The sequence below is a fragment of the Pseudomonas sp. B2021 genome, assembly GCF_018135665.1.
GTDB classification, from domain to species: Bacteria; Pseudomonadota; Gammaproteobacteria; order Pseudomonadales; family Pseudomonadaceae; genus Aquipseudomonas; species Aquipseudomonas lactis.
The window spans coordinates 2,956,379-3,002,781 of the sequence record NZ_SMOF01000001.1 but is presented as its reverse complement, the minus strand read 5'-3'; the positions used below and the strand labels follow the sequence as shown (position 1 = coordinate 3,002,781).

The 46,403-nt window shown below is 60.3% G+C and carries 37 protein-coding genes; 16 read left to right on the top strand and 21 right to left on the bottom strand.

The features are described from left to right. Positions 1-74: 74 nt before the first annotated feature. A complete protein-coding gene (locus tag E1K68_RS13230) occupies positions 75-464 on the top strand; it encodes a hypothetical protein (protein ID WP_003191004.1) in 390 nt (129 codons plus the stop codon). A gap of 1 nt (position 465) precedes the next feature. On the opposite strand, the gene E1K68_RS13225 is transcribed toward E1K68_RS13230, so the two are convergent. Continuing rightward, a complete protein-coding gene (locus E1K68_RS13225; RefSeq protein WP_003191003.1) occupies positions 466-1,065 on the bottom strand; it encodes an NAD(P)H-dependent oxidoreductase in 600 nt (199 codons plus the stop codon). Between the two features lie 72 nt (positions 1,066-1,137). On the opposite strand from E1K68_RS13225, the gene E1K68_RS13220 reads away from it, so the two are divergent. Beyond that, positions 1,138-1,740: a TetR/AcrR family transcriptional regulator gene (locus E1K68_RS13220; protein ID WP_034135514.1), complete on the top strand. Its 603-nt coding sequence runs from the start codon at positions 1,138-1,140 to the stop codon at positions 1,738-1,740. On the opposite strand, the gene E1K68_RS13215 is transcribed toward E1K68_RS13220, so the two are convergent. Together E1K68_RS13215 and E1K68_RS13210 are read right to left on the bottom strand one after the other, a co-directional pair. Continuing rightward, positions 1,730-2,407, bottom strand: coding sequence for a GNAT family N-acetyltransferase (locus E1K68_RS13215; protein ID WP_212614197.1), 678 nt, complete (start codon positions 2,405-2,407; stop codon positions 1,730-1,732). The two genes, E1K68_RS13220 and E1K68_RS13215, sit on opposite strands and share 11 nt — an antisense overlap. A gap of 56 nt (positions 2,408-2,463) precedes the next feature. After that, entirely contained in the window at positions 2,464-3,348 is an 885-nt protein-coding gene (locus tag E1K68_RS13210; protein ID WP_003190999.1) for a LysR family transcriptional regulator, read from the bottom strand. Between the two features lie 113 nt (positions 3,349-3,461). Here E1K68_RS13210 and E1K68_RS13205 point away from each other — a divergent pair, with 113 nt between their 5' ends. The 6 genes from E1K68_RS13205 (at position 3,462) to E1K68_RS13180 (ending at position 11,437) form a co-directional block, all read left to right on the top strand. After that, a complete protein-coding gene (locus tag E1K68_RS13205; RefSeq protein ID WP_212614196.1) occupies positions 3,462-4,694 on the top strand; it encodes an MFS transporter in 1,233 nt (410 codons plus the stop codon). Positions 4,695-4,732: 38 nt separating this feature from the next. Next, positions 4,733-5,443 carry a FadR/GntR family transcriptional regulator gene (locus E1K68_RS13200; RefSeq protein WP_003190996.1) on the top strand — a complete coding sequence of 237 codons (711 nt, stop codon included), beginning with the start codon at positions 4,733-4,735 and terminating at the stop codon, positions 5,441-5,443. Between the two features lie 106 nt (positions 5,444-5,549). Continuing rightward, complete coding sequence (gene lhgO, locus E1K68_RS13195; RefSeq protein ID WP_003190995.1) at positions 5,550-6,743, top strand: L-2-hydroxyglutarate oxidase; 1,194 nt, start codon at positions 5,550-5,552, stop codon at positions 6,741-6,743. A gap of 56 nt (positions 6,744-6,799) precedes the next feature. Further along, the gene (locus E1K68_RS13190) at positions 6,800-8,125 is read left to right on the top strand and encodes an MFS transporter (RefSeq protein ID WP_003190993.1); all 1,326 of its coding nucleotides are present in this window, start codon (positions 6,800-6,802) and stop codon (positions 8,123-8,125) included. An 82-nt stretch (positions 8,126-8,207) separates the two neighbouring features. Beyond that, entirely contained in the window at positions 8,208-9,059 is an 852-nt protein-coding gene (locus E1K68_RS13185) for a CAP domain-containing protein (RefSeq protein WP_003190992.1), read from the top strand. A gap of 173 nt (positions 9,060-9,232) precedes the next feature. Continuing rightward, positions 9,233-11,437, top strand: coding sequence for a GAF domain-containing protein (locus E1K68_RS13180; protein WP_212614195.1), 2,205 nt, complete (start codon positions 9,233-9,235; stop codon positions 11,435-11,437). On the opposite strand, the gene E1K68_RS13175 is transcribed toward E1K68_RS13180, so the two are convergent. The 4 genes from E1K68_RS13175 to E1K68_RS13160 form a co-directional block, all read right to left on the bottom strand. After that, the gene (locus tag E1K68_RS13175) at positions 11,416-12,576 is read right to left on the bottom strand and encodes a sensor domain-containing diguanylate cyclase (RefSeq protein WP_094775040.1); all 1,161 of its coding nucleotides are present in this window, start codon (positions 12,574-12,576) and stop codon (positions 11,416-11,418) included. The genes E1K68_RS13180 and E1K68_RS13175 overlap by 22 nt on opposite strands. A gap of 42 nt (positions 12,577-12,618) precedes the next feature. Continuing rightward, on the bottom strand, positions 12,619-14,865 hold the full coding sequence (gene glgB / locus E1K68_RS13170; protein ID WP_212614194.1) for a 1,4-alpha-glucan branching protein GlgB: 2,247 nt from the start codon (positions 14,863-14,865) through the stop codon (positions 12,619-12,621). Then, positions 14,862-18,209 carry a maltose alpha-D-glucosyltransferase gene (gene treS / locus E1K68_RS13165; RefSeq protein WP_003190985.1) on the bottom strand — a complete coding sequence of 1,116 codons (3,348 nt, stop codon included), beginning with the start codon at positions 18,207-18,209 and terminating at the stop codon, positions 14,862-14,864. The genes glgB and treS overlap by 4 nt, the downstream gene beginning before the upstream one ends. Before the next feature lie 193 nt (positions 18,210-18,402). Further along, entirely contained in the window at positions 18,403-20,391 is a 1,989-nt protein-coding gene (locus tag E1K68_RS13160) for an alpha-1,4-glucan--maltose-1-phosphate maltosyltransferase (protein ID WP_003190984.1), read from the bottom strand. 548 nt (positions 20,392-20,939) lie between these two features. On the opposite strand from E1K68_RS13160, the gene E1K68_RS13155 reads away from it, so the two are divergent. Next, a complete protein-coding gene (locus E1K68_RS13155; RefSeq protein WP_087945038.1) occupies positions 20,940-22,064 on the top strand; it encodes a M10 family metallopeptidase C-terminal domain-containing protein in 1,125 nt (374 codons plus the stop codon). Positions 22,065-22,069: 5 nt separating this feature from the next. Here E1K68_RS13155 and E1K68_RS13150 read toward each other — a convergent pair whose 3' ends face one another. Continuing rightward, the gene (locus tag E1K68_RS13150) at positions 22,070-22,567 is read right to left on the bottom strand and encodes an MgtC/SapB family protein (protein WP_003190981.1); all 498 of its coding nucleotides are present in this window, start codon (positions 22,565-22,567) and stop codon (positions 22,070-22,072) included. A gap of 123 nt (positions 22,568-22,690) precedes the next feature. Here E1K68_RS13150 and E1K68_RS13145 point away from each other — a divergent pair, with 123 nt between their 5' ends. From E1K68_RS13145 to E1K68_RS13130, 4 genes are all read left to right on the top strand, one after another. Beyond that, a complete protein-coding gene (locus tag E1K68_RS13145; protein ID WP_003190979.1) occupies positions 22,691-22,930 on the top strand; it encodes a DUF3203 family protein in 240 nt (79 codons plus the stop codon). A gap of 184 nt (positions 22,931-23,114) precedes the next feature. After that, a complete protein-coding gene (gene ccoG, locus E1K68_RS13140) occupies positions 23,115-24,524 on the top strand; it encodes a cytochrome c oxidase accessory protein CcoG (RefSeq protein ID WP_003190978.1) in 1,410 nt (469 codons plus the stop codon). A gap of 155 nt (positions 24,525-24,679) precedes the next feature. Then, on the top strand, positions 24,680-26,089 hold the full coding sequence (gene mapR / locus E1K68_RS13135; protein WP_034135502.1) for a GntR family transcriptional regulator MpaR: 1,410 nt from the start codon (positions 24,680-24,682) through the stop codon (positions 26,087-26,089). A gap of 63 nt (positions 26,090-26,152) precedes the next feature. Beyond that, on the top strand, positions 26,153-26,641 hold the full coding sequence (locus E1K68_RS13130; protein ID WP_003190976.1) for a hypothetical protein: 489 nt from the start codon (positions 26,153-26,155) through the stop codon (positions 26,639-26,641). Between the two features lie 12 nt (positions 26,642-26,653). On the opposite strand, the gene E1K68_RS13125 is transcribed toward E1K68_RS13130, so the two are convergent. The 8 genes from E1K68_RS13125 to E1K68_RS13090 form a co-directional block, all read right to left on the bottom strand. Continuing rightward, positions 26,654-27,400, bottom strand: a complete 747-nt coding sequence (locus E1K68_RS13125; RefSeq protein WP_003190975.1) for an SDR family oxidoreductase — start codon at positions 27,398-27,400, stop codon at positions 26,654-26,656. Between the two features lie 54 nt (positions 27,401-27,454). After that, positions 27,455-29,551 (bottom strand): EAL domain-containing protein, encoded by a 2,097-nt coding sequence (locus E1K68_RS13120; RefSeq protein ID WP_212614193.1) that lies wholly within the window; start codon positions 29,549-29,551, stop codon positions 27,455-27,457. A gap of 365 nt (positions 29,552-29,916) precedes the next feature. Next, entirely contained in the window at positions 29,917-31,458 is a 1,542-nt protein-coding gene (locus E1K68_RS13115; RefSeq protein WP_212614192.1) for an efflux transporter outer membrane subunit, read from the bottom strand. Then, complete coding sequence (locus tag E1K68_RS13110; RefSeq protein WP_003190971.1) at positions 31,455-34,562, bottom strand: efflux RND transporter permease subunit; 3,108 nt, start codon at positions 34,560-34,562, stop codon at positions 31,455-31,457. Before E1K68_RS13110 ends, E1K68_RS13115 begins: the two co-directional genes overlap by 4 nt. Next, positions 34,559-37,660 (bottom strand): MdtB/MuxB family multidrug efflux RND transporter permease subunit, encoded by a 3,102-nt coding sequence (locus E1K68_RS13105; protein ID WP_003190970.1) that lies wholly within the window; start codon positions 37,658-37,660, stop codon positions 34,559-34,561. The genes E1K68_RS13110 and E1K68_RS13105 overlap by 4 nt, the downstream gene beginning before the upstream one ends. After that, the gene (locus E1K68_RS13100; RefSeq protein ID WP_003190969.1) at positions 37,657-38,955 is read right to left on the bottom strand and encodes an MdtA/MuxA family multidrug efflux RND transporter periplasmic adaptor subunit; all 1,299 of its coding nucleotides are present in this window, start codon (positions 38,953-38,955) and stop codon (positions 37,657-37,659) included. Before E1K68_RS13100 ends, E1K68_RS13105 begins: the two co-directional genes overlap by 4 nt. Before the next feature lie 232 nt (positions 38,956-39,187). Further along, the gene (gene tpx / locus E1K68_RS13095) at positions 39,188-39,688 is read right to left on the bottom strand and encodes a thiol peroxidase (RefSeq protein ID WP_003190967.1); all 501 of its coding nucleotides are present in this window, start codon (positions 39,686-39,688) and stop codon (positions 39,188-39,190) included. A 245-nt stretch (positions 39,689-39,933) separates the two neighbouring features. Beyond that, positions 39,934-40,335 (bottom strand): hypothetical protein, encoded by a 402-nt coding sequence (locus E1K68_RS13090; RefSeq protein WP_032900599.1) that lies wholly within the window; start codon positions 40,333-40,335, stop codon positions 39,934-39,936. 240 nt (positions 40,336-40,575) lie between these two features. Here E1K68_RS13090 and E1K68_RS13085 point away from each other — a divergent pair, with 240 nt between their 5' ends. The 3 genes from E1K68_RS13085 (at position 40,576) to E1K68_RS13075 (ending at position 43,398) form a co-directional block, all read left to right on the top strand. Further along, entirely contained in the window at positions 40,576-41,865 is a 1,290-nt protein-coding gene (locus E1K68_RS13085; RefSeq protein ID WP_212614191.1) for a glycosyltransferase, read from the top strand. Between the two features lie 72 nt (positions 41,866-41,937). Then, positions 41,938-42,843: an AraC family transcriptional regulator gene (locus E1K68_RS13080; protein ID WP_094775050.1), complete on the top strand. Its 906-nt coding sequence runs from the start codon at positions 41,938-41,940 to the stop codon at positions 42,841-42,843. A 96-nt stretch (positions 42,844-42,939) separates the two neighbouring features. Continuing rightward, a complete protein-coding gene (locus tag E1K68_RS13075) occupies positions 42,940-43,398 on the top strand; it encodes a hypothetical protein (RefSeq protein ID WP_032900598.1) in 459 nt (152 codons plus the stop codon). 90 nt (positions 43,399-43,488) lie between these two features. Here the strand turns inward: E1K68_RS13075 and E1K68_RS13070 are convergent, their stop codons facing one another. The 5 genes from E1K68_RS13070 to E1K68_RS13050 form a co-directional block, all read right to left on the bottom strand. After that, positions 43,489-43,965, bottom strand: a complete 477-nt coding sequence (locus tag E1K68_RS13070; RefSeq protein ID WP_032900597.1) for a DUF6392 family protein — start codon at positions 43,963-43,965, stop codon at positions 43,489-43,491. 168 nt (positions 43,966-44,133) lie between these two features. After that, positions 44,134-44,613: a DUF6392 family protein gene (locus E1K68_RS13065; protein ID WP_003190963.1), complete on the bottom strand. Its 480-nt coding sequence runs from the start codon at positions 44,611-44,613 to the stop codon at positions 44,134-44,136. Between the two features lie 462 nt (positions 44,614-45,075). Continuing rightward, positions 45,076-45,255: a hypothetical protein gene (locus E1K68_RS13060; RefSeq protein ID WP_050547337.1), complete on the bottom strand. Its 180-nt coding sequence runs from the start codon at positions 45,253-45,255 to the stop codon at positions 45,076-45,078. Positions 45,256-45,464: 209 nt separating this feature from the next. After that, entirely contained in the window at positions 45,465-45,926 is a 462-nt protein-coding gene (locus E1K68_RS13055) for a DUF6392 family protein (RefSeq protein ID WP_244858802.1), read from the bottom strand. Next, positions 45,926-46,403: S-type pyocin domain-containing protein (locus E1K68_RS13050; RefSeq protein ID WP_212614189.1), on the bottom strand; the 478-nt coding region annotated here is incomplete at its 5' end. The genes E1K68_RS13055 and E1K68_RS13050, both read right to left, overlap by 1 nt.

Sequence of the window (46,403 nt, the reverse complement as noted above, 5' to 3'; positions counted from 1 at the left end):
TATTCAGGAAAAACGCGTTATCGTTGACGTTTTTCGCGAGCAAGCCCGCTCCTACAACTCTGCCGGGAGCGTCAATGACCCTTCGCCAACCCTGCCCACCTGGCGCCTGTGTCTGCAACCGTGAACAACTGCTGCAAGCGCCCGGCGCTGACCTGCGCATTCTCCAACTGACGCGCCAGCAGGAAAAAATCCTGCTGGCGCGCCTGGAAAACCTCAAGAGCCTGCAAGACCTCGAACACCTGCAACAGCGGATGTACGAGCAACTGGGCATCCGTGTGCATATCGCGCCCGGGCATACCGAGGTCAAGAGCATGCGCGGGATCCAGATCGTCATCGACGAACTGCCGGGCATGTGTCGCAAGACCCGCCAGTCGATCCCCGCCTCCATTCGCCGTGGCCTGGAGAAGAACCCAGAGATTGCCTACCGCTTGCTCGACGCCCACGACCTGTTTCGCGACGTCTGAATTATCCCGCCACTGCTTCTCGCTCGAACAACTCTTGCCCCACCGCCCGGGCCTTGTGCAAGTGCGCCTGGGCCGTGCCACTTTCCGAGTCCAGCAACAACGCGGAGGTGAGTACCCGCGCCCCGCAATAATCAAAGATGCCGTAGTCGATCTGGGTGTTCATGGCCTTGGCATAACCGTGTCGCTCAAAGGCACTTTCATCGGCCCCACCCAGGGCCAGCAGATGCACCTGCACATGCCTTAGTTTCTTCTGCACCGGTGTATCGGGGCCGTAATCAATCGCCCAGCCATTGACGAATACGCGGTCGACCCAGCCCTTGAGCAACGCCGGCATCGACCACCAGTAAATAGGGAACGCCAGCACCAGCGCGTCGGCGCGGTCTATGCGGGCCTGTTCGGCCAACACGTCGGCTGGCGGCGTGGCGCGTGTACGGTGCACCCGATGGTCGGCGGCGCTGTAGCGTGGGTCGAACCCTTCAGCGGCAAGGTCGGCTATTTCGAAGGTGTGGCCAGAGGCGCTCAAGCCCGCCCCCACCTCGGCGGCCACACTATGAGTGAGGGATTGCGGGTCGTGATGAGCAACAACGATCAATGCGTGCATGACTTTGACTCCGTTTCGGCTTAATCTACTTTTAGTAAGTTACGTCGAATAAGTTACTTTTGGTATATAAGCATGTCAAGCAGTGAATCCCCTGCCCCACGTCGTCGTTTGTCCCGTGAAGATCGCCTGCGTCAGTTACTCGACGTGGCCTGGCAATTGGTGCGTGACGAAGGCACCGACGCCCTGACCCTGGGCCGCCTGGCCGAGTTGGCGGGCGTCACCAAGCCGGTGGTGTACGACCACTTCGCGACGCGTGCGGGGTTGCTGGCCGCGCTGTATGCAGACTTCGACGCGCGCCAGGACCAGGTATTTGCCAATGCCATCGCCACCAGCAACGCGACCCTTGAGGACCGCGCGTGGGTCATCGCCTCGTCGTATGTCGACTGTGTGCTGTTGCAAGGTCGGGAAATTCCCGGCGTGGTTGCCGCCTTGAGCGGTTCGCCGGAGTTGGAAGCGTCCAAGCGTGAATACGAGGCGATCTTCCTCGATAAGTGCCGGGACGCGCTGTCGCCCTTCACCCACGGCGGCAGCATTTCCCAGGCCGGCCTGCGCGCCATGCTCGGCGCGGCGGAAGCGCTGTCCCACGCGGCGGCCAATGGCGAGATCAGCCGCGAGGAAGCTCAGCAGGAGCTGCTGGAGACTATCCTCGGGATGGTCAGGCGCGTCAGGCCGTAGGCAGACGGCCCTGGACGAACAGTTGCGCCTTGCGCGTCAACTGGTCCAGGTGCCGATCGCGCTGTTTCTCTGCGTCGACCATGGCGCGCTTGCCGTGTTTTTGCAGCAGGTAGGTGTGGATCTGCCGCACTTCCAGCGAACTGTAGATCGAGGCCACATCCAAAACCCCCATCAGCCCATCGGTGCCGTAGTTGCGGGTGTTCATCACAACCTGGGTGCCACGCGCACCGCGCACCTGGAACCCCAAGGCTTCGAACACCGCAACCTTCTCTACCGCACAAGCCAGTTCGGCGTGGGGATAACGCGCCAACACCTCGTCCAGCATGCTGCGCGCCACACCCTGGCGACGAAAGCCGGCCTGCACCGCCATAAACGCGACGCCACAGGCGTGCGGATCATCCTTCACCGGCAGATACAGGCAAAAGCCCACCACTGCGTCGTCTTCCATCGCCACGACCAACTCCACCGCAACGCCCTTTTCGCCATTCAACGCCTCAAGGTACAGGTGTACCTCAAACCCGATGGCGTACTGGTAGATGTTGTAGAGCAGGTTGCTCGGTGCCAGCGCCACGCTGCTGATGTCGGTGAGGTTGTCCACCACCATCTGCAGGATCTGGCTGTTGATCGGTTCGGGGCACGGTGTGGTGTAGCGGGTAAGGCTGAACATGCAAATTCCTGGGGTTTCGCGTCAAGGCAGCGGCGATTGTACCTGTTGCGGGCCGCTCATGGCCCGCACACCTCGCGCAAACAGGTGCGCAGCCAGCGATGGGCCAGGTCGGCGTCCTGTCGCGGGTGCCACAGCATCGCCACGGTAAACGGCGGCAACGTCACCGGCAGCTCAAAGCAGTGCAAGCCTCGAGGCGGCACGCTGATATAGCGCTCAGGCACGCTGGCGATCAGGTCGGTGCCCCGCGCCAGGGCGATGGCCGTGTTGAAACCGGCGACCACGATGCTGACCTGCCGAACCAGACCTTGCGCCTCAAGGGCATCGTCGATCTGGCCACGGTCCTGCCCGCGCCGCGACACATAGACGTGTTGTCCCTGGGCGAAACGCGCTGCGCTCAAAGGGCCGCGACTCAGAGGATGGCCCGCGCGCACCACGCCCACCAGGCGGTCACGAAACAGCGCCTGGGTCAGCACCTCGGGGCTGGCGCCGACATCGACCACACCGGTTTCCAGGTCGACACCACCGTCGCGCAGCAACGCACTGTGCTTGTCGCTCTTGTGCACGAAACGCAAGCGCACCCCTGGGGCGTCCTGAGCGATACGCGCGAGCAATGCAGGGCCGAAGCGTTCGACGAACTCCTCACTGGTGCGCAAGGTGAAGGTGCGTACCACTTCACCCAAATCCAGGGTGTGCGCGGGGCGCAATACGGCGTGGGCGTCCTGCACCAATTGGCTGACCTGCTCGCGCAGTTGCAACGCCCGGGGCGTCGGCACCAGGCCGCGCCCCGCACGCACCAGCAACGGATCGCCCGTGGCCGCGCGCAAACGCGCCAAGGCCCGGCTCATGGCCGAAGGGCTCAGGCGCAAGCGCTGGGCGGCGCGAGCGACGCTGCCTTCGGCAAGCAGCACGTCCAGGGTGATGAGTAAATTGAGGTCGGGCATGTGGGCTCCTTATCAGGCGTTGGACGCAGCTATAACCTGCAACCCATGCGTCTTCCGCCATGTTAGGCGACGCCGTAGATTTGTGACAGGTGCATTCACTCAAGGAAACGCGCATGCAAACTTCCACACGCGGCGGCCTGGTCGCCTTGTCGCTGTCCATGTTGCTGGCCGCCCTGGGCACCAGCATTGCCAATGTCGGCCTGCCCAGCCTGGCGCACGCCTTCGGGGCATCGTTTCATGCCGTGCAGTGGGTGGTGCTGGCCTACCTGCTGGCCATCACCGCCGTGATTGTCAGCGCGGGGCGCCTGGGCGACCGTCTGGGGCGCCGGCGCTTGCTGCTGGCCGGGTTGCTGGTGTTTGCCCTGGCCTGCGCCGGGTGTGCCGCCGCGCCAACCCTGTCCTGGCTGATCGGCGCACGGGCATTCCAGGGCCTGGGCGCGGCGATCATGATGGCGATGACCCTGGGCATGGTGGGTGACACCGTCACGAAAGCAAATACCGGCCGAGTCATGGGCTTGCTCGGCACCCTGTCGGCACTCGGCACGGCCATGGGGCCGAGTGTCGGCGGGGTATTGCTCAGCCTGTGGAGTTGGCGCGCGCTGTTTCTGATCGGCCTGCCCTTGGCGGGCGTGGCTGCCGCCCTCGCCTACCGTTATTTGCCGGTGGATGCTGACCGCCGCGACGCTTGGCCAGGCGATACATTCTGGGCGCCCCTGCGCGATGCGCCGTTGCGCGCCGGCTTGGCCATGAGTGCCATGGTGTCGGCAGTGATCATGGCCACGTTTGTGGTAGGCCCGTTCTACCTGTCCCGTGGCCTGGGCCTCGATCCCGCCTGGATGGGCTTGGCCATGGCCGTTGGGCCCGCGGTCGCGGCGGTTACCGGTGTACCGGCGGGTTACCTGACTGATCGCCTCGGCAGCCAGCGCCTGACGCTCATGGGATTGGGCGTGATGCTGTGCGGGGCCTTGTTGCTGTCGCAGGCGTCCGGGCTTGGCGTTTATCTCGCGGCGCTGATTGTGTTGACGGCCGGCTACAGCCTGTTCCAGGCGGCCAACAACACGGCGGTGATGAGCGATGTACAGGCGACACGCCGAGGCACGGTGTCCGGCCTGCTGAATCTGTCGCGCAACCTGGGCCTGATTTTCGGCGCATCGGCCCTCGGCGCGGTGTTCGCCCGCGCCACCCCGGATGTCAGCCACGCCGCGCCCCAGGCGGTGGCTGCCGGTTTGCACGCCACCTTCGCCATGGCAGCAGGTTTGCTGCTGATAGCCGCACTGATCGCCTGGAAACGTGCGCAAAGGCCGAGCAGCGCGAAGCAGACAAATATTGACAAGCTAAAATCGTAACGACTATTGTCTGACAACCTGATCACCAAGGTTTTCCCATGCTTGAGCTCCAGCGCCCCGATTCGCTTGTCGTGCGGGTTGTCAGCGCCATTCGCGCAGAAATCGAATCCGGCCAACTGGCCCCGGAGTCGCGCCTGCCGACCGAACAGCAATTGGCCGAACAGCTCAACGTCAGCCGCTCCGTGGTGCGTGAAGCCATTGCCCAGCTCAAGGCCGACGGTGTGCTCACCGCTCGCCGTGGTCTGGGTTCGTTTATTTCGCAGACCCCTGCGGGCACGGTGTTTCGGTTTCCGCAGCCCAACGGGCGACGACCTGACCTGGCGCAGATGTTCGAAGTGCGCCTGTGGATCGAAACCCAGGCCGCTTCGATTGCCGCCCAGCGCCGCGACAGCGCCGACCTGCAGCGCATGAAAAGCGCGTTGCAGGCCATGCAGGACAACCGCGACGACTTTGAAGCCGCAGCCCTGGCCGATGTGGAATTCCACCGCGCCATTGCCGACGCCAGCAAGAATGACTACTTCGTGGCCTTCCATGACTTCCTCAGGAGCCAGTTGGCCAGTGCGCGTAAAACCGCGTGGGAGAACTCGGCGTCGCGCTTTGCCACCGGCTCGGCCGATGCAACCGAAGAACATCAACAGCTCTACCAGGCCATCGCCGACGGCGACGCCCAGCGCGCTGCTGCCAGTGCCGAGGCGCACCTGCGTGCCGCAGCGCAGCGCCTGCAACTGGAATTGCCGACCACGAACTGATGCAACCTGTGTGAAGCGTGTCCTTGGACACGCCATTTTTTTAACAAAAACATTAGTCTGACAACCTGATAAGCAGACTGAAATGTACAGCCTAGGTACCCCTGCAATGATTCATGACTTTTGCATTATCGGCGGCGGCATCGTCGGCCTGGCCACCGCCATGGAGCTGCTCAAGCGCCAACCCGGCGCGTCGCTGGTGATTCTCGAAAAAGAGTCGGTGCTGGCCAAGCACCAGACCGGCCACAACAGCGGCGTGATCCATGCCGGCATCTACTACGCGCCCGGTAGCCTCAAGGCCGATTTGTGCAAGCGAGGCGCCGAAGCCACCAAGCAGTTCTGCCGTGAACACGGGATCAAATTCGAGGTGTGCGGCAAGCTGCTGGTGGCTTCAAGCCCCCTGGAAATGCAACGCATGGAAGCGCTGTACGCCCGCGCCCAGCTCAATGGCATGCAGGTCGAGCGCTTGAATGCCGAACAGCTGCGCCAGCGTGAACCGAACATCGTCGGCCTCGGCGGCTTGTTTCTCGATGCCACCGGGATTGTCGATTACCGCCAGGTGTGCGAGACCATGGCCCAGGTGATTCGTCGCCACGGTGGGCAGATCTGCCTGGAACGCACCGTCACCGCCATCCACGAAGACACCGATACGGTCACCGTCAACACCGAGGGCGAGACCTGGCAGGCCCGCCACCTGGTGGTGTGCGCCGGCTTGCAGTCAGACCGCCTGGCGCGCCTGGCCGGCATCCGCATCGACCATCAGATCATCCCGTTTCGTGGCGAATACTTCCGCCTGCCCTCCGCCAAGAGCAACATCGTCAACCACCTGATTTATCCGATCCCCGACCCGCAGCTGCCCTTCCTCGGCGTGCACCTGACCCGCATGATCGACGGCAGCGTCACCGTCGGCCCCAATGCTGTGCTGGGCCTGGGCCGCGAGAACTACCGCAAGTTTTCGGTGAACTGGCGCGACGTGGCGCAGTACGCCAGCTTCCCGGGATTCTGGAAAACCCTGTGGCAAAACCTCGGTTCCGGCACCACCGAAATGAAGAACTCGTTATTCAAGTCCGGCTACCTGGAGCAGTGCCGCAAGTACTGCCCGTCCCTGACCCTCGATGACCTGCTGCCCTACGAGGCCGGTATCCGTGCCCAGGCGGTGATGCGTGACGGCAGCCTGGTGCACGACTTTCTGTTCGCCCAAACCTCACGAATGCTGCATGTGTGCAATGCGCCCTCGCCGGCCGCCACCTCAGCCATGCCCATCGGCGCGATGATCGCCGACCGCCTGTTCCACCCCCAGTAAGACCGCACCGCCCGTTCACCCAACAATAACTACAAAGACCCAGAAGGAAGTCCAGCATGTCGGCATCCGCCTCCATCCCCGGTACCGAAACGCCCGAACAAACCCGCAAGCGCCTACGCAAAGTAGCCGCCGCCACCATCTTCGGCTCGATGCTGGAGTGGTACGACTTTTACCTGTACGCCACCATGGCGGCGATTGTGTTTTCGAAGATCTTCTTCGATAACAGCGACCCGAAGACTGCCACGCTAATGGCCTTTTCGACCTTTGCCATCGGCTTTATCGCCCGCCCCTTCGGCGGCATCCTGTTTGGCTACCTGGGCGACAAGTTCGGGCGCAAGCAAGTGCTGGTGCTGACCTTCTGCCTGATGGGCGTGTGCACCACCTTGATCGGCTTGATCCCCAGCTACGCCTCCATCGGCATCTGGGCCCCGATCCTGCTGGTGTTTATCCGCATCATCCAGGGCCTGGGCGCGGGTGCCGAGCTGTCGGGGGCGGCGGTCACCTCCTACGAACACGCCTCCCAAGGCAAGCGTGGCAGCCAGGGCGCCTGGCCGGCATTGGGACTGAACCTGGGCCTGTTGCTGTCCTCACTGACCATCTACCTGCTGACCATCAACGGCAACGAGTTCCTGCTGGCCGGCGGCTGGCGTATTCCGTTTATCTGCAGCATCGTGCTGGTGGGCGTCGGCCTGTGGGTGCGCAACAGCATTCCGGAAACCCCGCAGTTCGAGGAGCTGAGCAAGGAAAAAGCCAAGGCCAAGCCATCGCCCCTCAAAGCCTTGTTCAAGAACGACCTCAAGGGCCTCGCCGTGGTGTTTTTTGTCGCGATTGGCTACAACGCCCTGAGCTACATCTTCAAGACTTTTTCCCTGGCCTACCTGACCCAATTCAAAGGGGTGGATGTGCATGTCACCTCCCTGTCGGTGACCATCGCCAGCCTGGTGGCCATCGTCGCCGTGCCCTGCTTCGGCTGGCTGTGTGACAAGTGGAGCAGCAAGACCGTGTTGATGCTCGGCGGGCTATGCTCGCTGTTGTTCGCCTACCCGTTCCTGGCCCTGCTCAACAGTGGTGAAAGCCTGATGATTTACCTCGCCATCGGGGTGGGCACCGGAATCCTCGCGCCGATGATGTTCGCCCCCCAGGGTTCGTTCCTGAGCCGGCAGTTCCCGACGCAAACGCGCTCATCGGGCTTTGGCACCGGGCGGGAGATCGGCACCGCCATTGCCGGTGGCCTGGCACCGCTGGGCGCGCTGTCGATGGTAGCGGCCTCGGCCACCCACTCCACCGATGGCGTGGTGGTGATCCTCGCGATTTCTGCGTTGTTGGTGGTGGTGTTTGCCCTCTGCGATCAGGGCGCGAAACACTCGACATTCAAGAACTGAGCAAAAAAAGTTCGGACCAACGGGTGCATGGATGCACCTGGATCGCGCATCATGGGCACTTTCAAGCTCAAGGGTAACGTCCATGCGCGTTCTGTCATTGATGATGGGTCTTACGACGCTGGCCGCCACTACGGTGTTCTGCGCCAGCGCGATGGCGAATGAAGAAAGTCAGTTAGTCCAACAGATCAACCAATACCGCAGCCAGGTGCAACGCTGCGGTGACCAGGGTTCCCAGGAGCTGCCGCCGCTGACCAGCGACACACGGCTGGTATTGCCGGCGTCCAATGTCGGCGATTTGCAGCAGTCGCTGGCGCGCGCTGCGTACCCCATGGTGAATGTGCAGGCTATCAGCCTGTCCGGGCCCAAAGATGCCGAGGCCGCGATGAAAGCGGTACGCGAGAGCTTCTGCCGCGTAGTGCTCGATCCGCAATTTGTCGATATCGGCGTCAGCAACAGCGGCCAGGACTGGCGCATCGTGCTGGCTCGCCCGCTGGTTACCAGTGGCCTGGGCGATTGGCAAACCGAAGGCAGAAAACTGCTCGACTTGATCAACACCGCGCGTGCCGAGCCACGCCAGTGCGGCACCCAGGCGTTCACCGCGACCACACCGCTGTCGTGGAACGACACGCTGGCCAGCGCGGCCAACAGCCACACGCGCAACATGGCCAACGGCAACTTCTTCGACCACCTGGACCACGACGGGCGTACGCCCGGTGACCGCGCCGAACTGGCCGGGTATATCGCGAAGAACATCGGCGAAACCATCGCCGCCGGCCTCGACACGCCGCGCAAGGTCGTCGACGGTTGGCTCGCCAGCCCCGGCCACTGCGCCACCCTGATGAACCCGCAATTTCGCGACTTGGGTGCCGCCTACGCGATGGACCCCAAGAGTGACGCGGGCATCTATTGGACGGGGTTATTCGGTACGCAATGAAGGTTGGGCGCCGGCCCAACCCGGCCAACAATGACGGCGTGCAAATAGACAATGAAATCAAAGTGCTATCAGGGAGATAATCGCGCTGAACTGAATGCGGTCATTCCGGTCTGTTGCTAGTCGGTCGGGCTCTTCAAAGCTAAACAATACGTGGCAAGCAAGGTGTGAACCCAATGATGAATTGGCTGCAAGGCAGCAGCGAAATGGCAGAGCGGGTTCGTCAGCATGATTGGGCCAATACGCCCCTGGGGCCACTTGAACACTGGCCCGATGTGTTGAAGACAACCGTTGCGCTGTGCTTCGCGTCGAGTTTCCCCCAGGCCATCGTCTGGGGGCCTCAGTTGATTACCCTCTACAACGACGCGTTCACGCCGATCCTGGGTAGCAAACCCGACGCCTTGGGCCGCCCGTTCAACGAGATCTGGCACGAGGTGTGGGACGATATCAGCCCTATCGCCGACGCCGCGTTCGATGGGCACGCCACCTATATCGAAAACTTCCCGCTGTTGATCCAACGCAACGAAGCGCCGGAACAAGCCTATTTCACCTTCTGCTACAGCCCGATTCGCAATGCCCAAGGTGTAGTGGTCGGTTTGCTCGACACGGTGACCGAAACCACTGCCACGGTGTTCCTCGCCCGTCGTCTTGAAGTGCTGGACGCCATTAGCAATAGCGTGACCAACGCTACCGACGCCGAAACCATCCTGACGTCTACGACTCGCCTGCTGGCCGAACATCTGCAGGTGTCCATCTGTGCCTACGCCAACATGGACGAGGATGAAGATGGCTTTACCATTCGAGGCGACTGGTCGGCGCAAGGCTCGCCGAGCATCATCGGCCATTACAGCCTGGCGGCGTTTGGCGAATGCGCGGTCAACTGCCTGCGTGCCGGCGAGCCACTGGTGATACGCAATAATCTGATCGAGCTGCCGCCCCATGACGCCGCGAGCTTCCAGGCACTCGGTGTGACGGCCACCATTTGCATGCCCTTGATCAAAGACGGGCGGCTCACCGCACTGATGGCCGTACACGACAAAGTGCCGCGTTTTTGGTCGTCCTACGACATCGCGCTGTTGGGCGAAGTCACCGAACGTTCATGGGCGCATATCGAGCGCGTGCGTGCCGACGCCGCCGTGCGTAAGGGCCTGGCCGCCTATGCGGAACTCAATGCCAGCCTGGAGCAGCGCGTGAATGAGCGTACCCGTGCGCTGGCCGAAGCCGAAGCTGCACTGCGCCAGTCACAAAAACTTGAGGCCATCGGCCAACTGACCGGTGGCGTCGCCCATGACTTCAATAACCTGCTGACCATTATCCGCTCATCCGTGGATTTCCTGCGCCAACCGGGCCTGTCCGAAGAGCGTCGGCAACGTTATATGTGCGCGGTATCCGACACGGTGGAGCGGGCCAGCAAGCTCACCAGCCAACTGCTCGCTTTTGCCCGTCGCCAACCATTGAACCCGCAGGTGTTCGATGTCGGCCAGCGCGTGCAGAACATCGGCGAGATGCTCGAAAGCGTCACCGGCGCACGCATTCATGTGCAGGTGCAATTGCCCGATCGGCCCTGCTATGCACGCATCGACCCCAGCCAGTTCGAAACCGCGCTGATCAACATCGCCCTCAACGCCCGCGATGCGATGGACGGCCAGGGTACCCTGACCCTGAAAGTCGCCGGGCAGCAAACGCTGCCACGTATCCGCGGGGATGCCGAGTCGTGCATGCCCTACATCGCCATTTCTCTGGCCGATACCGGCACCGGGATTCCCAGCGATACCTTCGAACGCATCTTCGAGCCGTTCTTCACCACCAAGGCCGTGGGCAAAGGCACGGGCCTTGGCCTGTCGCAGGTATTCGGCTTTGCCAAGCAGTCAGGCGGCAATATCGATGTGGCCAGCACCCTTGGCCAGGGTACGGTGTTTACCTTGTACCTGCCGCAGGTCGAAGGCGAAGCGGCGCCGGATCAAGACCCGCATACAGACTTGCCAGCGCCGCAAGAGGCTGCTCATCAGCACGTGCTGATCGTCGAGGACAACCTTGAGGTAGGACGCTTCGCCAGCCAGATCCTCAAGGACCTGGGTTACCAGACCACGTGGGCGACCAATGCCGAACAGGCGCTGAACCTCGCCGGCACAGACGTCCAGGGGTTCGATGCGATTTTCTCCGACGTGGTGATGCCCGGCATGACCGGCGTGGCCATGGCCAAGCTACTGCGCCAGCGCCGCCCGGACCTGCCCGTGGTACTCGTCTCCGGCTACAGCGAGGAACTGGCGGACAGCGGCTATGAAGGCTTTGAGTTCCTCGCCAAGCCCTACTCCGCCGACCAGGTTGCGCGAGTGCTGGCAAAGGCGATGAGCAAGGATCAGTCGACAACCGCCACCTGATTGCGGCCCGATGCCTTGGCCTGGTACAGGGCCTTGTCGGCGCTGTTCATCAAGCCGTTCAAGTCCAGATGCTGAGCGTGGGTGGATGCCACGCCCAGGCTGGCGCTCACCCCCTGTACCGGGTCGGCGGGCAAGTCACCAATTTTCTGGATCAACTGCTCGGCAATGCCGCGCGCGGTCTCCAATGAGGTATTGGGCAGCAACACCGCAAACTCCTCGCCTCCCAGGCGACCGTAGATATCGGTCTGGCGAAAGGATGCGCTGATCACCGCGCCAATCTGGCGCAACACCTGGTCACCGGCTTGGTGGCCGTAGGTGTCATTGATGGCTTTGAAGTGGTCCATGTCCATCATCAACGCACACAGCGGTTGCTGCTCGCGCAGGCACTGGGCGTAAAGCAACTGGGCTTGCTCGTAAAAAGCCCGACGGTTCATCAGCCCGGTCAGTTCATCGGTCTGGGCGGCGCGGGTGGAAATGTGATGAGCGCGCTCCATTTGCCTCGTCAGGCGAAAGGCTTTTTCCAGGGCATCGGAGAGCTTGCGCGTCGCACCGACCACAAACGAGGCAAACACCAACACCGCCAGCGCCACGCCGACTTGCATTGGTGAGGGCTGGAGCAGCATCCATACCGTACAGGGAAGCAACACCAGCGCCATGGAGCCCAGCGTCATGTAGCGATAGGCTGAATAACAGGACACCGCGCTGACCGACATGCCCACGGTAAACAGCATCACCAGCACCTGGGATAAGCGGTCATCGACCGGCATCACCGCCAGCGCCCCGCCGCCCCAGATACCCGCCGACAGCATCAGCGTGACCCAGTAGCGGCGTTCCCAACGGGCGGGCGTGCGCGCCGCGTCAGGGCAGCGAAACCATTGCACGAACAGATGCAGGCGCACCAATGACGAGCCCGCCAACAGTACCAACCACACCAGGATGACCTGATGATCGAACCGATCCCAGCACAGCCAGCAGAGCATGACGGCGCCCAGGTAGCTGCCGAAGATCGCCGAGAATGATTGACGAAACAGCTGGTGCAAACGGTCGGTTCGCACCTGCTCTTCGATGAGGTGACCCTGATCTTGCCCAAGGTTATTCATGGGGTTGGCCTGTTTGACCGGCGACGGCAAAGGCGCCATTGTGGCACCTTGCCAGCAAGCCGAACAGCGGCATACGCCGCGCTAGAGCGTTTCAGGCTCTTGAGGTCGCAAAATCAGCACGCCCAGGGGCGGCAGGTTCAACGACAACGACACCGGTTGCCCATGGCGCGGCTCATCCTGGGTAAACACCGCGCCGCCATTGCCGTAATTGGAGCCGGCGTAGGTATCGGCATCACTGTTGATCACCTCACTCCAGCGCCCGCCAAACGGCACACCGACTGCGTAGCCTTCACGGGGCACCGGGGTGAAGTTGGCAACCACCAACACCGGCTGGCCACCCTTGCTCCAGCGCAGCCAGGCGTAGACGCTGTTGATCGCGTCATCACCGATCAGCCATTGGAAGCCCTGGGGCGCATCGTCCTGTTCGTGCAACGCCGGTTCTTCGCGGTACAGGCGGTTCAGGTCGCCAACCAGCTTCTGCACCCCACGGTGCTCGGGGTATTGCAGCAAATACCAATCCAGTTGCTGGTCGTGGTTCCACTCGCGCCATTGGCCAAATTCGCAGCCCATGAACAGCAGCTTCTTGCCGGGGTGCATCCACATGAAACTGAGATAGGCGCGCAGGTTGGCAAATTTCTGCCAGCGGTCGCCGGGCATCTTGTCGATCAGCGAGTGCTTGCCGTGTACCACCTCATCATGGGAAATCGGCAGGATGAAGCGCTCGGACCAGGCATACACCAACCCGAAACTCAGCTCGTTGTGATGATGGGCGCGGTACACCGGGTCTTGCTGAATGTAATGCAGGGAGTCGTGCATCCAGCCCATGTTCCATTTGTAGTTGAAGCCCAGGCCACCCTGTTGGGTCGGCTGGCTGACGCCGGGCCAGGCTGTGGACTCCTCGGCAATCACCAAGGCGCCCGGCGCTTCAAGGGCGACCACGTCGTTCAGGTGCCGCAAGAAGTCGATGGCTTCCAGGTTCTCGCGACCGCCATGGCGGTTGGGCACCCATTCACCGGCCTTGCGCGAATAATCGCGATACAGCATGGAGGCCACGGCGTCCACGCGCAGGCCGTCCACATGGAAATGCTTGAGCCAATGCAAAGCCGACGCGAGCATGAAACCGTGGACCTCGGTGCGGCCCAGGTTGTAGATCAGCGTGTCCCAGTCCTGGTGAAAGCCTTCCAGGGGGTTGGCGTATTCGTACAGTGCGGTACCGTCAAATTGCGCCAGGCCGTGGGTATCGGTGGGGAAATGCGCCGGCACCCAGTCGAGGATCACGCCGATATCGGCCTGATGGCAGGCATTGACGAACCAGGCGAAGTCTTCCGGCGAGCCAAAGCGCGCGCTGGGGGCAAACTGGGATAATGCCTGATAGCCCCAAGAGCCACCGAAGGGGTGCTCCATGATCGGCATCAGTTCGATATGGGTGAAGCCCAATTGTTGTACGTAAGGAATAAGGCGCTCGGCCAGTTCGCGCCAACCGTATTGACGGGCCACTTCACCGGCCTCATCCAACTCGCACTGCCAGGACCCCACATGCAGCTCGTAGATCGACAACGGCGCGGTGGATTTCTGCTTGTCGCCCCGCGATTGCATCCACTCATGGTCCTGCCAATCCACTTGCAAAGGTGCGGCAACTTTCGAGGCGGTGTCCGGCGGCAGTTGGGTGGCCAGCGCCACGGGGTCGGCCTTGAGCGGCAAAATGCCGTGGGCGCCGAGAATTTCGTACTTATAAGCCGCGCCCGGCTGCAGGCGCGGGATGAAGATTTCCCACACGCCCGAGGGATGGCGCAGGCGCATCGGATGACGGCGCCCGTCCCAGATATTGAAGTCGCCCACCACCGAAACCCGCCGTGCGTTCGGCGCCCAGACGGCAAAGCGCACGCCTTGCACGCCATCGACGCTGACCACCTGCGCCCCCAGGCAGTTGCCCAGGTCACGATGATTGCCTTCGGCAAACAGGTACAGGTCCATCTCCCCCAGCAGCAATTGGCTGAAGCTGTAAGGGTCTTCGGTGATCTGCTCACCGCCGGCCCACTGGATTTTCAGCAGGTAGGGCTGGCGAGTGCTGAAGTGCCCAATAAACAGGCCTGGCACCTGGGTGGCATCGAGGCTGCCAAACGGCTCGCCTGTGTCACGCGCCAGTACCTGGACACTCAGGGCCTCGGGCAGGAACGCACGGATAAACTGGCCGCCCTGCTCGTCATCATGGGGCCCCAGGATCGAAAAGGGGTCGGGGTGCTCGGCGCGCACCAGCGCATCGACGTCCTTGGACGCCGGCAATGCAGTCAACTTGGGCTGCAGCGGTTCTCTCTGTGTAAAACTCATGACGTCTCCCCACCGCGTACAGGTTTAGATATAGGTGTCAGCCCGCTCAACAAGCCGTGCAGCCCTTGCAGGGGCACCGGCAGCCAGGTCGGGCGGTTTTCTGCTTCGTAGGCCACTTCGTACGCGGCCTTTTCCAAGCTGAACAAGGTCAGCGCTGCGTCTTGGCCGTTGGCATCCTGCCAGTCATGCGCCAGTGTAGACGCAGCGGCCTGGTAAGCCTGGGTAAATGCTACGCGGGCTTCATTCAGGTAGCGGTCGGTCACGCGTTTGCGCGCAGCGTTCGCTTCTGGCGTGTGATCCACCCCTTGTACATTCAGCGCCATGGCCGCGGCATAATCAAAGGAACGCAGCACACCGCTCACATCTTTATAAGGGCTGTGTTTGCCGCGCCGCTCATGCAGCGGTCGCGCCGGTTCGCCCTCGAAGTCGATCAAGTAGGCATCGCCCTTGACCACCAATACCTGGCCCAGGTGCAAGTCACCGTGGACGCGAATGCGCAATCCGCCCGCCGTGGCTTTGGCCAACGCCTGGACATGCGCCGCGATGGCTTTTTTCTGCGCCAGTAATTCACTGACCAACGCCTGGTCGGCGGGGTTCAACTGGCTTTGATTAAGCTTGAGCAACTGCAAGGCACGGTCGATCTGGGCGCCGACATCCTTGGCCCAGGCTTGGGTGTCTTTGATTGTGGTGGGTTCGGGTTTGAAGGCCTTGTCGGCCGTTGGCGCACCCAGCACCAGGTGCATTTCACCCAGGCGCTGACCGAGCAAACCGGCAAAATCTGCCAGTTCCCCGAGGGCGTTGTAATGCTGTTCCTGTTCAGAGATCGCGTCGGCCAGCTCATCGCGGATCGCCCGCTCCAGGTTGTTCTGGGTCCAGCTCCAGGCATCGCCCTGATTGCTCAAGTAACCCTGGGCAATCATCAGCAAGTTGTCCTGTCCCTGCCCGTCCTGGCGGCTCATAAAGCCCAGCAGCGGCGAGATGTTCGGGTAGCCAGCGGCGGTCAGGTACGCACTCATTTCCAGCTCCGGGTGCACGCCGGCGCTGACTTTGCGAATCAGCTTGAGCACCAGACTCTCACCGACCACCACCGAGCTGTTGGACTGCTCGGCGGACAAGTAACGCACCGGCGATTCACGGGTCAGTTGCAATGCGGCCAAGTGTTGAGTGGCCTCGAATCGCAGATCGCCGTCAGGGGTATTGAGCACGGTGCCGGCCTGCATGGCCTGGATCACCTCAAGGATAAAATGCTCAAGGCTGAAGGCATCGGTCACCAAACCTACCTGGCGGGTGCGTCGCACTCGGGCCAACGCCAATTGCTGGGGCAAGGCGCTGGTGAACTGGTCTTCGCCAAGGAAGCCCAAGGGCAGTTGGTAGCGGCTGACCTGGCCGGCACTGGTCACTTCGATCTCACTGAGCAACACCGGATGCTGCGGGTCGCCAAAACGCACGCCATATGCGATGTGCACCGTGTCGATTGCCGTATCTTTGCCGGCAAACCAGCGCCGCTTGGGCAGCCAGGCGGGCAGTGACGTATGTTCCAGGCTGGTGCGGCAAGGTTCTTCGAGTAGCTCTTCCATGCGTTTTTTCAGTACCAAAGTGGTGAAGTCGGGCATGCTTTGCGCCGGTTCCACATGCCAGCTGGGCATCTGGTTTTCCGCTGCCAGCACGAACCAATAGAAACCATAGGGCGCCAGGGTCAGCAGGAAATTCAGCTGGCCGATGGGCGGGAAGGCATTACCGCCAAGCATCTCCACCGGCACCATGCCGGCAAAGGCCGACAGGTCCAGCTCTGCCGCCTGGGCGCTGCGCGACACGTTGGCCACGCACAGGATGATCTCGGTGTGGCCGTCTTCACCGGTGTATTCACGGGTGTAAGCCAGGATGCGCCGGTTAGTCGGCGAGAGCATTTTCAAGCTGCCACGACCAAACGCCTTGGACTGCTTGCGCACTGCGAGCATGCGCCGGGTCCAGTTGAGCAATGAATGCGGGTCCTGGGCCTGGGTCTCGACGTTGACCGACTGGTAGCCGTATTGCGGGTCCATGATCGGCGGCAGTACCAGGCTGGCCGGGTCGGCACGGGAAAACCCGCCATTGCGGTCGATGGACCATTGCATCGGCGTGCGCACGCCGTCACGGTCGCCCAGGTAGATGTTGTCGCCCATGCCGATTTCATCGCCGTAGTACAAGGTCGGCGTGCCCGGCATCGACAGCAAAAGGCTGTTGAGCAATTCCACCCGCCGACGATCGCGCTCCACCAGCGGCGCCAGGCGTCGCCGAATGCCCAGGTTGATACGGGCGCGGCGGTCTGCGGCGTAGTAGTTCCACAGGTAGTCGCGCTCTTTGTCGGTGACCATTTCCAGGGTCAGCTCATCATGGTTGCGCAGGAAAATTGCCCACTGGCAGTTGGCGGGAATCTCCGGGGTCTGGCGTAGAATGTCGGTGATGGGGAAGCGATCTTCCTGGGCCAACGCCATGTACATGCGCGGCATCAGCGGGAAGTGAAACGCCATGTGGCATTCATCGCCGTCGTCGCCCTTTCTGTCGCCAAAGTACAGCTGCGTGTCTTCCGGCCATTGGTTGGCTTCGGCCAGCAGCATGCGGTCGGGGTAATGGGCATCGATCTCGGCGCGGATCTGCTTGAGGACGTCGTGGGTTTCGGCCAGGTTTTCGTTGTTGGTGCCGTCCCGTTCGATCAGGTAGGGGATGGCGTCCAGGCGCAGGCCGTCGATGCCCAGGTCGAGCCAATAGCGCATCACCGACAGCACCGCTTTCATGACCTGCGGGTTATCGAAGTTGAGGTCCGGTTGGTGCGAGTAAAAGCGGTGCCAGAAGTACTGGCCGGCCACCGGGTCCCAGGTCCAGTTGGACTTTTCGGTGTCGAGGAAAATAATGCGTGTGCCGTCGTATTTCTGGTCATCGTCCGACCACACGTAGAAGTCCCGTGCCGCCGAGCCTGGTTTGGCCTTGCGCGCACGCTGGAACCAGGGGTGCTGGTCGGAGGTGTGGTTGATCACCAGTTCAGTGATCACCCGCAGCCCGCGTTGGTGGGCCTGGGCAATAAAGCGCTTGGCGTCGGCCATCGTCCCGTAGTCGCTGTGCACGCCGCGGTATTCGGCAATGTCGTAGCCGTCATCACGGCGCGGCGAGGGGTAGAACGGCAGCAGCCAGATGGTGTTCACGCCCAGGTCAGCGATGTAGTCAAGTTTGGCGATCAGCCCGGCAAAGTCGCCAATGCCGTCGTTGTTGGAGTCGAAATAGGATTTGACGTGAACCTGGTAGATCACCGCGTCTTTGTACCAGAGCGGGTCTTTGATAAAGGTGGCTGCCTTGGGTTTCTTGGCCATTGCAAACTCCTGAAAATACAAAGTTCTCGAGGATCGTTCCCACGCTCCGCGTGGGAATGCAGCCCCGGACGCTCCGCGTCCCAAGCGCGACGCAGAGCGTCAAGTGAGGCATTCCCACGCAGAGCGTCACGTGAGGCGTTCCCACGCAGAGCGTCACGTGAGGCGTTCCCACGCAGAGCGTGGGAACGAGCACTCAGGATGTGCTGATGCGCCAGATGCCGAACGGCATCTGTGGCTCCAGCCGGGTCCATTGGGTCTTGCCGTACCAGGTCCAGCGGTGGCCGTTCATCAAGTCTTCGCCCTGGGTCTGGGCATCGTCGGGCAAGCCCATCTCCCACAGTGGCAATTCGAAGTGGGCTTCCTGGGCGTTGTGCGGGTCGAGGTTGACGGCGACCAGAATGAAATTGCTGCCGTCTTCGCTGCGCTTGCCGAAATACAGGATGTTGTCGTTCCAGGCGTTGTAGAGCTTGAGCCCCAGGTGGGTTTGCAACGCCGGGTTCTGACGACGGATGCGGTTGAGCTGGGCGATCTCGGCGATGATGTTGCCGGGCGCGGTGAAGTCGCGGGGGCGTATCTCGTACTTCTCCGAGTCCAGGTATTCCTCTTTGCCCGGCACCGGCGCGGCTTCGCACAACTCAAAGCCTGAATACATCCCCCACAAGCCCGAGCCCATGGTGGCCAGCGCAGCGCGGATCAGGAAGCCTGCACGGCCGGATTCATGCAGGAAACCCGGGTTGATGTCCGGCGTATTGACGAAGAAGTTCGGGCGGTAGCACTCACGCCAAGGCGATTGGTTCAGTTGGGTGAGGTACTCGCTCAGCTCAGCCTTGGTGTTGCGCCAGGTGAAATAGGTGTAGCTCTGGGAATAGCCGACCTTGCCCAGGCGCGCCATCATCGCCGGGGTGGTGAAGGCTTCGGCGAGGAAGATCACCTCAGGGTACTTGGCACGCACATCGCTGATCAGCCATTGCCAGAACGGCAGCGGCTTGGTGTGCGGGTTGTCGACGCGAAAGGTCTTCACGCCCTCTTGCACCCAGCCCACCACGATATCGCGCAGTTCGGTCCACAGACTCGGGATGGCGTCGGCCGCGTAGAAATCGACGTTAACGATGTCCTGGTATTTTTTCGGTGGGTTTTCCGCGTACTTGATCGTGCCGTCCGGGCGCCAGTTGAACCAGCCCGGATGCTCCTTGAGCCATGGATGGTCCTGGGAGCACTGGATCGCGAAGTCCAGGGCGATTTCCAGGCCGTGGTCGGCAGCGGCCTGGACCAACCGGCGAAAATCATCGCGCGTGCCCAACTGCGGGTGGATCGCCTCGTGACCGCCCGCCTCACTGCCGATGGCATAGGGGCTGCCGGGATCATCGGGGCCGGCGATGAGCGAGTTGTTCTTGCCCTTGCGGTGGCTACGGCCAATGGGGTGGATCGGCGGGAAGTACAGCACGTCAAAGCCCATGTCATGGATCATCGGCAAGCGTGCGTGGACGTCGTTAAACGTGCCGTGCCGTGCAGGATCGTCGGTGATCGAGCGCGGAAACAGCTCGTACCAGCTGGCAAATTGTGCGGCCTCACGCTCCACGTCAATCGGGTACGCGGGGCTGACGCTCAAATAGGCCCGATGGTCGGCCTGGGTCATCAGGTGTGCACTGTCTTCGTGCAGGAATAACGCCACCTGCTCGGTTTCCAGCAGGCCGGAGAGCTCATGGTGCAACAACATCAAGCGGTCACGCAGTTCATTGTCACTGCGTTCGGCGGCCTGCAACACCAGGCTGCGGCCCTCCTGCAACTCCAGGCTGACCGGCACGCCAGCTTCATGCTTCTTGCGCAGTTCGTAACAGAAGCTGGCAAAGGTGTCGATCCAGGCTTCGATGCAGTACTCATGGCGGCCTTGGCAGGCGACGGTAAACGCCCCCTCCCAACCATTGTTGCCGATATCCAGCATGACCACGCTGTGCCAGCTTTCATCTCCCAGCGCGCGCCAGCGGATCAACACCGCCAGTTTATCGTGGCCATCGGCGAACACTTTGCTGGTCACATGGACCCGCTGACCCACCACCGCCTTGACGGCAAACTCACCGTTGTCGATGACCGGCATGGTGCTTTCGATCGCGATCCTGGGTAACAGCAGCGCCTGGGACAGCGGCAGCACGGAGTCTTCTGGAACCAGTGTTTCAGCAGTCATCGAGCATCTTCCCCTTACGCCCTGTGGACGCTCTTGGCTTGATCCGAATTCAGAAACGGCGACGCTCTCCCTGAGCAGGGCCGTATAAGGTCCGAGCCTGGGCGCTGTTCAAAAGTTCAGGTGGATATACCGCCACTGGGCGGGAATCATTTCCCGCAGGCAAGGGTCCACCGATAGAGCAAAGCACAAACGAGGCCATACCAATGAATATCCCGATACCCCCTGAATCCGAAGATCCAAATATCGACGAGCCCCCGCTGCCGCCCACAGAACCCCAACCCGTTCCTGAACAAGAGCCCCCTGAAAACGAGCCACCGCCCGTGCAGGAACCCCCCGCAACGATGCCGCCCGTTATCGTCTGATTTACAGGCCCGCAAACGCTTGCTTGCGAACCAAATATCGCGGGCAAGCGATGCTGATTTTTCCCACTCGCTTTACAGACATCACCGAGATCACCCCCTCGAAGGCCAAGATAGATTCATTACTCGTGCGCTGACCCGCCTTTTTGCTGGCCGCAGACTATACCGTCCGTAACGCGAGTACCTTCTATGTCCATTTCGCTACTGCCACCAACGCCCGATATGCATGGCCTACAACAACGTCCGGTCAGCGATGATCGACAGAAACTGAACGATTTATTAAGGGCCGGCCCCAGCGGAATCATGCGCAGGAAAGAGCCTGACAGGCATCCATCGGACCTCCCCAGGGCGCCGCAAGCTTCTACCCCGTCCAACCCTAGCCCCTCGACAAACCAAAAACTGCAGGCGCCCGGTACCGATGCGCCCGAGGAGCAAGCCTCAACTGCGCCCACCACTGCACCGACTACAGACGTGGAGCCGCAGGCGCCCGGTGCAGACGCCCCCCGGCTCGCCCAACTTCGTGCGCTCGCCAGCCGGGAGAGTATTACCCAGATGCTGCGCGAGCCAAACTCGCAGGAGAGCGCCCAGAAGTTGGCCGAGATCGGTAGCCTGTTAAGCAAGGAAAATGTCAAGTCGATGCTGCATGGCCCGGATGCAGACGAAGCGCGCAAACTGATTACCAAAGTGAAGGAGCGTCTAGGTCAGTCAAGCCTGCAGATGATTCATGAGCAATCCTCGCATATCGAGCGACCGGGCTTGAGCCCTCAAGAGATCCGCGCCCGCACCGCCAGTTCTGACCCCGAGGAGAGTTTCAGCCAATCAATGCAAGTCTTAGATGAGCTACGCGTTGAGGAATCCTATGCCCAACAGCGAGTGCGCCAGAGTACGCCACTCGCCTCGGCCCTCTTCGAGATCGGCAAGGAAGTGGACCTCGGCGAGCCGACCCCGCAACCGGACAATTCATCGGCTGAGGCAGACAGCCTCAAAACCGCCAGCAACAGCAACGATTCCAGGATTGGCATTGGTCAGACCTTCACCTTCCACAGTATCCGCGACTCGAACTTCGACGCGCCTAAGGAGGTGATGGATTTTGACCACAACAGAGACAAGCTCGATGTAACGGCCATTCGCAAGCAACTCGGCAACAAACCTTTGAAATCGGTAGAAAATTTCTCAGGCGCCAGTGGCGAAGTGCAGATTCACTACAACCCGGCCAATAATACGAGCGTGGTAATGATTTCCGGCAACCCGGGAGAGCCGCCCTTCGTGGTGAAAGTCTTCGGTGAGGTCAGGTACAGCAACCTCACCACCTGACCCTGTCACTCATCCTTGTCCAGCAGCTTGACGACCCGGGGCATCACACTGAATACCACCAACGCCAGCAGCGTACTGAGTACCGCTGTCGATTCACGGCCCATGCCCGCCGCCACGCCAATGGCGGCGGTCATCCACAACCCCGCCGCCGTGGTCAGACCCTTCACATGCTGGCCCTCTTCATCTTCCTTGCCCTTGAGGATGGTGCCAGCGCCGAGGAAGCCAATGCCCGCAATCACCCCTTGAACCACACGGCTCATGGCATCTGCCTGGTTGCCGGACATCTGCGGCACCAGCACGAACAGCGCGGCGCCCAGCGCCACCAGCATATGAGTACGCACCCCGGCCGCCTTGCCCTTGTGTTCACGCTCAAACCCCAGGATGCCGCCGAGGATCGCCGCGATCAGCAGGCGCACGGTCACTTGGGTGAGTTGCCGGGCATCGCCGATGTCCGCGAATTCGGCTTGCAGGGTTTGCCACACCAGATGCCACCAGGCGTCCATGGATGCGCTCCTTTTTATTATGGATAGATAAAGGATGGACAGCGCAGACCGCCAGTCAGTTGCCTGGAACCGGCCCGCATGGCGGCCGCCTAACGCTGCATAGCCCACAAAACGGAGATTGTCATGACCGTACGCATCGAAAATCATCTGTGCTACTTCACACTCGACGACAACGGCCAGGAACAAAGCCTGCCAGCCACCCGGGTGACCATCCTTACCGACAATGACAAAGCCATGTCCTGTGTGGACTTGGCTGGCAAACGGATATACATCACTGAATCTGAGGCCGACAAACTTACGGTTGAAGGGGCCACGGACAGCCGTAACCATGTGAAGGCGGCAGCACCTGGTTCGGTAATTTAATTGATCTGTATCATCGAACCCACTGACTCCCTGCACCCCTAGGCCCTGGGGGTGCAGCACATTGACGCACACGAACGCGCCAAACCTATCTGATCCGCTTTTTATCATTCCACCTGAGTCTGTTATGCAAACAGCCCGTCGCCCATAGTTCATCGGCCTGATGGAGGCTGATGAGCGAACGACCATGAGCGAACGAATCCCAACCGTGGAAACCTTTGAGCCCATTCACCCAAAGAAGGTGAAGGCCACATCCAGCGACAACCTGATCCATACCCGCAGTTTTACCGGCCTGTTTCGCACCTTGCGCGTGGGCGGTGCCGGCCTGCTGTTCCTGGCTTTTTTCGGCACCGTGTGGCTGAACTGGCGTGGGCGCCAAGCCGTACTGTGGGACCTGGCCGAGAGCAAATTTCACATCTTTGGTGCGACGTTCTGGCCTCAGGACTTCATCCTGCTTTCAGCGCTGTTGATCATCTGTGCCTTCGGCCTCTTTGCAATCACGGTGTTTGCCGGCCGCGTCTGGTGCGGCTACACCTGCCCGCAAAGCTCGTTCACCTGGCTGTTCATGTGGTGTGAAAAGGTCACCGAGGGTGAACGCAACCAGCGCATCAAACTGCAGGCCGCACCCTGGAGCCTGAATAAGCTGGCACGCCGCTCGGCCAAACACACGATGTGGCTGGGCATCAGCGTGTTGACCGGGCTGACGTTTGTGGGCTATTTCACCCCCATCCGTCCCTTGGCCGCTGAATTGCTGACGTGGCAGATGGGCGGTGTGAGCCTGTTTTGGGTGTTGTTTTTCACGGGTGCCACCTACCTCAATGCCGGTTGGCTGCGCGAAGCCGTGTGCATGCACATGTGCCCCTATGCACGGTTCCAGAGCGTGATGTTTGATAAAGACACCCTGACCATTTCCTACGACGCCGCCCGTGGCGAGCAGCGTGGCCCGCGTAAACGTGACGTGCAGCCAGCCGAAGTTGGCCTGGGCGATTGCATCGACTGCCAACTGTGCGTGCAGGTATGCCCCACCGGCATCGACATCCGCGACGGCCTGCAAATGGAATGCATCGGCTGCGCAGCCTGTATCGACGCCTGTGATTCGATCATGGACAAAATGGGCTATGCCCGTGGTTTGGTCAGTTACACCAGTGAGCATCAATTGCAGGGCGGCAAGACTCACCTGCTGCGGCCGCGCCTGATCGGCTACAGTGCCGTGCTGGTGGTGATGATCGCGGCATTGGTGGTGGCGCTGATTGAACGGCCGATGGTGTCGCTGGATGTGACCAAGGACCGTGGTATGTTCCGCGAAAACAGCCAGGGCTTGATCGAGAACATCTACAGCCTCAAGGTGATCAACAAGACCCAGCAGCGCCAGGACTACCGCCTGGAACTGGTGGACGCCGAGGGCTTCCAGTTGCAAGGCAAGACCCAGGTCAGCCTGGCGCCCGGGGAAATTGTCGATGTGCCGGTGTCGGTGGCGTTGCTGGCGGACACACCGGCCAGCAGTTCCCAAACTATCCGTTTTAAAGTGACGGATGTGGATGAGCCGTGGATTTATACCGCTGCCGACAGCCGCTTCGTTGCGCCCTTGAATCGCTGATATTTCATCAACAATAAAGATCAAATGTGGGAGCTGGCTTGCCTGCGAAAACGGTAGTGCAGTAACAGATGCACTGACTGACACACCGCCTTTGCAGGCAAGCCAGCTCCCACAGTTCGCCTTGCGTACACATTCAAAAAGCAAATTAGGCCGCCATGAAACGCTACGAAAAATTCGCCGACGACATCGCAGAACTGATCCGCTCCGGCGTCCTCGGCCCCGGCCAGCGCGTGCCATCGGTGCGCTATGCCAGCCAGGCCTACGGCGTCAGCCCGTCCACCGTGTTCCAGGCCTATTACTTGCTGGAGCGTCGTGGCCTGATTCGCGCCCGCCCGCGTTCTGGCTACTTCGTCAACACCCATGCGCCCAGCCCGTTTTCCGAACCGGTGGTGAGTGAGCAGGTGCATGAGTCCACCGATGTGGGCGTGAGCGAGCTGGTGTTCTCGGTACTGGACTCGATCAAAGACCCCAACACCGTGCCCTTCGGCTCGGCCTTCCCCAGCCCCATGCTGTTCCCGCTGCCGCGCCTGGCTCGCTCCCTGGCCAGTGCCAGCCGCGAAATGGACCCACGCCTGGTGGTCACCGACATGTCGCCAGGCAACCCGCAACTGCGCCGGCAGATTGCCCTGCGCTATATGGTCGGCGGCCTGATGCTGCCAATGGAGGAGCTGCTGATCACCAACGGCGCCCTCGAAGCGCTCAACCTGTGCCTGCAGGCCGTGACCGAACCGGGCGACCTGGTCGCCATCGAAGCGCCGGCGTTCTACGCCTGCTTGCAAGTGCTTGAACGCTTGAAGCTCAAGGCCGTGGAGATTCCGGTGCATCCGCGTGACGGTATCGACCTGAACGCCTTGGCCCAAAGCCTTGAGCGCTATCCGATCAAGGCTTGCTGGACCATGACCAGCTTCCAGAACCCCATGGGCGCCACGCTGCCTGAGGAGAAAAAACAGGCGCTGGTGGAGCTGTTGCGCAGCCATCAAGTGCCGTTAATCGAAGATGATGTATATGCCGAGCTGTATTACGGGCAACAAGCCCCAAAGCCGGCCAAGGCCTTCGATACCGAAGGGCTGGTGATGCACTGCGGCTCTTTTGCCAAGAGCCTGGCACCGGGTTACCGCGTGGGCTGGGTCGCCGCCGGGCGCTTCGCGCAGAAGGTCGAGCGGTTGAAACTGATGACCTCACTGTGCCCATCGATGCCGGCCCAGGCGGCGATTGCCGATTACCTGCAACACGGCGGCTATGACCGGCACCTGCGCAAACTGCGCTACGCCCTGGAAGAACAGCAAAGCGCCATGCTGGCGGCCATCGCCCGCTACTTTCCGGCGCAAACCCGGGTCAGCCAGCCGGCAGGAGGCTATTTTCTGTGGTTGGAATTGCCGGAGCAGACCGACTCGCTGAAACTGTTCCAGATGGCCCTGGCCCAGGGCATCAGCATTGCGCCGGGGCCGATCTTTTCCGCGACCCAGCGCTTCAGAAACTGCATACGCTTGAACTATGGCAGCCCGTGGAACGAAGCCTCGGAGAAGGCCATGGAGACATTGGGGCGGATTGTGCGCTCGTTCTAAATGGAACCTACCGTCGCGTCTTAACGACTCAGAGGCCTCCACAGACCGAATAACGAGACCTGCGTGATCACCTGGAAAAACTGCTCGCTGCCAACACGTGTGCCTCGCAACCTGAGGCCTTTTCCCGTCCCTCGCCACTATATGCGCTGGGCGGAACAACAGCAGGTGCGCCAGATGACAGGCCCGAACGGACGCCCTGCCGGTGATCATCGCTCGGCAGAGGCGATCATCGAGCACAGTAGCGTGACAAAAAACTTCCTCAAAGGCTGCGATTTCTATCAGGTCGTCGATGACCTCAAGCGACAGGTCGGCGACTGGACTAACGCTAATCCAGACCCCAAAGCTCGAGCCAATGCGGCCTACGATCTGGATAAAGTGCTGCGCTTTCTCGATAACGTCGATGATCGAACCCTCAATGGCAGCGATAGCCGCAATGGCCATATCGAGGGTTTTTCCAACTGTGGCTATCGCGTGGTGAAGCACTCCGAAGCCGATCTGCTCCGGCAATTCTCCTGGTACGGCTACGGGGTGCTGCGCACGCTGCGGACCTGATCGGCCAGCGCCTTAACGGCCACCGCCCAGGTCAATGAACGTTCCGGTGGAATACGACGCCTTGTCCGACAGTAACCAGATAATCGCCTCCGCCACTTCATCCGGGCGCCCGCCACGCGCCATCGGGATTCCGGACTCCAGCTTGCTGACCCGGTCCGGGTCGCCGCTCAAAGCATGAAAATCGGTAAAGATATAGCCAGGGCGTACCGCGTTGACACGGATGCCCTCACCTGCGACCTCTTTCGATAGGCCGATAGTGAAGGTATCCAGCGCCCCCTTGGAGGCAGCGTAGTCAACATACTCACCCGGCGAGCCCAGCCGCGCCGCCACCGACGACACGTTGACGATACTGCCGCCCTGCCCGCCATGGCGGGGCGACATGCGCAACACCGCGTGCTTGGCACACAGGATCGGGCCCAGCACATTGGTCTTGAGGATTTTGAGGATACGAAACTCGGACATCTCATCGACCCGTGACTTGTGCCCCACGGTGCCAGCGTTGTTGACCAGCGCAGTGACCCGACCCAATTCCGCATCAACGCGATTGAACAGGCCGATCACTTCATCCTCGTTGCTGACATCGGCCCGCACGGCAATCGCCTGGGCGCCCAACGCACGCACCTGTTCAAGTACACGGTGGGCCGCGTCTTCATCCGCCTGGTAGTTGATGCAGATGCGATAGCCCTGGCGAGCGGCGAGCAATGCTGTCTGGGCGCCAATGCCACGGCTGCCCCCCGTGATGATGACGACTTTGTCCATGGCTGCGGCCTCCTGATTCAACCGGATGTTTAAGGTTGGATCCAAGAATACCTTTCACTTAATGCTTTTGTCAGGCGCTACCGGCTCTTCGGTGCGCCGGATATTGGCCATGAAGCTGTCGGCTGGCAACGGGTGCCCCAACAAGAAACCTTGCAAGGCGTCACATCCCAGGCGGGTGAGGAAGTCCTGCTGCATATCGGTCTCCACGCCTTCAGCGACAATTCGCAGGCCCAGGGCCTGGCCCAGGGCCACGATGGCCGAGACGATGGCCGCGTCGTCGCTGTCGTGTTCCAGATCACGCACAAAACCACGGTCGATCTTCAACTCGTTGGCCGGCAGGCGCTTGAGGTACATCAGGCTGGAGTAACCGGTGCCAAAGTCATCGATGGACAGGTCCACGCCCATATCCGAGAGCTGCTGCAATACCGTCATGCTCGCGTCGGCATCGCTCATGGCGGTGGTCTCGGTGATTTCCAGCGTGAGGCTGTTGGCCGGCAATTGATGACGCTCCAGCGCGGCCGCTACGCTATTGACCAAGCCGGCGTGGCAGAACTGCAACGCCGACAGGTTGACGGCGATGCGCCAGCTCTCATAACCCTGGGCGTACCACAGGCGCATCTGGCGACAGGCTTCATCGAGTACCCACTCGCCGATGGGAATGATCAGCCCGGTTTTCTCCGCCAGTGCGATAAACGTAGCGGGCATCAGCAAGCCCTGTTGCGGATGCTCCCAGCGCAACAGCGCCTCGGCCCCTACGGCAAGACCACTGACGGCGTCGAACTTGGGTTGGTAATGCAAACGAAACTGCCCCTGCTCCAGGGCATTGCGCAGATCCTGCAGCAATTGCAGTTGTTTGCGCGCATTGGTGTTCATCGACACATCGAAGAAGCTGTAGCCGTTCTTGCCCATGCCCTTGGCGTGATACATCGCCGCGTCGGCGTTCATCAGCAGTTCCTGGGGGTTATTACCGTTGCCCGGGAACATGGCGATACCGATGCTCGCCGAAATCTGCAACTCATGTTCGGCCACCGTGAAGGTGCGATTGATCAGGCTCACCTGGCGCTCGGCCAAGCCCATGGCATCGTCGGGCTGGGTGAGCTGCACCAGCAACACAAACTCATCACCGCCGATGCGGGCCAGGGTGTCCTGGCTGCGCAAATCCTCGCGCAAGCGCAAGCCGACCTCGCGCAGCAACTGGTCGCCCAGGTGATGGCCAAAGGCATCGTTGACCGGCTTGAAACCATCCAGGTCGATAAACATCAAGGCAAAGCAACCGCCCCGCTCGTTCACCGCCTGGATGCCTTGTTGAATGCGATCAGCCAACAACGTGCGATTGGGCAGGCCGGTGAGCATGTCATGCAGGGCCAGGTGGGTAAGTTCCTGATTGGCCAGGGTCAGGGAATCGGCGAGTACGGCGGTGCGCGCTTCCAGCCGCGCATCCAGCACCGAGGTCAAGAGCGCAATGACCAGCACCGCCAGCGAAGTGACCAAGACCAGGTTATCCAGGCCCTTGCCGCTCAAGCCGGTCAAGGCGGCGCCGCAGAAGCTGCCATCGGCAAAGCGCGCCGCAGCCATCCCGGTGTAGTGCATCCCCACGATAGCCACGCCCATCACCACGGCGGCGCCACCCCGTGCCAGCCGTACAAAAGGTGTGTTGCCCCGTAGGTTGAAGGCAATCCACAGGGCGGCGCCGGACGCCACCACCGCGATCACCAACGAAGCGCCGAACAAGGTCGGGGCGTAATCAATGCCGGGTGTCATGCGCATCGCGGCCATGCCGGTGTAGTGCATGCTGGCGATACCGGCGCCCATCACCAGCGCGCCAAATGCCAGTTGCCAGGCCGGTAAGCGTGGCTGGCTGACCAGCCATAACGCAAACCCGCTGGATAGCACGGCGATCAACAGCGAAAACAGGGTAATGGCTACGTCAAAGCCCAGGGCAAACGGCAGGCGCAGGGCCAGCATCCCGATAAAGTGCATGGACCAGATGCCGATGCCCATCGCCACTGCGCCGCCAGTAATCCATAGGTAAACAGCCCGCCCCTTGGCGGTTGCGATACGCCCGGCAAGGTCCAAGGCGGTGTAGGACGCCAGGATGGCCACGCACAGGGAAATCACGACAAGGGAGGTTGAATAGCTACCGATCAGCATGGGAAGTCTCGCGGGCGACGGGGCGCAAAACCCCGTGCCGGGTGGCAAATCGGGCGATTGTAGCGAGTATGAATCCGAGGCAGGTGATTAATTGATCCGTTAGCCATTACGCAGTTTTTGGCGTCAATCGGCTGGCTTCAGCAGGTGTTTTCAACGACGTCACGGACATCAAAATGCGGGGTTTGCGCAAATCCCCTGTGGGAGCGGGCTTGCCCGCGAAAGCGGTGTGTCAGTCACCCCATCTGCTACTGCACTAACGCTTTCGCAGGCAAGCCAGCTCCCACAGGGAGCTGTGCTTAACTGACTGACATTGGGGCAAGCCCACACATTGGGTCTTGCTCCCACAGAATGCGCGGCGCACCCGGTTATTCCTTTTCAGCCAGGGAGGTCTGGCCGTCCCAACCTCCGCCCAAGGCGGCGATCAATTGCACACTGGCCACCAGCCGCGATTGCAGCAAGGTCAACACGGTGCGCTCGTTGCTCAGGGCCGTCGCCTGCACCGTGACCACATCCAGATAGGCAATCAACCCGGCCTTGTATTGGTTTTCGGTCAAGCGCAAGGATTCACGCGCCGCTTCCAGCGCGTCATTGCTGACCACCGCCTCATCGGCGAGCACCTTGAGCTGGACCATGTAGTTTTCCACCTCACGAAAACCGTCCAGCACGGTCTGGCGGTACTTGGCCACGGTCTCGTCATAGCTGGCCACGGTACGGTCAACTTCCGCCGAGCGCTGGCCGCCATCGAACAGGGTCATGGCCAGTTTCGGCCCCACCGACCAGAAGCGGTTCGGCAGGCTGATCCAATCTTCATAGGTACTGCTGGAGTAGCCCCCCGCCAAGCTCAAGGTCAGGTCAGGGTAATAGGCCGCCTTGGCCACGCCAATATTGGCGTTGGCGGCGATCACCGAGCGTTCGGCCGAGGCGATATCGGGGCGCCGCTCCAGCAATTGGGACGGCAGGCTCACCGGTATCTGCGGCAGGGCCGGGATGTCTTTGCTCACCGCCAAGTTGAAGTTGGCTGGCGCCTCGCCGATCAACACCGCAATGGCGTTTTCCAGCTGGGCGCGCTGCCAGATCAGGTCAATCAGGCTGGCCTGGGTGGTCTTGAGCTGAGTTTGCGCCTGGGCGATGGCATCCTTGCCGGCCACACCGGCACGGTACTGGTTTTCGGTCATTTTCAACGAGCGCTGGTAGGTGTCCAACGTGGCTTGCAGCAGGCGCGTCTGCTCGTCCATGACCCGCAATTGCAGGTAGCTTTGCACCAGCTCCGACTGTTGGCTCAGGCGCATTGCGGCCAGGTCGGCCGAGCTTGCCTCGGCGCTGGCTTCGTTGGCCTCCAGGCCACGGCGCAATTTGCCCCAGATATCGGCTTCCCAACTCACGCCTAACTGGGCGTTAAGGGTGTCGCGAATTCCGCTACTGGAACTGCTGAGACTGGCACTGCTGCTGCCGGTGCCCTGGCTGGCGCGGGTTTTGCCAACGCTCAGGTCAACGCTGGGGTAAAACGCCCCGCGTGAGCTGCGCACCAGGGCCTTTGCCTGACGAAAACGCGCTTCGGCCTGGGCGACGGTCTGGTTGGAGGCGTTGAGGCGCACCACCAGGTCGTTGAGTTGACGGTCACCGTACAGCTCCCACCAGGCGCCGCGGGCCAGGGAGTCGCTGGGGTTGGCCTGGCGCCAGCCCTGGGCCTCCTTGAATTGCACCGGCTCGATGACCTCCGGGCGTTTGTAGTCAGGGCCAATGGCGCAGGCGCTGAGCAACATAGCCAGGCCCACTGTAGGAGCGAGCTTGCTCGCGAACGCCGTCAACGATAACGCGCTCATTCTTGATGAGCGCGGCGCATGGGCGTTCTTCGCGAGCAAGCGCGCTCCTACAGGGGTTGCAGGGGCGTTGGTTGGGTCGGTCATAGCGCAGTGTCCAGGGCAGCATCGGTACGCACGCCGCGCCAGGCGTTGAAGCGGTGGCGCGCGCGGTCCAGGTAAAGGTAAACCACCGGGGTGGTGTAAAGGGTCAGGATCTGGCTGAACACCAGGCCGCCAATGATGGTCAGGCCCAGCGGGTGACGCATTTCCGCGCCGTCGCCGCTGCCGAGCAGCAACGGTAAGGCACCGAGGATCGCGGCCAGGGTCGTCATCAGGATCGGCCGCAGCCGCAACAGGCAAGCACTGCGGATCGACTCCAGCGGGCTCATGCCGTCGTTGCGTTCCAGTTGCAGCGCCAGGTCGATCATCAGGATCGCGTTTTTCTTCACCACGCCGATCAACAGGAACAAGCCCAGCAAGGAGATCAGGCTGAACTCGCCGCCCAGCAAGTAGATCGCCAACAACGCACCGACACCGGCCGACGGCAACGTAGACAAGATGGTCAGCGGGTGAATGTAGCTTTCATACAAAATACCCAGCACCAGGTACACCGCCACCAGCGCGCCGAGAATCATGAACGGCTGGCCTTTCTGGGTCGCGGCGAACGCATCGGCAGTGCCTGCCATCTTGGCGATCACGTCTTCGGGCAGCCCGACCTTGGCAATCGCACGCTCGATGGCCGCCGTGCCCTGCTCCACCGTGACCCCGGGCGCCATGTCGAAGGCGATATTCTCCGAAGCAAACTGGCCTTCATGGCTGACGCGGTCGTCGGCCAGGCTGTTCTCATAATGGGCAATGGTCGACAACGGCACCCGTGCGCCGTCGGCGGTGATCACCTGCATCTGGTTGAGGGTGATCGGGTCCTGGGCGTATTTGGGGTTGACCTCCATCACCACCTGGTACTGGTTGAGGCTGTCGTAGATGGTGGAAATCTGCCGCTGGCTGTAAGCGTTGTTGAGCACCGCCGTGACCATGTCCATGTCGATACCCAGGCGCTTGGCCTGGTCGCGGTCGACAATCAGCGTGACCTGGGCCGCGCCCCGGCCTTCGCGGGCGTCGATGGCGGTCAGCTCTGGCAATTCACGCATGGCTGCCACCACTTTCGGGTACCACAGGCGCAGCGCGGCCAAGTCACCGCTTTGCAGGATGTAGGAATACTGCGCGCTGGTCTGGTCGCGGCTGCCACCAAATTGCAGGTCCTGGTCGGCCATCAGGAACAAACGCCCGCCCGGCACCAGCGGCACCTCTTTGCGCAAGCGCTCGATCACTGCCTGGGCAGAGATCTTGCGTTCACTGATTGGCTTGAGGCGCACCAGCATCACTGCATTGTTGGTACCGTTATTACCGCCGATAAAACCGGCTACGCTCAGCACAGCCGGGTCCTTGAGCACCGCCTGGCGAAAGATCTCCATCTTGGGCTGCATCACGCTGAACGACAGGCCATCGTCACCGCGCACAAAACCGATCAACTGGCCGGTGTCCTGCTGGGGCATGAAGGTTTTGGGCACCACCACGTACAGCGCGATATTCACGCCCACGGTGACCAACAGGCTGAGCAAGGTCAGGCGCCGATGGCGCAGCACCCAGTCCAGGCTGGTGGCGTAGCCGGCGACCATACGGTCGTTGACCTTCTGGCTCCAGCGCTGCAAACCGGTCTGCCGGTCCTTCACATGCGGCTTCAACCAGCGGGCGCACAGCATGGGCGTCAGGGTCAGCGAAACAATCAGCGAGACGATGATCGCCGCCGACAAGGTGATGGAAAACTCACGGAACAGGTTGGTGACGATCCCGCCCATAAACAGAATGGACAGGAACACCGCCACCAGCGACACGTTCATTGACAGCAAGGTAAAGCCGACTTCCTGGGCGCCCAGGTAGGCGGCTTTCATCGGTGGCACGCCCTCGTCGATGTGCCGGGAAATGTTCTCCAGCACCACGATGGCATCGTCCACCACCAGCCCGGTGGCGAGGATCAGCGCCATCAGCGAAAAGTTGTTCAGCGAAAAACCGTACAGGTACATCACCGCAAAAGTGCCCACCAACGACACCGGCACCGCCAGGGTCGGGATCAGCGAAGCACGGAAGTTACCCAAGAACAGGTACACCACCAGGATCACCAGCCCCACGGCAATCAGCAGGGTCATTTCCGCTTCATGCAGGGTGGCGGTGATCACGGGCGAGCGGTCCATGGCCAGGCTGAGCTTGACGCTGGACGGCAACACCGCCTGCAACGCCGGCAACTGCGCCTTGATCTGCCGTACGGTTTCGATGATGTTGGCGCCGGACTGGCGGTTGATCACCAGCAACACCGCCGAATCATTGTTGAAGAAGCCGCTGTTGTAGCGGTCTTCAACGCCATCAGTGATCTTCGCCACGTCCTTGAGGCGCAGGGCGGCGCCGTCTTGGTAGCGAATCAGCAGGGGCTCATAGTCCTTGGCTTTTTCCAACTGATCGTTGGCCTGGATCTGCCAGTTGCGCTCGCTGTCTTCCAGGGAGCCTTTGGGCCGGCGCTGGTTGGCGTTGGCGATGGTGTTGCGCACATCGTCCAGGGCGACGCCGTACTGATCGAGGGCCTTGGGTTCCAGCTCGATGCGCACCGCCGGCAGCGAACTGCCGCCGATCTGCACTTCGCCCACGCCCGGCACCTGGGACAGGCTCTGGGACAGGATGGTCGAGGCCAGGTCATACAACTGCCCTTTCTGCAGCACGTCGGAGGTCAGCGACAGCACCATGATCGGCGCCTGGGACGGGTTGATCTTCTTGTAGGTGGGCATGCTGCGCATGCCGCTGGGCAGCAGGTTGCGCGATGCGTTGATGGCCGCCTGCACTTCCCGCGCCGCGCCGTTGATGTCGCGGTCGGAATCGAACGCCAGAATCACCCGGGTAGAGCCCTGGCTCGAGGAACTGCTCATGGTGGTGATACCGGCAATCGCGCCGAATGAGCGCTCCAGCGGCGTGGCCACCGTGGAAGCCATCACCTCGGGGCTGGCACCGGGCAAGCTGGCCGACACCACAATCACCGGGAAGTCGATCTGCGGCAATGGCGACACCGGCAACAGGTTGAAGCTCACGCCACCGAGCAACATGATCGCCAGGCTCAGCAGCATGGTGGCTACCGGCCGGCGGATGAAAGGTCCGGACAGGTTCATGGCTCAACCGGCTCCAGGCGTTGCGGCTCTTTGCGCCAGCGCCGGCCAAGACGATCGAAGTACAGGTAGATCACCGGCGTGGTGAACAGCGTCAGCACCTGGCTTACCAGCAAGCCACCGACCATCACCAGGCCCAGGGGCTGGCGCAGTTCGGCGCCGGAGCCACTGGCGAGCATCAACGGCACCGCACCGAACAAGGCCGCCAGGGTGGTCATCAGGATCGGCCGGAAGCGCAACAGCGCGGCCTGGTAGATCGCCGTCTGTGGGTCCAGGCCCTGGTTGCGTTCGGCGTCGAGGGCGAAGTCGATCATCATGATCGCATTCTTTTTCACGATACCGATCAACAGGATGATGCCGATGATCGCGATCATGCCCAGGTCATTGCCGCTGAGCAGCAACGCCAGCAAGGCCCCCACTGCCGCCGACGGCAAGGTCGAGAGGATAGTGATCGGGTGGATATAGCTCTCATAGAGCACACCGAGCACGATGTACATGGTGACCACCGCCGCCAGGATCAACAGCAAGGTGCTCGACAACGAGGCTTCGAACGCCTGGGCCGCCCCCTGGAACTGGGTTTGCACGCCCACCGGCATGCCGATGTCCTTCTGGGTCTGGTTGATCAGCTCCACGCCTTTGCCCAGCGCCACGCCGGGCGCCAGGTTGAACGACATCATCACCGCCGGGAACTGGCCGATATGGGCAATCGCCAATTGCGCCTGGCGCTGTTCCACATGGGCCAGGCTCGACAGGCGTACCTGGCCACCGTCGGTGGTTTTCACATGGATCTGGTTGAGGGCCGCCGGGCCGAGGGTTTCGCCGGACTGGGCCTGCAACACCACCCGGTACTGGCTGGCCTGGGTGTAGATGGTGGAGATCTGGCGCTGGCCGAAGGCGTCATACAGCGCATCGGTGATGGTCGAAACACTCACGCCCAGGCGCGAGGCCGCATCGCGATCAATCACCAGGTACACCTGCAAGCCTTTGTCCTGCAGGTCACTGGCGACGTCGGTGAGTTCCGGCAACTGGCTGAGGGCGTGCACCAGCTTGCCGCTCCACAATGCCAACAACTCGGCGTCCGGCGAGGACATGCTGAACTGGTACTGGGTACGGCTGACCCGGTCCTCTATGGTGAGGTCCTGCACCGGCTGCATGAACAGGCGGATGCCCACCAGCTTGTCGATCTGCGGTTGCAGGCGGGTGATCACCTGGGCGGCGCTCAAGTCGCGCTGGCCGTGGGCCTTGAGGTTGATCAGCAAGCGGCCGCTGTTGAGGGTGGCGTTATCGCCGTCCACACCAATGTAGGACGACAGGCTCTCGACCGCAGGGTCGGCGAGGATGATCTTCGCCAACTCCTGCTGGCGTTGGCTCATGGCCGCAAAGGAAATCGACTGCGGCGCTTCGGAAATGCCCTGGATCACCCCGGTGTCCTGCACCGGGAAAAAGCCCTTGGGCACCACCAGGTACAGCACCACCGTAAGGCCCAGGGTGGCGATGGCCACCAGCAACGTCAGCGGCTGGTGCTTGAGCACCCATTGCAGCTTGCGGCCGTAGGCTTCAATCAGCCAATCAATCCAGGCGCCGCTGGCTTTGTAGAAGCGGCCCTGCTCTTCTTCCTTGGGTTCGCGCTTGAGCAGGCGCGCGCACATCATGGGCGTGAGGGTCAGGGACACTACCAGGGAAATCAGGATCGCCACTGCCAGGGTGATAGCAAATTCGCGGAACAGCCGCCCGACCACATCAGCCATGAACAGCAGCGGGATCAACACCGCAATCAGCGACAAGGTCAGGGATATCAGGGTGAAACCGATCTGCTTGGCGCCCTTGAGCGCGGCCGCCATCGGCGTCTCGCCTTCCTCGATATAGCGCGAGATGTTTTCCAGCATCACGATGGCGTCGTCCACCACAAACCCGGTGGCGATGGTCAGGGCCATCAGTGTCAGGTTATTGATGGAGAATCCGGCCAGGTACATCACGCCAAAGGTGCCCACCAGGGACAGCGGCACGGCGATGGACGGAATGATCGTGGCGCTGACGCGGCGCAGGAACAGGAACGTCACCATCACCACCAGGGCAATGGCGATCAGCAATTCGTGCTGCACGTCTTTGACCGAGGCGCGGATGGTCTGGGTGCGGTCGGTGAGCACCGTCACGTCCAGGCCGGCCGGCAGGTTGTCGGTGATGCTGGGCAGCAGGGCCTTGATGCGGTCCACCACCTCGATCACGTTGGCGCCTGGCTGGCGCTGGATATTGAGCAGCACGGCCTGGTTCTCGTTGGCCCAGGCGGCAAGACGTTCGTTTTCGGCACCGTCGACGATCTGCGCCACATCCTTGAGCCGCAGCGGCGCACCATTGTTGTAGGCCAGGATCAGTTCGGCATATTGCTCAGGCGAAACCAACTGGTCGTTGGCATCGAGCATCGACACGCGGGTGGGGCCGTCAAAGTTACCCTTGGGCTGGTTGACGTTGGAGGCGGCGATCAGGGCGCGCACGTCCGAGAGATTCAAGCCATTGGCCGCCAGGGCCTCGGGGTTGACCTTGATGCGCACGGCCTGGCGCTGACCACCGGCGATGCTGACCATGCCGACGCCGCTGATCTGCGCGATTTTCTGCGCCATGCGCGTGTCGACCAAGTCATTGAGCTTGGGCAACAACATGGTCTTGGAGGTGATTGCCAGGGTCAGCACCGGGGTATCCGCCGGGTTGACCTTGTTGTACACCGGCGGCGCCGGCAAATCCTTGGGCAGCAGGTTGGTGGCGGCGTTGATCGCAGCCTGCACCTGTTGCTCGGCGACATCCATATTGATGTCGAGGTTGAAACGCAGGGTCAGTACCGAGGCACCGCCGGAGCTGGTAGACGCCATCTGGGTCAGCCCGGGCATCTGCCCGAACTGACGCTCCAGCGGTGCGGTGACCGCGCTGGTCATCACATCGGGGCTGGCGCCGGGGTACAGGGTCATCACCCGGATGGTCGGGTAATCCACCTGGGGCAACGCCGACACCGGCAGCAGGCGGTACGAAATGATGCCGGCCAGGACAATGGCCAGCATGCTCAGCGTGGTGGCGACCGGGCGAAGGATGAACAGGCGCGACAGGTTCATGAACCGACCTTTTGCGCCTTGCCGGCGTCAGCACCGGTCTCCCCTTTCGCTGCGGGCTTGCCTTGCAGGTGTTCGGTCGGCGTGGTCGGCACCTCGCTGCTGGCGTTGACCACTTCGATCTCGCTGCCGTCCTTGAGGCGGTCGGTGCCTTCCAGCACCACGCGGTCGCCAGCGGCCAGGCCTTCCTTGATCACGGTGTTTTCGCCGTCGGTGTCGCCCACCACCAGCGGCTGGACCTTGACCTTCTTGTCGCCGTCGAGCTTGTAGACAAAGGTGCCATTGTTGCCGAACTGGATCGCCGCGGAGGGCGCCAGCACTACGTTGTTCAAGGTGTCGGCCAGCAGGTGCACATTGACGAACTGGTTGGGGAACAGCGCCTGGTCCTTGTTATCGAAACGCGCCTTGAATTTCAGCGTGCCGGTAGTCACGTCAATCTGGTTGTCCAGGCTTTGCAGTACACCGACCGCCTGTTTTTTCACGTCGCTACGGTCCCAGGCTTCCACGGGCAACTTGTTGCCTGCGTGATAACGGGCCAACACGGTTTCCAGGGTATTTTCCGGCAGGGTGAAGGCCACGCTGATCGGCTGGGTCTGGGTGATCACCGCCAGGGCGGTGGTGTCGTTGGCGGCGACGAGGTTGCCGACGTCAAGCTGGCGCAAACCGACGCGGCCACTGATGGGCGCGCGGATCTTGGTGAATTCAAGGTTGAGCTTGGCGTCGTCCACCGCGCCCTGGTTGGTCTTGACCGTGCCCTGGTATTGCAGAACCAGCGCTTCGGCGGTGTCCAGAGTTTGCTTGGCGATACTGTCCTGGGCGTACAGGTCGCGGTAACGCTGTACATCGACCTGGGCGTTCTTCAACTGGGCCTGGTTCTGCAGCAAGGTGCCCTGGGCCTGGAGCAAAGCGTTCTGGTAGCTGCGCGGGTCGATTTCTGCCAGCAGGTCGCCGGCCTTGACCATCTGCCCTTCCTCGAAGGCGATCTTGACCAGCTCACCGCCCACCCGGCTGCGCACATTAATGGTGTTCAGCGCCGTGACCGTACCCAGGGCCTTGTAGTACACCGGAAATTCCCCCAGCACCGCCGGCGCCACACGCACCGGTACCGGCCCGGTGGAACCACCGAAGCCCGGGCGCGCCATGCCGGTCTTGCCCGTGTGCCCCGCCGGAGCATCTTTATGGGCTGCGCCACTGGGCCAGAATTTCCAGCACAGGCCGGCGATAACCAGCAGCACGAGCAGGCCAAACAGCCAGCGGCGGGAGTTGCGGGAGGAGGATTGCATGGAGTGATCAACCATTGGGGGTGAGAGCTTCTTCTTCGGGAGGCTGAAAGATAAGCACTGGGGTGCGTTTAGAAAAGCACCTTTACCGGCTATTTACCTTAGGCTTACAACGTTTAACTTTTTGATCTTAGTCCACCGGCTATTTCGCTAAGCCGCTGACGCTCAAATAAAAACGGCCTGGACTAGGCCAGGCCGCGATCATGCATCATACGTGTTACTGCCAAACGACAGTCATACGTAGAAACAGTTACTTCAACACAGCCAGGGCGGCGTCGTAGTTTGGCTCTTCAGCGATTTCCTTGACCAACTCGCTGTGCAGCACGTTGTCGTTTTCGTCCAGCACCACGACAGCGCGAGCGGTCAGGCCCTGCAGCGGGCCGTCAGCGATGGAAACACCATAGTCAACGGCGAAGTCGGCGTTGCGGAAATCCGACAGGTTCTTAACGTTTTCCAGGCCTTCGGAACCACAGAAACGCGCTTGGGCGAATGGCAGGTCGGAGGAGATGCACAGCACCACGGTGTTGGCCACATCGTTGGCCTGGGCGTTGAACTTGCGCACCGAAGTGGCACAGGTTGGGGTGTCAACGCTTGGGAAGATGTTCAGCACTTTGCGCTTGCCGGCAAAGGTAGCCAGGGTGGCGTTGGACAGATCGCCGGCGGTCAGGGTGAAGTCTGCAGCTTTGGCGCCGACTTTCGGCAGTTCGCCTTCAACCTGGACCGGGTTGCCTTTAAGGGTGACTTGAGCCATGAACGGAATCCTTATGCTGGGTTTGGTTAAACGAATTCGAGAGGCGGAAGTTAACCACAAAGTGCCGAAGCTACCTACCGCCAGACACAAATTGTCATGTCCTCACGCATGATCAATACCGACACCGTCTGGAATCGGGCGCGAACACGTGCTTACCCGCCGAAATTGCGCTGATTTAGATTCAGTTCGATAGACAGGAAATGCCGGGCACCGGAGGTGCCCGGCAAGACGTTGGCGCTCGCGAGCTAGATGCTTACGGCATGCGTCGCTATTGCCCGATCATCGGGTCCGGACATATCAAAGATAAACTCTGCCCTGAACGTTACCGTCTGAGTCCCGCTCGGAATCGCTACTGACTTGTAGTTTGACCAAGTATGCCACTGCCCATCCTGCTTACGGTCATCGGGCGAGTCCAGGTCCCATACCGTGTTGTTGCCGACCTTGACCTCGTAATTAATATTGGCTTTGTTACGTGAACTATCGCCGCTGATCATGTACTCCTCGGTGGTCAACGTCAGCGTGTTACCTGAGCGCTGAAACCTGATACGCAAATTGCCGCTATAGCCGGTAACACCCCTTGTCAATGTGACGTTATGCCAATCAGCTTTAACCGCGTTCCCCTTGTTGGTTTGTTCATGGTCATCCATGGTAGGCACCTCCTAAAAACGATTTGATGAGTTTCCGACCGCCCTACATCCGGAAAGCTGTAGCGAACCTAACACCCTGCACAAGCCGCGATAACTGTGAACGTTGACAGGCCACAAGCTCATTTCGCAATTAAAAACCACGCATTAATCAGCATTTGCTCGCAAGGCTTGTTGCGACGCAAAAGTATGATTTAATCATTCGCTTTTTAAGGCCCGCCGACGGCACGAAGGACTCATTTCATGCATCAACCCGCCACCAAAGTCCTGGTCATTGGCTACGTCTGGCCCGAGCCCCGCTCCTCGGCAGCGGGCGGGCATATGATGCAAATCCTTGAGAGCTTTCTTACGCAAGGTTGGGACATTACCTTCAGCAGCCCCGCCACCATTGGCGAGCACAAGGCCGACCTGCCCGCACTCGGAATCGCCGAACGCGCCATCGAACTGAATAACAGCAGTTTCGATGACTTTGTCCGCGAACTGGCCCCGGACATCGTATTGTTCGACCGTTTCATGATGGAGGAGCAATTCGGCTGGCGCGTGGAACAATGCTGCCCCGACGCCCTGCGGGTGCTGGAGACCTCCGACCTGCAAAGCCTGCGGGACGCTCGCCACCAGCGTTTCAAGGAGCAGGTGAAAGCCAACCCCGACAGCGACGACTTCAGCGCCCTGTTCGCGCCGGCATTGGAGGACGAGTTCCAGCGCATGGCCGATACCGACTTGGCCAAACGCGAAATCGCCGCCATCTACCGCTGTGACATCAGCCTGATGATCTCCGACGTGGAAATCCGCCTGCTCACCGAACAGTTCAAGGTGCCGGCCGCCCTGCTCCACTGGTGCCCGTTGATGCTGCAACCGCCCACCGACGCATTTGCGCCCTTTGAAGACCGTGCGCATTTCCTCAGCATCGGTAACTTCCGCCACGCGCCCAACTGGGATGCGGTGCTTTGGATGAAGCACAGCCTGTGGCCGCTGATTCGCCAACAACTGCCGGGCGCGCAGTTGCACATCTACGGTGCCTACACGCCGCCCAAGGCCACGGCCCTGCACAACCCGGCGCAGGGTTTCCATGTGATGAACTGGGCCGAAGATGCGCTGCAAGTCATGACGGCCGCGCGTATCTGCCTGGCACCACTGCGCTTTGGCGCCGGCATCAAGGGCAAGTTGGTGGACGCCATGCTGTGCGGCACGCCCAATGTCACCACCCCCATCGGTGCCGAGGCCATGGGCGATGACCAACCCTGGCCCGGCGTAATCGCACAGGACGCCACGGCCCTGGCCGCCGCTGCCGTGGCCCTTTACCAAAGCCGCGAGCGCTGGACCCAGGCCCAGGAACAAGGGCGCCAACTGCTGGCCCGGCGCTATGACCAGGACGTGCACGGGCCCGCCTTGGTGGAATGCCTGGAACGTTGCCGCAGCAACCTTGCGGCCCATCGCCGGGACAACTTCACCGGCAGCATGCTGCGCCACCACGCGCATAAAAGTACCCAGTACATGTCCCAGTGGATCGAGGCCAAAAACCGCACCCTATAAACACTGGCGCTGGCGAGGTCGCGCGCGACGGGGCATTATCCTACGCAGCAACCACAATAAAGCGACGGCAGCATGACCCGAGCAACGCGCATCACCGACCCTTCCTACGAGTTGATGGACGACCACAACGGCCTGTCCATCATTTATCGCCAGCACGGCTTCCCCTGCCCCCTGGTGCGCTGGCATTTCCACAAGGAATACGAACTGCACCTGATCGTCGCCAGCTCCGGCAAGGTGTTTATCGGCGACTACATCGGCAACTTCTACCCCGAAAGCCTGTTCCTCACGGGCCCCAACCTGCCGCATAACTGGATCAGCCAGGTGGAAGAAGACGAAATCGTGCCCAAGCGCGACATGCTGGTGAACTTCACCGATGAATTGTTCGAACACGGCAGCCACATCTTCACCGAACTCAAAAGCCTGGCGCCGCTGCTTGAACGTGCGCAATACGGCATCGAATTTCGCTGCAAAAAAACCATCGCCCACGCCATGACCCTGATGCAACGTATCGAAGACGCCCAAGGCATGGCACGCCTGGGGCACTTCTTCATCCTGCTGGAAGTATTAAGCGCCTGTGAGGACTACCAGTTACTGTCCGGCGTCACCACGCCACAGCAAGCCGACGAACACAGCATCGACCGCACCAACCGCGCGGTGGACTACATCTTTGCCCACTACGCCCGGGAGCTGCCGCTGGAAGAAGTGGCGGAGTACCTGGGGATGAAGCCAACGTATTTTTCCAGGGTGTTCAAACAGGCGACCGGGCGCACTTTTATTGAATTCGTCAATCGGCTGCGCATCAGCAAGTCCTGTGAATTGCTGGCCGATGGGGACAAGGCGGTGACGGATGTGTGCTTTGAGTCGGGGTTCAATAATATTTCCAACTTCAATCGGCGGTTTCAGCAGCTTAAGGGGATGACGCCGTCTCACTATCGGCGGTTGGCGGTGCAGCGGTTGACGGAGCAAAATCTGGCTTAAGCGGGGCATCCACTGGTCAGAACTGTCGATTCTGACAGTGTCGTACAGCCAGGAGGTTAGCCATGCTGGGGTTCTGGCATCCGAGCGGAATTCGCCATGAAAAAGTCGACGACTGTTTTTGCTATCAACGAATCCACACGTTTCGATATCCCAGGGGACACTTGGAGCTGGACCGGTGAGGGCGAGATATATGAGGACGATTACGACAATCAATACCGCTGGTTCTCCAGAGCGGTAGCCAGAGATTGGGGCCGGGCATTGACCGGACTTGAAGACATTCAGTTGACCATTCGGCTACGTGGCGAGCAAACGGGCGAAACACTCATTGCCACTCATCCGGGAGGCTCGGAAGAACTGCATAATATAACGCCTGGAAAGCCTGCCCTTTACCGGTTCTACCTCCGGTCCACAGTGACCGGCGAAGTTTCAGTGCGCCTTAATTTCAAATCCAACCGGATCATGGTGATCGATACGATCAATGTGATAGGGCCGGTCAGTCCGTGGCGCCGTATACTTGGACGTTTTTTCCGCTTGTTCAACAGTCATAAGGCATAAAGGGGGCGCATTTATTTCGGCTTAAATAAATGCGTGCCCTTTTTCAGTATTCCACGCTTTTCTACGTTAAAGATAAATTTTGCTGCTGTACTAAGGATGACCTCGGTTGATTAACGAAAAAACCAACGTTTTAATCTGCATTGTGGATGTGTACTGAAAGGACACTTTCAGATTTGGGAAGTTAATCTGATCCAGCGAATAAGTATCAAAGCCACCCAATACGGTATCCAAAGGCAGCTTCGTCAGGCCTTGTGATTCCATGGGCATACCGAAAGCTGCTCGCACCTCTGACTTGGATGCTAATAACGCGAAAGGCTTGGGAAGTTCACCCTTGTACTCTGTTGAACCTTCAACAGTAGAGCGCAGGGTGATAAAGAGTCGCTCGTACCTCCTCGTCTCAGCCCAGAAGCTTAACTCCAGGCCGTCAGCTGATTTTTTCAGCGATAACCAATCACGCCCGTTATAGAGCTCAGTGAGTGGCAGGTCTGGAATAATCCCATGAAAAATTAAATCCTCATAGAGCCATCCTAGATGTTTGATCCAACGCTCAATTGTCACGACGCCCATCAATACCATCCTTATTTTTGACTGTTATCGTCTATCTGAGAAAGAGCGAATTCTGTTCTTGGCCACACGTAAAATCATGGGAGACTTGCTGGAGCAAACAGCTAATTGCCACTGGCGATCATGTTGGCAATTCGACGCTCCATAGCTATAGCAAGCCTCTGTGAGAGCTCAATCGTGTCCGGAATCAATCAAAGAGAAACTGATATTGTTAACTCTAAGATTTTCCAGATAGCTGAGAGCTACCATCACGTTGGGATGTACCTTTTGGTCCAAGTAATATATGTCTGCTCCGCCCCGCACGCCCAATCCACCGGGCAGTTTTACGGAGGGCTTGGATTTAGTGGGCACACCTAAAACCTCACGTACGTATCGTTGATCCATATCTAACTTGAACGGTTGAGGTAATTGCCCGGCATAGACAGGCTGCCCGACTGTTTGAATCAGGACGATCATTACTTGTTCCAGCCGTTTTGTTTCTGCCCAGAACCATAATTTCACGCCGGGTTCTGGATTTTGAATCAGCTCCTCGTTATCAGACGTATCAAAGAGCCGCTTGAGCAGTAAATCCTGAATGAGCCCTTCGCTCACCAATTTTTGATAAGGAAAACCAAGCCCTCCAACTAAACGACTGATCGCACCGGCGCCCACCAGTACCCTCCTGAGTTTGGTTAATGTCATCGCTGCTGACGAGAGGCTCCAATACCGAACTCATCACCTGCACTTGATTAAAATCAAAGAAGCACTATCTGCGCTTGGCGTTGCAGCGGCTAACTGAGCAGAAACCGGCTCGAAACAAGTCAAACTAACTGGCTTATTCTCCGCTGCACAATGCAAAAGTTAGCGTTTCGACCATCATTTCGGCATTGTAGCTGAAACCTACACGGACGCCGGGATGGGTTTCTTGATGCAGTCGATATGCGTCCCATCCACCACTTTTTTTGCTACCACTACCGGGCAGTTTGCTAGGACCTATAGATTTATATGGCATACCTAGTTCGCTACGAACGCTGAACTGATTCATCTGGCTAACGAAGGGGGACGGTAGACCCCCTTTGTAAACGTGATCGTTTTCGTCGCGTTGAATAAGCGTTAATAATACCTTCTCAAATATCACATTTTTTTTGCAAACCAGAGCTCTACGCCTTCGACCGGAAACTGGACCCACTCTTCGTTTTCCGCGGTATCCAACAACGGCATCAATGAGCCTCTGAAAATCAAGCCCTCACTGATCAATTCGGCGTAAGTGCGTCCCAGCCGACTGATCAACTTGTTAATCGCTGCAGCATCCATTAATACCACCCTTGTTTCTGATTGATATCGTGCCGGCGAGAATGATCAACCTCTATGCCTTGGCGACTTGCTTGATCGAATGACTAATCTCCACAGGCGAACATTGTCTCCTATCGAGGATTAAGGACAGCACAGAGCAAGCGATCACCAGTTTGCAACTGGCGATCATATTGGCAGTTCACCTGCTCCATGCTTGAGGCAACACGCTTCTAATTTATCACCGAGAAACTGATATTGTTTACAGCATAGCTTTCAAGATAACCAATTATAACTTTTGCATTCGGATGCCATTCGTTGGACAACTTATATGCATCCCACCCTCCCCGTATACCCAGCCCCCCTGGAAGCCTGGCACGACCTCTCGAATCAATAGGTTCTCCCAAAGCACTACGCACACTTTGCTGATTAATCAACAGGGAAAATGGAGCGGGTAACCCTCCAGCATAAACCGGTTGCCCGACCGTCGGGATGAGTGTGATCAGAATCTGCTTCAGGGACTTGGTCCTGTCATTGAAGAGCAACTCCACTCCCTCTACTGGACGCATGGTCGGCCAATCGCTGTCCTCAAATGGCTTCATCAGCGGTTGATTGGGAACCTTCCCACTTGCTACAAGTTCGGTAAAACCGAGTCCTAAACTCTCCACCCACAACTTAATCGTTGGCGCGTCCATTAATACCACCCCATTTCTTTATTGATTTTATGCATCTTGGTCCGCGCATCTTCAAGGTCCGCTTCTTTGAACCCTTCCTCAAGCATGTAGGGCTTTATTGCATTAAAATTTCGCTCTACCGCACCTCGTAAATCAGCTGCATCCACCTGTCGTTTGAATTTTGTGTTTCTGCCTCCGAAGGTCTCACTGTATTTCTGATGAACACGAGATGGTATCGCGATGCTCACAGCGTTTTTCATTGCCTGCTTCCGATCAACTTCATCAAGATGCGGAAAATTTTCTACCAAGTAATACTCTAACGCCGCTTGGGAAGGCATGTGATCCAAGTGCATTCCTTCACGAGGCCGTCCACTGAACGCACCATAAATATCAACCTCCAACGGCCTGACCGCCGGCTTGGCAAACACCAAATACAACGGCGGCACACCCGAATCAGCCGGAAACGAAATGATCGTATCCTGCCAGGTGATGTTTTCT

What these genes read in the sequence shown, in the direction of transcription:
- E1K68_RS13220 (WP_034135514.1), top strand. Translation starts at nt 1,138, where the DNA reads ATGTCAAGCAGTGAATCCCCTGCCCCACGTCGTCGTTTGTCCCGTGAA.
- E1K68_RS13215 (WP_212614197.1), bottom strand. Translation starts at nt 2,407, where the DNA reads ATGTTCAGCCTTACCCGCTACACCACACCGTGCCCCGAACCGATCAAC.
- E1K68_RS13085 (WP_212614191.1), top strand. Translation starts at nt 40,576, where the DNA reads ATGCATCAACCCGCCACCAAAGTCCTGGTCATTGGCTACGTCTGGCCC.
- E1K68_RS13125 (WP_003190975.1), bottom strand. Translation starts at nt 27,400, where the DNA reads ATGGACAAAGTCGTCATCATCACGGGGGGCAGCCGTGGCATTGGCGCC.
- E1K68_RS13055 (WP_244858802.1), bottom strand. Translation starts at nt 45,926, where the DNA reads ATGGACGCGCCAACGATTAAGTTGTGGGTGGAGAGTTTAGGACTCGGT.
- E1K68_RS13145 (WP_003190979.1), top strand. Translation starts at nt 22,691, where the DNA reads ATGACCGTACGCATCGAAAATCATCTGTGCTACTTCACACTCGACGAC.
- glgB (WP_212614194.1), bottom strand. Translation starts at nt 14,865, where the DNA reads ATGAGTTTTACACAGAGAGAACCGCTGCAGCCCAAGTTGACTGCATTG.
- E1K68_RS13075 (WP_032900598.1), top strand. Translation starts at nt 42,940, where the DNA reads ATGAAAAAGTCGACGACTGTTTTTGCTATCAACGAATCCACACGTTTC.
- E1K68_RS13080 (WP_094775050.1), top strand. Translation starts at nt 41,938, where the DNA reads ATGACCCGAGCAACGCGCATCACCGACCCTTCCTACGAGTTGATGGAC.
- lhgO (WP_003190995.1), top strand. Translation starts at nt 5,550, where the DNA reads ATGATTCATGACTTTTGCATTATCGGCGGCGGCATCGTCGGCCTGGCC.
- E1K68_RS13210 (WP_003190999.1), bottom strand. Translation starts at nt 3,348, where the DNA reads ATGCCCGACCTCAATTTACTCATCACCCTGGACGTGCTGCTTGCCGAA.
- E1K68_RS13115 (WP_212614192.1), bottom strand. Translation starts at nt 31,458, where the DNA reads ATGACCGACCCAACCAACGCCCCTGCAACCCCTGTAGGAGCGCGCTTG.
- E1K68_RS13180 (WP_212614195.1), top strand. Translation starts at nt 9,233, where the DNA reads ATGATGAATTGGCTGCAAGGCAGCAGCGAAATGGCAGAGCGGGTTCGT.
- E1K68_RS13150 (WP_003190981.1), bottom strand. Translation starts at nt 22,567, where the DNA reads ATGGACGCCTGGTGGCATCTGGTGTGGCAAACCCTGCAAGCCGAATTC.
- E1K68_RS13070 (WP_032900597.1), bottom strand. Translation starts at nt 43,965, where the DNA reads ATGGGCGTCGTGACAATTGAGCGTTGGATCAAACATCTAGGATGGCTC.
- E1K68_RS13100 (WP_003190969.1), bottom strand. Translation starts at nt 38,955, where the DNA reads ATGGTTGATCACTCCATGCAATCCTCCTCCCGCAACTCCCGCCGCTGG.
- ccoG (WP_003190978.1), top strand. Translation starts at nt 23,115, where the DNA reads ATGAGCGAACGAATCCCAACCGTGGAAACCTTTGAGCCCATTCACCCA.
- E1K68_RS13225 (WP_003191003.1), bottom strand. Translation starts at nt 1,065, where the DNA reads ATGCACGCATTGATCGTTGTTGCTCATCACGACCCGCAATCCCTCACT.
- E1K68_RS13175 (WP_094775040.1), bottom strand. Translation starts at nt 12,576, where the DNA reads ATGGCGCCTTTGCCGTCGCCGGTCAAACAGGCCAACCCCATGAATAAC.
- E1K68_RS13105 (WP_003190970.1), bottom strand. Translation starts at nt 37,660, where the DNA reads ATGAACCTGTCGCGCCTGTTCATCCTTCGCCCGGTCGCCACCACGCTG.
- E1K68_RS13185 (WP_003190992.1), top strand. Translation starts at nt 8,208, where the DNA reads ATGCGCGTTCTGTCATTGATGATGGGTCTTACGACGCTGGCCGCCACT.
- E1K68_RS13110 (WP_003190971.1), bottom strand. Translation starts at nt 34,562, where the DNA reads ATGAACCTGTCCGGACCTTTCATCCGCCGGCCGGTAGCCACCATGCTG.
- E1K68_RS13090 (WP_032900599.1), bottom strand. Translation starts at nt 40,335, where the DNA reads ATGGATGACCATGAACAAACCAACAAGGGGAACGCGGTTAAAGCTGAT.
- E1K68_RS13120 (WP_212614193.1), bottom strand. Translation starts at nt 29,551, where the DNA reads ATGCTGATCGGTAGCTATTCAACCTCCCTTGTCGTGATTTCCCTGTGC.
- E1K68_RS13230 (WP_003191004.1), top strand. Translation starts at nt 75, where the DNA reads ATGACCCTTCGCCAACCCTGCCCACCTGGCGCCTGTGTCTGCAACCGT.
- E1K68_RS13190 (WP_003190993.1), top strand. Translation starts at nt 6,800, where the DNA reads ATGTCGGCATCCGCCTCCATCCCCGGTACCGAAACGCCCGAACAAACC.
- E1K68_RS13060 (WP_050547337.1), bottom strand. Translation starts at nt 45,255, where the DNA reads ATGGATGCTGCAGCGATTAACAAGTTGATCAGTCGGCTGGGACGCACT.
- tpx (WP_003190967.1), bottom strand. Translation starts at nt 39,688, where the DNA reads ATGGCTCAAGTCACCCTTAAAGGCAACCCGGTCCAGGTTGAAGGCGAA.
- treS (WP_003190985.1), bottom strand. Translation starts at nt 18,209, where the DNA reads ATGGCCAAGAAACCCAAGGCAGCCACCTTTATCAAAGACCCGCTCTGG.
- E1K68_RS13200 (WP_003190996.1), top strand. Translation starts at nt 4,733, where the DNA reads ATGCTTGAGCTCCAGCGCCCCGATTCGCTTGTCGTGCGGGTTGTCAGC.
- E1K68_RS13155 (WP_087945038.1), top strand. Translation starts at nt 20,940, where the DNA reads ATGTCCATTTCGCTACTGCCACCAACGCCCGATATGCATGGCCTACAA.
- E1K68_RS13160 (WP_003190984.1), bottom strand. Translation starts at nt 20,391, where the DNA reads ATGACTGCTGAAACACTGGTTCCAGAAGACTCCGTGCTGCCGCTGTCC.
- mapR (WP_034135502.1), top strand. Translation starts at nt 24,680, where the DNA reads ATGAAACGCTACGAAAAATTCGCCGACGACATCGCAGAACTGATCCGC.
- E1K68_RS13205 (WP_212614196.1), top strand. Translation starts at nt 3,462, where the DNA reads ATGCAAACTTCCACACGCGGCGGCCTGGTCGCCTTGTCGCTGTCCATG.